At 53.1% G+C, this 57,671-nt stretch carries 33 protein-coding genes, 1 tRNA gene and 1 CRISPR repeat array (2 of these 35 running past the window's edge); of the genes, 16 read left to right on the top strand and 18 right to left on the bottom strand.

Annotation, left to right across the window (positions count from 1 at the left end):
- The 3 genes from MMC1_RS18125 to MMC1_RS20705 form a co-directional block, all read right to left on the bottom strand.
- Nucleotides 1-336, bottom strand: partial view of a SpoIIE family protein phosphatase gene (locus tag MMC1_RS18125; protein WP_011715075.1) — the beginning only. Its footprint begins 846 nt before the window's first position; 336 of the gene's 1,182 nt are visible here — the first part of the coding sequence; the start codon lies at nucleotides 334-336; its stop codon lies off the left edge, out of view.
- Between the two features lie 285 nt (nucleotides 337-621).
- On the bottom strand, nucleotides 622-1,002 hold the full coding sequence (locus MMC1_RS18120) for an STAS domain-containing protein (RefSeq protein ID WP_011715074.1): 381 nt from the start codon (nucleotides 1,000-1,002) through the stop codon (nucleotides 622-624).
- A 474-nt stretch (nucleotides 1,003-1,476) separates the two neighbouring features.
- Nucleotides 1,477-5,382: a PAS domain-containing protein gene (locus MMC1_RS20705; RefSeq protein ID WP_049757749.1), complete on the bottom strand. Its 3,906-nt coding sequence runs from the start codon at nucleotides 5,380-5,382 to the stop codon at nucleotides 1,477-1,479.
- 1,009 nt (nucleotides 5,383-6,391) lie between these two features.
- On the opposite strand from MMC1_RS20705, the gene gspG reads away from it, so the two are divergent.
- Both gspG and MMC1_RS18105 read left to right on the top strand, forming a co-directional pair.
- Entirely contained in the window at nucleotides 6,392-6,820 is a 429-nt protein-coding gene (gene gspG, locus MMC1_RS18110; RefSeq protein WP_011715072.1) for a type II secretion system major pseudopilin GspG, read from the top strand.
- A gap of 169 nt (nucleotides 6,821-6,989) precedes the next feature.
- On the top strand, nucleotides 6,990-8,954 hold the full coding sequence (locus tag MMC1_RS18105) for a diguanylate cyclase domain-containing protein (RefSeq protein ID WP_011715071.1): 1,965 nt from the start codon (nucleotides 6,990-6,992) through the stop codon (nucleotides 8,952-8,954).
- On the opposite strand, the gene MMC1_RS18100 is transcribed toward MMC1_RS18105, so the two are convergent.
- Nucleotides 8,939-10,057 carry an HD-GYP domain-containing protein gene (locus MMC1_RS18100; protein ID WP_011715070.1) on the bottom strand — a complete coding sequence of 373 codons (1,119 nt, stop codon included), beginning with the start codon at nucleotides 10,055-10,057 and terminating at the stop codon, nucleotides 8,939-8,941. The two genes, MMC1_RS18105 and MMC1_RS18100, sit on opposite strands and share 16 nt — an antisense overlap.
- 597 nt (nucleotides 10,058-10,654) lie before the next feature.
- Between MMC1_RS18100 and MMC1_RS18095 the strand changes: the two genes are divergently transcribed.
- The 3 genes from MMC1_RS18095 (at nucleotide 10,655) to MMC1_RS18085 (ending at nucleotide 15,493) form a co-directional block, all read left to right on the top strand.
- Nucleotides 10,655-11,587: a diguanylate cyclase gene (locus MMC1_RS18095; protein ID WP_011715069.1), complete on the top strand. Its 933-nt coding sequence runs from the start codon at nucleotides 10,655-10,657 to the stop codon at nucleotides 11,585-11,587.
- Nucleotides 11,588-12,041: 454 nt separating this feature from the next.
- Entirely contained in the window at nucleotides 12,042-12,719 is a 678-nt protein-coding gene (locus MMC1_RS18090; RefSeq protein WP_143711463.1) for a chemotaxis protein CheX, read from the top strand.
- Nucleotides 12,720-12,730: 11 nt separating this feature from the next.
- The gene (locus MMC1_RS18085) at nucleotides 12,731-15,493 is read left to right on the top strand and encodes a response regulator (RefSeq protein WP_011715067.1); all 2,763 of its coding nucleotides are present in this window, start codon (nucleotides 12,731-12,733) and stop codon (nucleotides 15,491-15,493) included.
- A 320-nt stretch (nucleotides 15,494-15,813) separates the two neighbouring features.
- A CRISPR array of direct repeats spans nucleotides 15,814-25,007; the repeat unit is 33 nt; unit sequence GTTTCAATCCACGCCCCCGTGGGAGGGGGCGAC.
- 180 nt (nucleotides 25,008-25,187) lie between these two features.
- Here MMC1_RS18085 and cas2 read toward each other — a convergent pair.
- The 8 genes from cas2 to MMC1_RS18045 all read right to left on the bottom strand — a co-directional run bounded on the left by cas2 (nucleotide 25,188) and on the right by MMC1_RS18045 (nucleotide 34,622).
- Nucleotides 25,188-25,475, bottom strand: a complete 288-nt coding sequence (cas2, locus tag MMC1_RS18080; protein WP_011715066.1) for a CRISPR-associated endonuclease Cas2 — start codon at nucleotides 25,473-25,475, stop codon at nucleotides 25,188-25,190.
- 12 nt (nucleotides 25,476-25,487) lie between these two features.
- A complete protein-coding gene (cas1c, locus tag MMC1_RS18075) occupies nucleotides 25,488-26,513 on the bottom strand; it encodes a type I-C CRISPR-associated endonuclease Cas1c (protein WP_011715065.1) in 1,026 nt (341 codons plus the stop codon).
- Complete coding sequence (gene cas4, locus MMC1_RS18070) at nucleotides 26,510-27,166, bottom strand: CRISPR-associated protein Cas4 (protein WP_011715064.1); 657 nt, start codon at nucleotides 27,164-27,166, stop codon at nucleotides 26,510-26,512. The genes cas1c and cas4 overlap by 4 nt, the downstream gene beginning before the upstream one ends.
- An 8-nt stretch (nucleotides 27,167-27,174) precedes the next feature.
- A complete protein-coding gene (gene cas7c, locus MMC1_RS18065) occupies nucleotides 27,175-27,993 on the bottom strand; it encodes a type I-C CRISPR-associated protein Cas7/Csd2 (protein ID WP_011715063.1) in 819 nt (272 codons plus the stop codon).
- Nucleotides 27,994-28,019: 26 nt separating this feature from the next.
- A complete protein-coding gene (gene cas8c / locus MMC1_RS18060; protein WP_011715062.1) occupies nucleotides 28,020-29,963 on the bottom strand; it encodes a type I-C CRISPR-associated protein Cas8c/Csd1 in 1,944 nt (647 codons plus the stop codon).
- On the bottom strand, nucleotides 29,960-30,682 hold the full coding sequence (gene cas5c, locus MMC1_RS18055; protein ID WP_011715061.1) for a type I-C CRISPR-associated protein Cas5c: 723 nt from the start codon (nucleotides 30,680-30,682) through the stop codon (nucleotides 29,960-29,962). Before cas5c ends, cas8c begins: the two co-directional genes overlap by 4 nt.
- A complete protein-coding gene (locus MMC1_RS18050) occupies nucleotides 30,675-33,164 on the bottom strand; it encodes a CRISPR-associated helicase/endonuclease Cas3 (RefSeq protein ID WP_011715060.1) in 2,490 nt (829 codons plus the stop codon). Before MMC1_RS18050 ends, cas5c begins: the two co-directional genes overlap by 8 nt.
- Before the next feature lie 594 nt (nucleotides 33,165-33,758).
- A complete protein-coding gene (locus MMC1_RS18045) occupies nucleotides 33,759-34,622 on the bottom strand; it encodes a delta-class carbonic anhydrase (RefSeq protein ID WP_011715059.1) in 864 nt (287 codons plus the stop codon).
- Nucleotides 34,623-34,835: 213 nt separating this feature from the next.
- Between MMC1_RS18045 and MMC1_RS18035 the strand changes: the two genes are divergently transcribed.
- The 4 genes from MMC1_RS18035 to MMC1_RS18020 all read left to right on the top strand — a co-directional run bounded on the left by MMC1_RS18035 (nucleotide 34,836) and on the right by MMC1_RS18020 (nucleotide 40,980).
- On the top strand, nucleotides 34,836-35,612 hold the full coding sequence (locus MMC1_RS18035; protein WP_041641431.1) for a class I SAM-dependent methyltransferase: 777 nt from the start codon (nucleotides 34,836-34,838) through the stop codon (nucleotides 35,610-35,612).
- 302 nt (nucleotides 35,613-35,914) lie between these two features.
- Complete coding sequence (locus MMC1_RS18030; RefSeq protein WP_011715057.1) at nucleotides 35,915-38,065, top strand: HAD-IIB family hydrolase; 2,151 nt, start codon at nucleotides 35,915-35,917, stop codon at nucleotides 38,063-38,065.
- On the top strand, nucleotides 38,062-38,895 hold the full coding sequence (locus tag MMC1_RS18025; RefSeq protein ID WP_011715056.1) for an HAD-IIB family hydrolase: 834 nt from the start codon (nucleotides 38,062-38,064) through the stop codon (nucleotides 38,893-38,895). Before MMC1_RS18030 ends, MMC1_RS18025 begins: the two co-directional genes overlap by 4 nt.
- Before the next feature lie 129 nt (nucleotides 38,896-39,024).
- Nucleotides 39,025-40,980, top strand: coding sequence for an amylosucrase (locus MMC1_RS18020; protein ID WP_011715055.1), 1,956 nt, complete (start codon nucleotides 39,025-39,027; stop codon nucleotides 40,978-40,980).
- On the opposite strand, the gene MMC1_RS22580 is transcribed toward MMC1_RS18020, so the two are convergent.
- Nucleotides 40,876-41,127 carry a hypothetical protein gene (locus tag MMC1_RS22580; protein WP_407081021.1) on the bottom strand — a complete coding sequence of 84 codons (252 nt, stop codon included), beginning with the start codon at nucleotides 41,125-41,127 and terminating at the stop codon, nucleotides 40,876-40,878. The two genes, MMC1_RS18020 and MMC1_RS22580, sit on opposite strands and share 105 nt — an antisense overlap.
- On the opposite strand from MMC1_RS22580, the gene MMC1_RS22430 reads away from it, so the two are divergent.
- Both MMC1_RS22430 and MMC1_RS18010 read left to right on the top strand, forming a co-directional pair.
- The gene (locus MMC1_RS22430; RefSeq protein ID WP_041641428.1) at nucleotides 41,008-41,385 is read left to right on the top strand and encodes a hypothetical protein; all 378 of its coding nucleotides are present in this window, start codon (nucleotides 41,008-41,010) and stop codon (nucleotides 41,383-41,385) included. The two genes, MMC1_RS22580 and MMC1_RS22430, sit on opposite strands and share 120 nt — an antisense overlap.
- Before the next feature lie 460 nt (nucleotides 41,386-41,845).
- On the top strand, nucleotides 41,846-42,895 hold the full coding sequence (locus MMC1_RS18010) for a Fic family protein (RefSeq protein ID WP_041643236.1): 1,050 nt from the start codon (nucleotides 41,846-41,848) through the stop codon (nucleotides 42,893-42,895).
- Between the two features lie 377 nt (nucleotides 42,896-43,272).
- Here the strand turns inward: MMC1_RS18010 and MMC1_RS18005 are convergent.
- Together MMC1_RS18005 and MMC1_RS18000 are read right to left on the bottom strand one after the other, a co-directional pair.
- A tRNA-Ser gene (locus MMC1_RS18005) sits at nucleotides 43,273-43,362 on the bottom strand.
- Between the two features lie 97 nt (nucleotides 43,363-43,459).
- On the bottom strand, nucleotides 43,460-45,286 hold the full coding sequence (locus MMC1_RS18000; protein ID WP_011715053.1) for an SLC13 family permease: 1,827 nt from the start codon (nucleotides 45,284-45,286) through the stop codon (nucleotides 43,460-43,462).
- Nucleotides 45,287-45,768: 482 nt separating this feature from the next.
- Here MMC1_RS18000 and gpmI point away from each other — a divergent pair, with 482 nt between their 5' ends.
- From gpmI to MMC1_RS20695, 4 genes are all read left to right on the top strand, one after another.
- Nucleotides 45,769-47,325 (top strand): 2,3-bisphosphoglycerate-independent phosphoglycerate mutase, encoded by a 1,557-nt coding sequence (gene gpmI, locus MMC1_RS17995; protein WP_011715052.1) that lies wholly within the window; start codon nucleotides 45,769-45,771, stop codon nucleotides 47,323-47,325.
- Nucleotides 47,282-48,511, top strand: a complete 1,230-nt coding sequence (locus tag MMC1_RS20700; RefSeq protein WP_049757744.1) for a murein hydrolase activator EnvC family protein — start codon at nucleotides 47,282-47,284, stop codon at nucleotides 48,509-48,511. Before gpmI ends, MMC1_RS20700 begins: the two co-directional genes overlap by 44 nt.
- 255 nt (nucleotides 48,512-48,766) lie before the next feature.
- Nucleotides 48,767-50,152, top strand: coding sequence for a S41 family peptidase (locus MMC1_RS17985; protein WP_011715050.1), 1,386 nt, complete (start codon nucleotides 48,767-48,769; stop codon nucleotides 50,150-50,152).
- A gap of 31 nt (nucleotides 50,153-50,183) precedes the next feature.
- A complete protein-coding gene (locus tag MMC1_RS20695; RefSeq protein ID WP_049757743.1) occupies nucleotides 50,184-51,725 on the top strand; it encodes a divergent polysaccharide deacetylase family protein in 1,542 nt (513 codons plus the stop codon).
- Nucleotides 51,726-51,875: 150 nt separating this feature from the next.
- Here the strand turns inward: MMC1_RS20695 and MMC1_RS17975 are convergent, their stop codons facing one another.
- On the bottom strand, nucleotides 51,876-53,204 hold the full coding sequence (locus MMC1_RS17975; RefSeq protein ID WP_011715048.1) for a GGDEF domain-containing protein: 1,329 nt from the start codon (nucleotides 53,202-53,204) through the stop codon (nucleotides 51,876-51,878).
- A gap of 506 nt (nucleotides 53,205-53,710) precedes the next feature.
- Between MMC1_RS17975 and MMC1_RS20690 the strand changes: the two genes are divergently transcribed.
- Entirely contained in the window at nucleotides 53,711-55,936 is a 2,226-nt protein-coding gene (locus MMC1_RS20690) for a peptidoglycan DD-metalloendopeptidase family protein (protein ID WP_011715047.1), read from the top strand.
- Nucleotides 55,937-56,156: 220 nt separating this feature from the next.
- Here the strand turns inward: MMC1_RS20690 and prmC are convergent, their stop codons facing one another.
- A complete protein-coding gene (prmC, locus tag MMC1_RS17965) occupies nucleotides 56,157-57,026 on the bottom strand; it encodes a peptide chain release factor N(5)-glutamine methyltransferase (RefSeq protein WP_011715046.1) in 870 nt (289 codons plus the stop codon).
- A gap of 251 nt (nucleotides 57,027-57,277) precedes the next feature.
- On the bottom strand, nucleotides 57,278-57,671 hold the 3' portion of the coding sequence (locus tag MMC1_RS17960) for a cytochrome c-type biogenesis protein (RefSeq protein ID WP_011715045.1). It continues 122 nt past the right edge of the window; only the last 394 of its 516 coding nucleotides appear in the window; the start codon falls outside the window, past its right edge; its stop codon occupies nucleotides 57,278-57,280.

The raw sequence follows: 57,671 nt of genomic DNA, 5'->3' as shown, positions 1-57,671 counted from the left end.
CGGCTTTGGAACATACTCCTCCGCCCCCACTTGAAAGGCACGGTCCACAGATTCAGAATTCTCCAAGCTGGTGATCATCATGACCGGACAACGTGAACCTGTTTCCGTATGCGTGATGAGAAAACAAGCCTCAAAACCATCCATGCCCGGCAACTGGGCATCCATCAATACCAAATCAATGGTGTTGTTGTTGTATAGATCAACCGCCTCTTCGCCATTTTCAGCACAAATGACTTTATAACCCTGCTGTTGCAGTTTACGCTGCATGATAATGCGTTGGTCAGGGTCATCCTCCACCAACAATAAAGTGGCAGGAATTAGTGAGATTTCGGACATGAGATACCTGTTTTTGTGCGCTCGATAACGGAACCGACCAAACAACGGAACATGAACTAGCCATGACAACTCAGCAGTGTAAATCATTCAAGTAAAATTATCAAAGTAAAGGTTGGTTATAAATTTTAACGATATATTGGAAAGAGTATAAATATTAAGAAATATATAATACATATATTATATTATGTCTCACCCTAAAAAGCACGTCAGGACGTCATTGGCGTGGTGGAATGGAAAGGATCATGCACAGATTTTTGACGAGGAGTACCAAGGCGGGCAGGGTGCTTAATACAATCCAGCGCTTTGTAGCAGGGGCATGGCCAATGTTTCGGGATCATGAACAATGGGTTGTTCGTGCATAACTAAGGTAAAAAGCTGATCAAACCGGGATATCGCCAGTACCTTCTGTACATGACCCGGTATGATGTGCAGCTCAACACGCGCGGTGTCGCTGCAAAACCGTTGACGGAGTAAAAGCAGCATACCCAACCCTGCACTGTCGATATAACTGGTCTCAGTAAGATCGACTAAATAAAGTGGTACCTGCGCGAGCGGTTCAATGGCACGCAAAAATTCATTGTGGCAGGAAACCTCAAATCGTTGAGGGGGTTTTATGAAAGTGCCGTTGTTTTGTTGAACAATCTGGATGGGTCTCCGATTCTGCATCACACCAACTCCCTACTCAAACTGCAACCGGTCAATATGCTATCTTCCTCCCATTTACCAGTGTAATTAAATCAATGCCGTAACTCAAGTGATATCCCTATGACGGCAAGAGGGATGCTGTCGTTATGTCCAATATATGAGTAAGAAAAGTGTTAGAATGACGCGCGCTAGGTTCTTGGGTGTAGGCCAGCAACATCTAAAGAAACGCTCGGTTTTACCCGCTTGGATGAAAAAATAAATTGAGGGTGAAACAGCAAAGGGGGCGTAAGCTCCCCCTTTTCTGAAGGTAAGGATCACCTAACCGCTTAGAAATTGAGTCGCAGCTGCGCATGCACACTCCATAGCACCTACTGCTGGCTCTCGCCAATGTGCAAAAAACCAGCGCAGGGATAGCGCTTGCTGTGGGTAGTGTGTGCACGATTATTCCGTCCGTAATCGGTCATGGGATTGCTGTCTGCCCTAGGATAACCACACCTAAACAGGGCTGTTTTCATCGGTCTCTAGCTGTGCGGCGAAATGATTAACCACCCTTAGCAGATCCTTTTTACGAATGGGTTTGGTCAGGTGTTCGTTACAGCCGGCAGCGAGGCTTTTTTCAACGTCTGCACTCAGCGCATGGGCCGTCAAAGCCAAAATGGGCGTGGGAGACAAACCCTGCTGTTGCTCGTGGGCGCGGATCTCTGCTGTGGCACGATAGCCATCCATAATCGGCATTTGAATATCCATAAAAATGAGATGATAGCGTTTTTCTATGGCCATTTTGACCGCTTGAGCACCATCCACGGCTTCATCGAGCTTATGCTGGCTTTGTTTTAAATAGGTGCGAACGAGGATGCGGTTATCTTCTGAATCGTCGACCAATAGAATGGTCAATGCAGGCAAAGCCGCCGTGATGGGTTCTTTGGTCACGACGTCGCTGGGTAAAAGGTGATCGGCTATGGGGGCTGGGATAGCACAGTAAAAACGGCTGCCTTGACCCAACGTACTCTGGGTTTCGATGGTACCCCCCATAAGCTCCATCAAATTTTTGCAAATGGCCAACCCTAAGCCACTTCCGCCAAAGCGCCGCGCTACACCGCTATCGGCCTGGGTAAACTTATCAAAGATTCTCAATAGAGAATCCGAGCCAATACCCACACCACTATCAACCACCGCATACCAAAACTGCTGGTTTGCATAACCCGCCTGGACTTCAACCGATCCTTTTTCGGTAAACTTAATGGCGTTACCCAGGAGATTGACCAAAATTTGACGCAAACGAGCGCGATCCCCCATCAGAGCGTGGGGAATGTGACCAGTCATGCTGCTGGTAAGGGTTAACCCTTTTAGTTTGGCCTGCATTTGGAAAATCGCGATGGTATCCTCAATCAATAATATTGGATTAAAGACCGCATGTTCCAACTCCAATTGCCCCGCTTCAATCTTCGATAGATCCAAAATATCATTGATCAGATCCAGCAGGGTGGTGCCCGCCTTTTGAATAAGTTGAATATGTTTTTGCGCTTGAGGATTGGGCAAACTTTCCAGCAAAATATCACTCATCCCGACCACCACGTTCATAGGGGTACGAATCTCATGGCTCATGGTGGCTAAAAATTCACTCTTGGCTCGGTTGGCCCGTTCGGCTTGTTCCATGGCTTGACGGCTCGCCTCCTGAGCCTGTTTCAGTACCGTAATATCGTTGGCAACCAGCAGTCGGACATAGTGCCCATCGGTCCAGGGAATCAAACGTATACGGATGGTGTACCATTCACCACTCTCTTTATTGTGGTACTCCCAATGGTGTCCGTGATGGGGGATCGAAGCGCCGCCCTGGATACAACTCTGACAGCCGCCCTCTTTACACCCTAAGTGAAAGGTTTTCCAACACGGTTGGCCAACCGTCTCACCAAACCGCAAACGGGCCGCATGGTTGGTAAAAAGGACCATGTTGCTCTCAATGTTGGTCACAAAGAGATAGGATTCTAAGGAGCCCAAAACCGTCTCAAAGCGACGGTTTGATTCCTCCAAGGCTTTCTGGGCACGGGTCTGTTCGGTTACATCCAAAATCGCACCGACAATACCAGCGTGTTGACCCTGCTCCCCTGGAACCACAGCCTTGTAAAAGACCACATGATGCGGATTGTCGCTTTGGGGCTGTATGGTAGCCTGATATTGCTGCACCCTATCGGGATGGTCGAGCAAATTATGGTCAGCTATATCATAGATTTTTGCCATCTCTAGTGGTGAGGTCTCATAAACGGTACGCCCAATGAGCGTTTCTAGGGGTTGGTTAAGCAATTTGCTAAAGGCTTCATTGGCGATCTGGTAACGCAGCTGGCGATCCTTGTAAAATACCGGTATGGGAATGGTATTTAACAGGGTTTGTTGAAAAGTAAGCTGATGTTGCAGCTGATGTTGAATAATTTTATGCGGCGTTAAATCCTGCAATGTGATCAATATCTGTGGGTGCTCTTGATCATGGCTCTGGCGATGTTGGCCACGCAAGTGGAGATACCGTTTAATGCCATCAAAACCCAATAGGTGCAGCTCACGCTCGATAACGTGGTGACGTGTATCGCGTAACTCACCCAGACGTTGGAGTAACCCCTTTCGCGCATGGCGGGATAGACCATGTAATAAGGTGCGCAGGGATAGACTGCGTTGTCCAGGTTGCAAACCCAACATGGGGTAGACCTGTGCTGACCACTGCATGAAACCAGAGGCAGGTTTCCAGACAATGCCGCCTAACTGGGCCACCTTTTGAACCTGGTCCAGGATATCTTGGCTCTCTTGCAGCGCATGGCGCATAGATAGCTGCTCAGAAATATCCACACCCATACCGCTCAAATAAAGCTTACCCTCAATCTCGATACGGTTAATCTGAAAAGCGAAGGGGATCTGTTGCCTACCCATGGTTTGCAGGTAGCTTTCTTGTGTGGCTAATCCTTCAGTAAGCACTTTTTCCATGGCTTCGATAAAGGCATTGCGGCTGGTGGGTGCCACAAAATCCAAGATCGAGCGTCCCGCAAAGCTCTGCTCGTCTAAGCCGGTCATTTTCGCTAAATTGCTGTTCCAGCGGACGAGGCAACCATCCGCATCCAAAAGGATAAATAGCCCGCTAAGGGCGTCAATAATGGCGTTGGAAGTATCGCTCTCTTGTTTTAGCTGCTCCTGCATGGACATATATTCTGTAATGTCCCGAGAGGATTCAATAATCGCCCACAATGCCCCGTTTTGATCGAAGAGGGGTGACGCTTGTAAGGAGACAAAGCGCGCCAAGCCATCCCGGTTTATATGGCGGTGTACCGTTCTGAAAGGCTGTTGCGTCCGTACAACCTGTTCCAACGGGCACGGATGGTCATGGCCTTCACAAGGGGTATTGCGTTGGTGGGTCATCAAATGGCAATAGCAGTTTGCCTGTTTGGTGGCTAACTCAGGGTTATAGCTGCGAGCCGCTTCGTTCATGAGCACAATGCGATAGTCGGTGCGGATCACCATAAGGGGTTCACTGACGCCATCAATAATCTGCTGCAATTGGGAGCGATCCCGCTCCAGACGATCATTGGCTTGACGAAGGGCATCGGTACGGTCCTGAACGCGGGTCTCCAACTGTTGCTCATGGGCCTTGATGGTCTCTACGTAACGGTTATGACGCCGCCAGACCAAACCTAATATCAAGCTCATCAGCAGCCAGATGCCCGCATGGCTTGCCACCAATTTTTGCGTCACGTCGACCTGAGCGGCGTCCAACGGTTTGGCCGAAACGGTGATGCTAATACCCCCGCGAATATCCCCCAGTTGATAGCCTTGAGTGGCATGGCATTTTAGACAGGATTGTTCCACATAGAGCGGTGCCATATACCGGTAGAGTGCCGAATCACCATGGCCGAGCCGTTCAAGCCGTTCGGAGGGGTTGGTCTCAAACCGTTTGAGTGCCTCCGCTTCCCAGTTGTCTGGGCGGTTGGCGGGACGGAGTGGTTTAAGGCTGGTGATGTGAAACAGCATGCCTGAGTGCCGCGCCAGTTCGGCAATTTGACGGGTCATATAGGCCGGATTGATCAGGGTGAGTGCCACCCCATCCGTGCTGGTTAGATCGCGTTGGGGGAGGTTTTTTAAAAAGGGGTTGGGCTGGGTTTCTGCGGTCACACGGGCATAAACACCACCATGTTGGGCGTTCCACTGGCGGGTGAATTGGATCAACTGAAAGGTGTGGCGATTACGCTCAAGCAGTTGTTGTTGTTGATGGGCGGTTTGTACGGATAGGTTCCACAGCAACGAGCTTAAAACCAGTAGGCTCCAGAGCGACATAAGCAACGCCGAGCAGAGCCACCCCTTCTGGCACATATCTAAGGAAAAGGGTCGTGCTTCAGGCTTTAAATCGGATTGCGCAAAAGCCATATAATTTTCCTACGTGAGTGGTATGTCCAAACCCTGCACAACCAACCAAAGTGTGCTGTTTTGAGTTAAATCGTCATCAAATGGCTCCAGATTACAGCGCGCTTATCTCGCAAGCCCAATCTACGTGTCGGCCAGTATGCCATAGACGCACAAAGATGTAACCTCACATAACCATGGGCCCAAAATATAAGGCGACCCTTAAAAAATCAGACCCATGGATCATCTCCATTAGGGGCAGGCGTATGATGCGAAAGGTCTTTGGGAGGCGGTTGGCCGAACTAGAGCGTGCACGCGCATAAAAAAAGGGAACAATCGCGAAGATTGTTCCCTACAGTCCGGTTTGGGTTACGTCCGCATCGCACGTTTTGTAAGCCCTTGATTGGCATTATCGCCGGATTAAATGTATTAGTCAAACAAAAAAATACCACGCCATAGGCAATAAAAAGTACTAGTTATGATTTTTATGGGTATTATGTTGAGCTAAAATTCTAACCATATGGGAAATAGAGATTAAAATTATTAGTGATAACAGAAAGATGGGACTATTAAGGGTTCTAAAGAAAAAAACAGGGTTGTCATCGTATGGATCTTTAAATTTTAATAAAGATTAATGGTGGTCTAAAATGACCGTATGGGGTTAAGATAGTCAGTGTATGTTAATACCATGGCATAGAAAATCCGTCAAGTATCTGAAACGTGTGGGTAATATTGGTCTTAGACGGCCTTTTCTAGTGCATCCACCGTTGTGGTTCGAACAGGCTGCACGGGTGCGGTGCGGTAAAGCTCACAGGGTTTGCACCCTTGGGATTGTCGCCCTAAGCGGGTAGGCTGCAAGATTGCTCCATGGTAAGTACCATAAACTCTGTATGGTCGATTATAATCAAACCTATGGTTGTAAGAACATGCGGCCTAAGTGGATCAACCCGACAGCTACGCTGTGTGGTAACCTGTGCGACGCTGCCTCGCAACCCATGGCGACCGACACTCACCATAGATACCGGATCTGCATATGAAACCGCCACTTCCTCACACCAAACGCTGGCGTATCATTATGGTCGAACTGCTGGTGGTTCTATCGCTGGGTGGTTTTATCTGGTTTTTCTTCGGCGGGCAATTGATAGAGCAGCTACGTGGGGGTCAGACTGAGGTTGCCCAAAACCGCATGAAAATTCTGGAAGAAGCTTTACTCCAGTATGGCCGAGATGTGGGTGACTACCCCAGCCAAAATGAAGGTCTGGATGCCTTAATCGAATCCCCACGGGGCGCGCCACAATGGCAGGGTCCCTATACATCACCCCCTGCACTCTTAGATCCATGGAACCGCTCCTTTTATTACGTCTATCCGGGTCACCACGGTGTGTTTGATCTCTACTCCTTGGGACGAGACAATAAAAAAGGTGGCGTATTGGTCAACCGTGATGTGCAAAATTGGCCGTAATGGCGCCCCCCTATTTTTTACAAGCGTGTCAACCACGCTTGGCCCGTTTGATCGGACCTGCCATGCTGTTGGTAGGGTGTGCATGTTCACACTTGGGCAACGTCGGTTAAACCTGCTACACTCACGGTTGTGTAGTTTCCGACAATAAGCGTGCTTGAAGGAGAAGCCCGTGTTCTTGTTCAAGGGTTCTTTCCTACGTCTGTTCAAGCAGAACAGTGCTGTTAGAAATTTGTTGCTGTTCTGTGTGGTCAGTTTTACCGCCATCCCATTATTAGAACGATTTTGGGTCTTCCCCCAATTTGTTCAGAGTGTGGTTGAGGATATTGAGCATGAGGCGCAATACTTAGGCAACCTCTTGGCCCAGCCGTTGGTCAAATCCCCCTTGGGTATCCACAAAAATCAGCTGCCGCACTCCTTTTTGGAGCAGCTTACATACTTTAAAAAAGAGTCGCGTTTAGAAAAGGTGAAAGTGTTCAATGCCCAAGGTGTTGTGGTCTATTCGAGCGATCCTCAAGATTTAGATCAGGTTAACAAAAACGACTACTTTGCCACTCAGGTTGCCAAGGGAAAAATCTTTACCAAGTTGGTGCGTCGTAGCTTTCCCAGTATGGAAGGGCGGCAGCTTAGTAAAGATGTGGTAGAGACCTATGTGCCAATCATGAAATCAGAACGATTTTTTGGGGCGTTTGAACTCTATTATGATGTTTCCTGGCGATTAAAGCAGTTGGAACAGGTGGTACGCAGCAGCTCCCTTATCATGCTCGCGGTGATGGCAAGCTTAGCTTTATTGTTGATCGTTCTGCTGTTGCGGGCCACCGGTCAGCTAAGTCGAGACCAGCAACAACTCGCCCTGCTTACGGCCCGTGAAAATTTGTTTACCACAATTGTGACAGCGATACATGATGCCGTGGTGGTGGTTAACCATCGGGGGGAGATTGTTTTTTGGAACCCATCGGCGAGCCGAATTTTTGGCTATAGCGAGAGCGAGGTGTTGGGTCAGCAGGTGCATCAACTATTGGCACCACCGCGCTTTCGTGAGCAGGCTGAGCAGGGCTTTGCCCAGTACCAAAAAAGCGGTAAAGGCCGGATGGTGGTAGGCCGCACGGTGGAGTTGTTGGGTATGGGTAAGGGGGGGCATGAGGTCCCTATAGAGATCTCCGCCAACCATTTTTCCCAGAATGCACAAAATTGGGTGGTGGCCGTTATTCGTGATATCTCTTTGCGCAAGCAGATTGAGCACACGTTGCAGCTAAGTTCAAGCATCATGGAAAATTCCAATGAGGGCATCTTGGTTATAGATGCCAAGGGTAAAATTGAAATGGCCAACCCGGCCATGTACCAGCTTACCGGGTATGCCATCGAGGAATTATTGGGGCAGTCTACCACCCTTTTTAATTCTGGTCGAAATGATGCTATGTTTTTCAAACAGATGTGGCAAGCCTTGCGCAAGGGGGGGAACTGGAGCGGGCAAATATGGAGTCGCCATAAAAGTGGGGAGATCCTTCCGCAGTGGTTAAGTATCAGCGGTATTGAGAACCAACAAGGAGAACGCATCAGCTATGTTGCCATCTTGACAAATATGGGTCAGCAAATGGCGGCGCAAGATGAGATGCAACAACTAAGTTTTTATGATGTCTTGTGCGCGTTGCCTAACCAGGTATTGTTTAAGGAGCAGTTGCTACAAGGCTTGCGTGAAGCCAGTCGACGGGCGGGTGAGTTGGCGGTGTTAATGTTGGATCTGGATCGCTTTAAACAAGTCAATGACAGCTATGGTGTGGAGATTGGGGATCGACTCTTACAAGAGGTCGCCAAACGGCTACGCACATTATTGCGCAGTGAGGATACCGTCGCGAGGATGGGGGGCGATGAATTTGCGATTGTGCTGCGGCAGTTGTCCGAAGCGCCGGAGGATGTGGCGCTGGTGGCACAAAAAATTATTGACGCTTTGAGCATGCCCATTGCCATCAATCCCCAGTGGTGTCAAATAGGGGTTAGTATAGGCATCAGCATCTATCCCAAACATGGCGAGCAGGCTGAAGAGCTGCTCACCAAGGCGAACCAAGCCATGCAGATGGCGAAACAGAGCGGACGCAACCATTACCGCTTTGCCTCCGTCGATCAAGCCAAGCCATAGCCGGTTTTATTAGGTACGAAAAGATGGGCTGCCGGTAAAAAGGCCAAGGGATCAATACGGGTTGCGGCCGGGGATTCGGTACCGACAATGCGTAATTTTTCGTCGTCACGGTGACGGGCCAAATCCAACCGCTGCGGGGTCATGATGAGGTTGTTTTCGCCTTTGGCGACCAACTTAATGGTCGGGTGTAACAGGTCACGGGGATTGTTGCGCATCACCACCCCAAGATGGCCATCGGCCAGACGCACCAAGCTACCAACGGGATAGATGCCCACCACGCGGATAAAAAGCTCCACCATTTTAACATCCAAGGTGCCTCGTTCGCGTCCCTCTTGCACCAACTCCCGCAGCACCTGCTTACCCGTTTTGGCACGACGATAGCTACGTTTGGAGGTCATGGCATCAAAACAGTCACAGATGGCGGCTATGCGCCCATAGGGACTAATTTGGTCGCCCTTCAAGCCTGAGGGATAGCCACTGCCATCCAGCCGCTCATGGTGTTCCGCAACGAGGCGCATAATCTCTGGTGGCAAAGCCTCCATACGAGAGAGGCTGTCCAGCGTTAATCTGACATGATCCTTGATAAAACGAAGATCGTTTAAATCCAAGGGGGTGGTTTTATTGATCAGGGATTGAGGAAGGCGCACTTTGCCGACATCGTGCAGCAGTCCGCCCTTGCCTAAGAGGATCACCTGTTGATCGGGCAGCTCCAGTCCACGCCCCAACGCCATCATGTAGACAGAGACGTTAATGGTGTGGTCAAACCCTTCGCCATCAAAGGTACGCAGCAGTGAGAGGCTTAATAGGGCCTCGGGATCGGTGGCCAGCGAGACATTGAGTTTAGCGATTGAGAGGTCCAAGGGCTCTGTTGAGACGGGCTCACCGGCTTGTACATCAGCCAGCAGCAGAGCCATTTCGCGCTCCGTGGCGGCCATGAGCTCAAAGGCTTGCACGGTTTCATTGCACCAAGCTTCTTCAGATTGCTCACTGATTGGGGTTAATCGGGATCCCTCGGAGAGTTCAGCCAGTTGATCCAAGAGCTGTTTTTCCACATCGCCACTAATGGATTGGTAAGTGCGGTGGGGTGTGTGAGGATCAGACATAGAGCTTACCCGAGTCAAACAGACCATTGATGGTGAGTAGAGAGCGTAAATGAACCGATTCGGTCATCATAAGGGTTAGCCCGGATATTTCATGAATCCTCGACGCTCTCGCTTGATCTTTAAAATCCAAATTTCTACGCGATCATCGAAGGGATTTATGAAATATCCGGATTAGGTGGCCGCCCTAAAACAGTCGATCTGAGCATTGATGACCAACGGTTACAGAATGCTATAGATCAGGCGTAAAGTCTAGGTGATCTACATCTCCCAAAAACCTCTACGAGGGACGAGCCGAGAGAGATAAACCGACCATGAGCGGGTCCAAGGTTACCATAAAACAACCTACCTGGGGTTTGGGAAATCTGGACATAAACAAATAAATACGCCTAATATGAAAATATTGCGATTTGGCAACCGTTAGCGGACAGCGTGCTGCGGTGTACGAGGCGTGAACCTAACCCCATGTGGCCCCATGTGGCGTAGCACGGCCGGGACGGCACTAAGCCAACGACCCAGGCAGCATTTTATTGGAACGACGATAGGTCTGGGCCTATCATAACATCCTGCGCCCCATCCACATAAGCAGTGGAGAGTACCTTGAATCACGGTAAACGCCCTTCGGGCGAAGGAGAGCGGCCAACTATTATGATTGTGGATGATGAGAAGATCAACATTGATGTTCTCACTTCACTCTTAAAGGCCGACTATCGCATCATTGCTGCAAAAACTGGTGCCCAAGCGCAGAATCGGTTACAGAAGGGCTTATTGCCGGATCTGATTCTGCTGGATATTAGCATGCCCGAACTGGATGGCTATGAGGTGTGTCGTCAGTTAAAGGAAGATCCTCGCTCCCGCGATGTGCCGGTTATCTTTATCACCAGCAGACATGGGGATGACGATGAGGTACAGGGGTTTGAGGTCGGTGCGGTGGATTATATCCGCAAGCCTTTTCATCCACTGGTGGTGCGTTCCCGTATCAAGACCCATATTGATCTAAAACGCCATGGTGACATGCTTAAGCAACTGGCCATTATGGATGGTCTAACCGGTATTGCCAACCGTCGCCGTTTTGATCAATTTGTGGATTATGAGTGGTCCCGTTCGCTGCGTTATCAGCACAATTTTTCATTAATCATGCTCGACATCGACTATTTTAAACGGTTTAACGACTGCTATGGGCACGCTCAAGGGGATCAATGCCTCAAACAGGTAGCGTACGCTATCTCTCAAGCCATGCCCAGACCTATGGATCTGGCAGCCCGTTATGGGGGTGAAGAGTTTGCCTGTGTGTTGCCTGAAACCAGCCGCGAGGGGGCTGTGACCGTTGCCAATCGGGTGCTGCAAGGGGTGCAGGAGTTGCGGATCGCCCATGCTCACTCCAACGTGGCCAACCATGTCACGGTGAGTGTCGGTATCGCCTCTATGGTGCCCCGTAGCGAAGATATACCCACGACACTCTTGGCCCGCGCGGATCAAGCCCTCTATCACGCCAAAAATAGCGGGCGTAACCAATTGCACTATCTGGAATAGTAGATCTGCTTATGCAGACACCATAGATTCCTCAAAGGGGTCTTGAGATAGAGACCGATCCGCCAACCGCCCGGCCAATGGCAGGCACTTGGAGCGGCCTTGCTTGGATAGGATGGTTAAGCCTCCCCTCATTTATTTATCCCACCCTACTGGATCGTGCGATACCAGATCCATTTACCGTGAAAATGGCGATTCAAATTGCCGGGCATGGATGGCGACCAACCCTCTTATCAATTTGGCAACATTTGGGTTTCTGTAGCTGCCCATGACAATGTGATGGCTGAACATTGAGAACGTTTTTAAGGGTAGCTTAGGCATGATCGTAGCGCCAGCAGGGCAAGAAAAAAAGAGTCGTGACGGGCCGCTCATAAGAGGAGCATGGGTCTGGGTATCCTTGCTGGGGATGAAGAGAGCTGTTTCCTAATGATGGCAAGCAGACAGTGGGAGTTGCTAGGTGAATGAATCGTATATGTTTACCCTCAGTGAGTTAGAAGAAGATGCCCTTAAAGAGTTTTTTAATATGGGTTTGGGGAAGGCGGCCAACTCTTTAAGTGAGATGGTACACAATGAGGTATTACTTTCGCTGCCCTTGTTAAAGGTGGTGCCCTATGAGCAGGCTACCCGCATGTTGGTCGCTGACCAAGATGATAAATTGGTAGCGGTACGCCAAAATTTTTATGGGGATCTGTCAGGCACCGCCTTGTTGATCTTTCCAGGGGCAAACTCGTTGGAGCTGGTGCGCACCCTGCTTAGCGAGGAGATGCCCTTGGATGTGTTGACAGAGTTGGAACAAGAGACGCTTCAGGATGTGGGCAACGTCATTATCAATGCCTTTCTGGAAAGTTTTACCCAGATGATGACACTGGAGTTAGAGTTTGAAGCGGCAGAATTTTTAAAGGGGTCCAGTCGTTTTCTGTTAGATCTCTCTTCTCATTTAACCGCCCAACAACAGATTCTTATGGCGCACAGTGGGGGCAATGAGGAACCTGTATTTGTATTGATGATGGATTTTAAAACCGGAGATGATACCTTAACCCAGCATACCCTCAGTGGTTTTGTGGTGCTGCTTTTTACATCCCAAGCGATGCGTCGGTTACGAAGAGAGTTGGATAGGATTCTCTCTGCCTTATAAAGGGGGTGTATATGTATGATTTAGAGAATACCTTGATGCGCCAAGCGCTAGAGCTTAATGGTTTGGGCACCATTATACTGGACCCGCAACAAACCATTGTGTTTTGGAATGCGTGGATGGAGCGGGGTTCACAAATGTTTGCGGCCCATGTGCTGGGCAGCAAGTTATTGGATGTGTTTCCGGAACTTCAGGGTAGCCGTTTGGATCGTGCGGTGGTCAGTGCGCTGCGCACGGGTTTACCGACCATGCTCTCCCACCGTCTGAATCCCACTCCGTTTCCATTAGAAACCGCATCGAAAAATGAAGAGCTGGGTCAGCGCATGAGTCAGATGGTGCAGATCAAGGCGATTCGTAATGAGGCAGGTGAGCGTTATTGTGTCATTTTAATTCATGATATTACAAATACAGTAAGCCGGGAACAGATGCTACGCAATCAAGCACGTGAGCTGCATAGTGCCAAGGATGAGGCGCAGCAAGCCAATCGTGCCAAGAGTGATTTTTTAGCCAATATGAGTCATGAGATTCGTACTCCCATGAACGCCATTATTGGTATGTCTCATTTGGCGTTAAAAACGGACCTCAACGCTAAACAGCGCGATTATGTGGGTAAAATTCATGACTCGGCGCTACTGTTATTGGGTATTATTAATGATATTCTTGATTTTTCTAAAATAGAGGCGGGTAAACTGAGTATGGAGTCGGTCGCCTTTTACTTGGATGATGTGCTGAGCAATGTTGCCAATTTGGTCTCAATGAAGGTTGAAGAGAAGGGGTTGGAGATCAGTTTTCAGGTAGACCGTGGGGTTCCGCTTCATTTGGTGGGGGACCCTTTACGGCTCGGGCAGATATTAATCAACTTGGTCAACAATGCGGTAAAGTTTACCGAGCAAGGTAACATTGTGGTGGCCATCACTGCGGAGCTGGATTGCGAGAGTCATGTGGTTGTGCAGTTTCAGGTAAGGGATTCGGGAATTGGCATGACGAAGCAGCAGATAGACAGGCTGTTTCAGGCGTTTTCACAAGCAGATAGTTCGACCACCCGGCGCTATGGTGGTAGTGGTTTGGGTTTAAGTATTTGCAAGCGGTTGGTTGGCATGATGGATGGGGATATTTGGGTTGAAAGTCAGCCTGGGAGAGGGAGCCAGTTTACTTTTACCGCGCAATTAGTGTCTCAGCGGCAGGATCGGCGTCGGTTTCGTTTGCCCAGTATGCATTTGGTAGGTTTACGGGTTTTGGTGGTGGATGATAACCCTGTGGTGCGGCAGATTTTGGTGGAATCTTTAGCCATATTTTCCTTTTGTGTAGAGGCGTTGGCTACCGTTGAGGAAGTGATTGAGGCACTGGGTCAGGCCATTGCGAGGGGCGAGCCATATGGCTTGGTGGTCTTGGCGGGGCGGTTCGGGGGTAAGGGTGGGGTAGCGTTAGCGGGTGAGATAAACCGCTGTTATCCCCAGCTCACGTTGCCGAAGATGGTGTTGGTTGGTGCCAGTGAACGGGATGATGTGGTGGCGATGGCGGGTGCGCAGTTGGTCGAGCTGTTTGTGACCAAGCCGATTACACAGACGATATTATTTGAGGGTGTGTTAGAAGTGCTAGGTTATGTCGTACAAGCCCAGCAACATGCGGGGGGAAGGGATCGGACGCGGGAAAAGCGGGTGTTGTCTGGCTGTCAAATATTGCTGGTGGAAGATAATGAGATCAATCAGCAGGTGGCCTGTGAGTTGTTGCAAGGGGAGGGGGTTACGGTGGTGGTTGCCAATAGCGGCCAGCAGGCGGTGGATCGGGTGTTATCTGGGGAACGGTTTGACGCGGTGTTGATGGATATTCAGATGCCGGGTATGGATGGCTATGAGGCAACCCAAGTGATCCGTAAACAGCCGCAGTTTAGCGATCTACCGATTATTGCCATGACTGCCAACGCCATGGCGGGTGATCGGGAACGTTGCTTGGCTGCGGGAATGAACGATCACATTGGAAAACCGATACAACCAAAACTATTATTTGAAACTTTAGGTCGTTATGTGATTAAGGGGGATGGGGTTGTAGAGGCAGGGAACAAGGGGATTTTGCTGCCGCCGATTGAGTTGACACCATTGGATGGTAGCGTGACGACCCCGCTGCCACCGCCCGTATTGCCGGCAGCTGTGGGGCGTGCTGCCATGATTTCGCCGCGAGCGGGGGCAGTGCCGGAACGGCTTGATGGTGTGGATATGGAGAAGGGATTGGTGCATGTTGGGGGTAATGAGGCGCTCTATGTAAAAATTTTGAAGGAGATCGGTGAGCGCTATAAGGATGTGGTGGTGGAGATTCAGGGGTTATTTGCCGCGCGTCATTTTGCGCAGGCAATTCAGTTGGTGCACACCTATAAAGGTCTTACAGGTACCATTGGGGCCATGGCGCTTAGTCAAAGTGCAGCCCAGTTAGAAGAGGCCTTAAAAGCAGGCGCGTATGAGCGGTTACCGCAGTTATTGGGAGATTTTTCACAGCTGGCCGAGCGGCTCAACGTGGCTCTGCTACCGATGGTTGGGGTGGCCAATGTGCAGGCGTTGCCCAGTGGGGCTGAGCAAGCGGGGCTGGAGGAGGGTTTATTGGCGCTTGGTGCATTAATTAGGGATGGAGATGCAGAAGCTTTAGACCGGGTTAAGCAGCTTAGGGGCATGGCGGCGGGGCAAGTGTATCAACCCTTGATGGCGCAGTTGGAAAGTGAGCTGGATGAGTATGAGTTTGAGCGAGCCAAGGTGACGTACCATCATTTATTGGCGCAGTTAAAGTAGGTTATTGGGAGATTTTGGTGAGGGGGTTGGGGGTCGCGAGCATGAAACGCATTTGGCATGTTGGGAGGGGGGATATGCCGTTAGCGCGCTGGGGCTGCATTGAGTGATGAAGGTTTGGTATGGGTAGGTAAGGTTAGCAGGGTGCAGAGCTTAAAAAAACAGGCAGACTGAGTCGTGTGAGTGGCATATGTGAAAAGACAATTTAGCCTGGCTATTTTTATGAAGGTTCGTACATAAAGGCCGTACGCATTAAATTTCAGTTTCTGCCTCCGTGGGAGGGGGCGATATGCACCGCTCCCGATGTGCTTTATTGCACAAATGTTTCAATCCACGCCCCCGTGGGAGGGGGCGACAAGCAGTCATGGCATTAATCCTTAAGCAGACCTTGTTTCAATCCACGCCCCCGTGGGAGGGGGCGACAACTGGCCCTTTTACACCGCCAGTTCCACCAAAAGTTTCAATCCACGCCCCCGTGGGAGGGGGCGACAAAGGCCCTAACTGTGGTGCCTGTTGATACAATGGTTTCAATCCACGCCCCCGTGGGAGGGGGCGACAATCAGCAACAGGCTAACCGAAACTCTATGTGGGGTTTCAATCCACGCCCCCGTGGGAGGGGGCGACCGGCTCTTGGTCGGCCTTGTGTCTCTAGCCACCTGTTTCAATCCACGCCCCCGTGGGAGGGGGCGACAAGTCTTGCTATAACGGCATAACTAAATCTTCGGTAGTTTCAATCCACGCCCCCGTGGGAGGGGGCGACTTGGTCAACGGGTTGTCCAGTGGAATGGCAATGGGTTTCAATCCACGCCCCCGTGGGAGGGGGCGACGTCTGTAGGGCGCTTTGATTTGGCTGTGGATGTGGTTTCAATCCACGCCCCCGTGGGAGGGGGCGACCAGGTTTGGCGTTTAAAAGCGGGGTTGTGGTGCTGTTTCAATCCACGCCCCCGTGGGAGGGGGCGACAAAACGCTAAAAAAAGGCCAAAATCGGGATAGGGTTTCAATCCACGCCCCCGTGGGAGGGGGCGACGACAGAGACGGAAAGTTTAAAAAACGTAGCGAACGTTTCAATCCACGCCCCCGTGGGAGGGGGCGACCACTACATCTTTAGACACGGTTAAAGATGTTAATGTTTCAATCCACGCCCCCGTGGGAGGGGGCGACGGCTCCAATCCTCACGGTCTGAGTATTCATCACGTTTCAATCCACGCCCCCGTGGGAGGGGGCGACGCTACGTGATAAGCACTATGCTGCCAGGCATAAAGTTTCAATCCACGCCCCCGTGGGAGGGGGCGACAAAACAGACAAAACGCACTAGGAGACTGACCATGTTTCAATCCACGCCCCCGTGGGAGGGGGCGACTATTGCTTACAAGATGTTTGCTTTTACAACGGTTGTTTCAATCCACGCCCCCGTGGGAGGGGGCGACGGGTCGTTTTGATTTTGTAGTCACAACTACCTCGGCGTTTCAATCCACGCCCCCGTGGGAGGGGGCGACCCATTGCATAAGCAGCAACAGGCTTGCCGGGTGAGTTTCAATCCACGCCCCCGTGGGAGGGGGCGACGCGCTGTTGCCGTTTCGCTGGCAATGCTAGAACCTCGTTTCAATCCACGCCCCCGTGGGAGGGGGCGACGTATCGATAGCTAACAAAACCTCACCCAACGGTAGTTTCAATCCACGCCCCCGTGGGAGGGGGCGACTTGGTATTTTTCTGCGATTATCTCGCCCTTAATACGTTTCAATCCACGCCCCCGTGGGAGGGGGCGACCGTGCTGTTGGATCGGAAGATCCAATAACCGAAGTTTCAATCCACGCCCCCGTGGGAGGGGGCGACGCATCGATGATGCTGGCAGGATCATCGAAAGCATGGTTTCAATCCACGCCCCCGTGGGAGGGGGCGACTATATTGCTAGAAGATGGTTTTTTCTTGTTGGCAGTTTCAATCCACGCCCCCGTGGGAGGGGGCGACACACGATGAGCACGCGAGATATAGATAGGGGATGGGTTTCAATCCACGCCCCCGTGGGAGGGGGCGACTTATTGTCGAACCTGCACCGGTTGAGGATGCAGGGGTTTCAATCCACGCCCCCGTGGGAGGGGGCGACGGTGCGAGCGGCCCACGTGGATGGTTCAACCAACGTTTCAATCCACGCCCCCGTGGGAGGGGGCGACATCCGAGGTGCAACGTTTTGTGCGTGATTTGTTGTTTCAATCCACGCCCCCGTGGGAGGGGGCGACGGACCGTAGCCATTTACCACACCAACGCAGCCACTGTTTCAATCCACGCCCCCGTGGGAGGGGGCGACGCAACAGCAAATGCAACAATTGAAGATGCAAACCGTTTCAATCCACGCCCCCGTGGGAGGGGGCGACATTTTGCAAACGTTATGAGCAACATTGTCGAGGGTTTCAATCCACGCCCCCGTGGGAGGGGGCGACAACTGAAAAGCGCTTTCGAAGAATCCATTGAAGTAGTTTCAATCCACGCCCCCGTGGGAGGGGGCGACCCTGTTGCGCCAGGTGAGGCAGCAGCAGGTCCTTGTTTCAATCCACGCCCCCGTGGGAGGGGGCGACGGTAATGCTCATTTCATAGCTCCTGTGTCGGCCTTGTTTCAATCCACGCCCCCGTGGGAGGGGGCGACCACCTGCAACGTTAACAGATAGGTTAGAAGTCGCCGTTTCAATCCACGCCCCCGTGGGAGGGGGCGACCTTTTTCAACTTTAGATGGATCTAACCAGTATAGCTTGTTTCAATCCACGCCCCCGTGGGAGGGGGCGACGCCGTAATGTTTCGAAACAACGGATACCATTGTAGCGTTTCAATCCACGCCCCCGTGGGAGGGGGCGACGATATCTTAATGAGCCTCTACAAGCAAAACTTGGGTTTCAATCCACGCCCCCGTGGGAGGGGGCGACTTAAGCGGTGCATGCCTGAGCGATGCAAACCTCGTTTCAATCCACGCCCCCGTGGGAGGGGGCGACGAGTATGCTGCAATATATTTCGAGGAGTTGACAGTTTCAATCCACGCCCCCGTGGGAGGGGGCGACGCTCTCCTGTTCCAGCCTCAATCAGGCTGGAGCGGTTTCAATCCACGCCCCCGTGGGAGGGGGCGACAACCGCAGCCAAACATGTGAGTAAAATTGAGCTTGTTTCAATCCACGCCCCCGTGGGAGGGGGCGACAGCTCTCCTGTTCCAGCCTCAATCAGGCTGGAGCGGTTTCAATCCACGCCCCCGTGGGAGGGGGCGACTTGATACTGACCCTATGACGAGGGTCAAAAATTTGTTTCAATCCACGCCCCCGTGGGAGGGGGCGACGGTAATGCTCATTTCATAGCTCCTGTGTCGGCCTTGTTTCAATCCACGCCCCCGTGGGAGGGGGCGACTTGGTAGCTGGGAGATCTTTTCCCCCTATGTTGAGTTTCAATCCACGCCCCCGTGGGAGGGGGCGACGAGCGGGCAGCGCCATCCATGCTTGATAATGTTATGTTTCAATCCACGCCCCCGTGGGAGGGGGCGACTGCCACATCTTGCTAAGCATTTGTCCACTACCATCGTTTCAATCCACGCCCCCGTGGGAGGGGGCGACAATCAAACAAATGCTCGCTTGTAAAGCACTTGTTGTTTCAATCCACGCCCCCGTGGGAGGGGGCGACGTCGCGGTTAATAAGCATTTGAGCCATGTTTACCTGTTTCAATCCACGCCCCCGTGGGAGGGGGCGACCGGCTTCAGGTGCTTTTAATAATTTAATATCAGGTTTCAATCCACGCCCCCGTGGGAGGGGGCGACCGTGGGTGCGAGTATCAGTTGATTCGACCACCAGCGTTTCAATCCACGCCCCCGTGGGAGGGGGCGACTCTTTATCGACCTTGCTATAAAATTGTCAAGGAGAGTTTCAATCCACGCCCCCGTGGGAGGGGGCGACATCTGTTGAGGTGTAAACTTTCACATAGTCCGAGTTTCAATCCACGCCCCCGTGGGAGGGGGCGACCCTTCATTCCTGAATGCATCAATAACAGTTTGTTTTGTTTCAATCCACGCCCCCGTGGGAGGGGGCGACTTCATCTATTCAGCCTATACAGCAGTACACTAAAGTTTCAATCCACGCCCCCGTGGGAGGGGGCGACACGCGCGTTCAATCCAGGCCGACACATTAGCGGCAGTTTCAATCCACGCCCCCGTGGGAGGGGGCGACAGCTGCGTTGGTATGGTATATAGCTACGGTGCGGCAGTTTCAATCCACGCCCCCGTGGGAGGGGGCGACAGGCCGCAATGGGTAGACGATGCCAGCCTTGAGCGGTTTCAATCCACGCCCCCGTGGGAGGGGGCGACCGAGTATGCTGCAATATATTTCGAGGAGTTAACAGTTTCAATCCACGCCCCCGTGGGAGGGGGCGACAGCAGTGTAAGTATAGCTTGTATCAGCAACCTTGTTTCAATCCACGCCCCCGTGGGAGGGGGCGACACGGCAACAACCAGAGCCAAAGCTACCCCCAAAAGTTTCAATCCACGCCCCCGTGGGAGGGGGCGACTCGAGATTATCCAAAGGTAAACAAAAATCCACCAGTTTCAATCCACGCCCCCGTGGGAGGGGGCGACTGACATGCTCACCATGGGCGGCCCGTAGCTCATCGGTTTCAATCCACGCCCCCGTGGGAGGGGGCGACTGGGCAGGCCTACCGTAATGACTGAGCAGGTCCAGTTTCAATCCACGCCCCCGTGGGAGGGGGCGACGCAGCGCGAGACCCTGAGCAAGCCACTCTCGCAAAGTTTCAATCCACGCCCCCGTGGGAGGGGGCGACCAGGAGACTTACCATGTTAACCGACCGTCAAATCAGTTTCAATCCACGCCCCCGTGGGAGGGGGCGACAATGCGCTTGTTTATCATAGCTTGGACCTCTTAATGTTTCAATCCACGCCCCCGTGGGAGGGGGCGACTGGGCAGGCCTACCGTAATGACTGAGCAGACAAAGTTTCAATCCACGCCCCCGTGGGAGGGGGCGACTATTGCTATTTTTGGTGGAGCAGCTGGCGGCGGAGTTTCAATCCACGCCCCCGTGGGAGGGGGCGACACTTATGACATTGGAGCGCTGTTGTAATGATCAGTTTCAATCCACGCCCCCGTGGGAGGGGGCGACGGCTCAGTCAAGGGTAAGGCGGTGGCTACAAGAGCCGTTTCAATCCACGCCCCCGTGGGAGGGGGCGACTAACCGGGAAACAATACACCTCTCCTGTGCGCGGTTTCAATCCACGCCCCCGTGGGAGGGGGCGACGCTCTATTTTGATAACATCGTTTTGATTCAAAAGTTTCAATCCACGCCCCCGTGGGAGGGGGCGACCCAAAACCGATGGTGTAGGCATGGTGTGCGACTCGTTTCAATCCACGCCCCCGTGGGAGGGGGCGACATTTTGCCAAAGCTGGAAGATAGTACGGTTAACAAGTTTCAATCCACGCCCCCGTGGGAGGGGGCGACCCACCGATTCTGGGAAGAAACCTAAACCATCTAAAGTTTCAATCCACGCCCCCGTGGGAGGGGGCGACTGTTACGTTCCTGAGTTGCCACCTAAGACAAACTAGTTTCAATCCACGCCCCCGTGGGAGGGGGCGACATATTCTGACATTTTTCAACCTTTTCAAGAGTTTACGTTTCAATCCACGCCCCCGTGGGAGGGGGCGACTGGTTATACTCAGCGATGTTTCCTGGATGTTGCGTTTCAATCCACGCCCCCGTGGGAGGGGGCGACCGCCTTTAGCCTTTGCCAGTTGCAACTGCTGATCGAGTTTCAATCCACGCCCCCGTGGGAGGGGGCGACCGGCATTAGATGAGTATTTCTCTATAGATAATTGGTTTCAATCCACGCCCCCGTGGGAGGGGGCGACTGGCGGGTTAAAGTTACTCCTATGAAGGATGCACAAGTTTCAATCCACGCCCCCGTGGGAGGGGGCGACGCTTTAAGATGATCTTGTCAGGATTCGCGTCCTTGTTTCAATCCACGCCCCCGTGGGAGGGGGCGACTGTCGGCTGGCCTTGTTGAGTACATGGACACTAAGGTTTCAATCCACGCCCCCGTGGGAGGGGGCGACTTACCGCTCAATATCCGAAATGGGCGAGCAAAGGAGTTTCAATCCACGCCCCCGTGGGAGGGGGCGACTGCTAGCGGTGGTACAGCACAAGCGTGGAGAGTGGTTTCAATCCACGCCCCCGTGGGAGGGGGCGACTCATACAACATTTGAATAATACATGGTTGCTAATGTTTCAATCCACGCCCCCGTGGGAGGGGGCGACTTTATCACCAGCTAACCATTTTGCGTGCATGGCTAGTTTCAATCCACGCCCCCGTGGGAGGGGGCGACGTTGTTATATCTGCGTGAGTCTGTAGACAAAATGTTTCAATCCACGCCCCCGTGGGAGGGGGCGACCAAACCGCTCTATTGGGACTGACTAAATTATCTCGTTTCAATCCACGCCCCCGTGGGAGGGGGCGACGATACAAGCGGAGCAACGGCAGAGAGCAGCAGCGTTTCAATCCACGCCCCCGTGGGAGGGGGCGACATGATGTCCCAAAAGACAAAGTTCTAGATGTTTTTGTTTCAATCCACGCCCCCGTGGGAGGGGGCGACTTACGATGATCTTTACTGAGTGGTGCTAGTAGAGTTTCAATCCACGCCCCCGTGGGAGGGGGCGACCAATTAACATCTAACCCTTCGGACATGGAGATATGTTTCAATCCACGCCCCCGTGGGAGGGGGCGACCATTAAATTATGGGTGTGGTATAATGATGGTTAGTTTCAATCCACGCCCCCGTGGGAGGGGGCGACAGCCGCCAACCCTGCTTTTGTTGTCGGCACGCCGGTTTCAATCCACGCCCCCGTGGGAGGGGGCGACGCACTTCAAAAAATGGCAAGCAATTCCAGGTTCCGGTTTCAATCCACGCCCCCGTGGGAGGGGGCGACAGCGCGAGACCCTGAGCAAGCCACTCTCGCAAAGTTTCAATCCACGCCCCCGTGGGAGGGGGCGACTCCATCGTCTACCATATTTTGGTACTGCTCTTTGGTGTTTCAATCCACGCCCCCGTGGGAGGGGGCGACTTTTCTAAATATTGTGAACGGTTACAGAACTATGTGTTTCAATCCACGCCCCCGTGGGAGGGGGCGACTGATCTTCCACCACACAAAGCAATGGCACATATCGTTTCAATCCACGCCCCCGTGGGAGGGGGCGACATCTAATTATTATCATGGTTCCATTTACCTAGTGCGTTTCAATCCACGCCCCCGTGGGAGGGGGCGACCACGCCTATAGCAACTTCTTTCGATGCTGCTTTGCGTTTCAATCCACGCCCCCGTGGGAGGGGGCGACGGCCGCAATGGGTAGACGATGCCAGCCTTGAGCGGGTTTCAATCCACGCCCCCGTGGGAGGGGGCGACCCGCTGCAGGTCTGGCTATCGTGGAGATCAAGTGTTTCAATCCACGCCCCCGTGGGAGGGGGCGACTTAAGTCATGTCTTTTCATGGCATCTTGTGCGGCAGTTTCAATCCACGCCCCCGTGGGAGGGGGCGACGATCCATGTTGTTTACAAACCATCTATGCTGCCTGTGTTTCAATCCACGCCCCCGTGGGAGGGGGCGACGCAAGCGGTTAACAGTATGGGAGATATGGGACAAAGTTTCAATCCACGCCCCCGTGGGAGGGGGCGACACCTCATCCGTTGGTAGGTTTGCTGCCCATTCCCAGTTTCAATCCACGCCCCCGTGGGAGGGGGCGACCATTAAATTATGGGTGTGGTATAATGATGGTAAGTTTCAATCCACGCCCCCGTGGGAGGGGGCGACGATCGTGTTGCAGTACGGTCGCTAAGCATCCCTAGTTTCAATCCACGCCCCCGTGGGAGGGGGCGACGCAAGGGTGTTAATAGCTCCAACAATGTCACCCGTTTCAATCCACGCCCCCGTGGGAGGGGGCGACAACCCTGGCGTTACTTTCCACCGTATGGTTGAGCTGTTTCAATCCACGCCCCCGTGGGAGGGGGCGACCGAAAAATATGAGGCCCTAGTTGCGCTTGATAATGTTTCAATCCACGCCCCCGTGGGAGGGGGCGACGATGGGTGGGAGCTGGTGGTACGCACTTACGCTGGGTTTCAATCCACGCCCCCGTGGGAGGGGGCGACGGTCGTGGCGGTAACAAAAACAGCCGAAAACTTTGGTTTCAATCCACGCCCCCGTGGGAGGGGGCGACAGCACAGGATAGACCATTGGATAGGTGTAACCATGGTTTCAATCCACGCCCCCGTGGGAGGGGGCGACTGACTTAACAACTGAAAATCAAAGCAAAATTGAGTTTCAATCCACGCCCCCGTGGGAGGGGGCGACGGTTACTCCATCATCTGTTTCAACTAACTCTTTGTTTCAATCCACGCCCCCGTGGGAGGGGGCGACCGAGTATGCTGCAATATATTTCGAGGAGTTGACAGTTTCAATCCACGCCCCCGTGGGAGGGGGCGACCTGCTCAGCCTTGATCCCTTTGTCAAATGAAAGAGTTTCAATCCACGCCCCCGTGGGAGGGGGCGACGTTTTTTGCCTGAGATCATAACCCGCGTTGCAACAGTTTCAATCCACGCCCCCGTGGGAGGGGGCGACGGCAGATCCATGGGGAGCCTACCGAGAGCAGGCGGTTTCAATCCACGCCCCCGTGGGAGGGGGCGACACGCAAACCTAAGCGGCGCCGACCTGCGTAATGCAGTTTCAATCCACGCCCCCGTGGGAGGGGGCGACACGAGAATCAATCCGATATAAAACAAGACGTTAAAGTTTCAATCCACGCCCCCGTGGGAGGGGGCGACAAAGCCGGATTCTATAGCTAGGTGGCTTCGAGGCGTTTCAATCCACGCCCCCGTGGGAGGGGGCGACATGTTCACCTGGATTGCATCTTCAAGCCAATCGCGGTTTCAATCCACGCCCCCGTGGGAGGGGGCGACGGTCAAATATTGTGGGGCAGCCTCAGCCACAGAACGGTTTCAATCCACGCCCCCGTGGGAGGGGGCGACGTGACAGGTGGGTCAACCCTGCCAGTCGCATCTATGTTTCAATCCACGCCCCCGTGGGAGGGGGCGACAATTAACCCTATCAGGTGCAGTTGCTGCCATAAGGTTTCAATCCACGCCCCCGTGGGAGGGGGCGACTACAGGAGATATTTAACATGGCCTTAACAGCTGCAGTTTCAATCCACGCCCCCGTGGGAGGGGGCGACGCGGCAACCTGGGATGTGGACTTGCAAATTGATGGTTTCAATCCACGCCCCCGTGGGAGGGGGCGACCACAATATTTGACCGAGCTATCAAAGGCTTTAGGTTTCAATCCACGCCCCCGTGGGAGGGGGCGACTTTTCACCCCAGTCGAAATCACGCATAAGGTCGATGTTTCAATCCACGCCCCCGTGGGAGGGGGCGACAATAGTAATGAATATGTGCCTCCATACCCTCCTGTTTCAATCCACGCCCCCGTGGGAGGGGGCGACCGCGCGATTATAACATAGTGATCTCTATGATAAAAACAGACGGTTTGCGCGGACCGTTCAGTTTTTGGGGAAAAATGGGCATCTATTCGCATAATGAGAATAAAAAACCAAAGAAAAACATGGGAATATAAAAACGCGAATGCGCCAGTAAAAGCGTGTGAACCTGGGGTGCGCGTTGTATTAGAGAATCAATGGGGCCTCGGGATCATAGCCCGCCTTAGCACCCACATGCTCCACACGGTTACGCCAGTTAGCACCAAGAAAATAGAATCTCAGGCTATCTTGATCCGCGTCCATCTCATCCAATAGACGTTGCCGGAGCATGCTCCATTGGGCAGGTGTGATCAAACACTCAAACACCGAATATTGCACCCGCTGTCCATGATCCTGACACGCCTTGGCAATGCGTCGTAGCCGCTTGGCACCACCCGATCCACTGGCAACATCATAACTAATCAATACCAACATGCTAAAACCCTTTTAACGCCACAAAAAAGCAGGATAACCATCCAAATCCCCACGGATATATCGCGCCAACAGCAGAGCCTGTAAATGCCACACCATGCCTATGGCGCAGTGCTCCTGTAAAAAGGGGTGCGTTATTTGCTCATCCTTACGCTTTTGATACGCCACGATGACCTTTTTTCGCCCCGCCTCGGTAAGATAGGTCGCCTGCGAAGCCTGCACCTCAAAATCCTTCGCACCGAGCTGACCACGATTAATCAACGTCAAAGCCAGCCGGTCGGCCAGATAGGGGCGAAACTCCTCCATCATATCCAGCGCCAAGCCTGGCCGACCAGGGCGATCTTGATGCAAAAATCCCACATAAGGATCCAACCCAACCCCCTCCAACGCCGAGCGTACATCATGCATCAACATGGCATAGAGGAAAGAGAGCAGGGCATTAACCCGATCCAACGGCGGACGACGACTGCGGCCAAAGAACTTAAACTCCGGCGAATCCTGATAAATAAGATGCTGAAACGATCCCCAATAAAGCGCACCCGCCCGCCCTTCTAACCCACGCAGACTCTCTACCGAATCGGTTTTATCCAGTAACGCCACCAAAACCCCCAATTCGTGGACCGTCGTTTCCAAGGCCGTGTTTGTCTGCCCGCGTTCACGCAGGGCGCGCGCCATGACCGTGCGGCCATTGCGTAGTTTGGCGTGCAGGATAAAACGGGTCATTTGGGCCGCCTGCTGGGGATCATCGGCCCAACGATACTGCTGCCTGCGTAACAGCACATTGCCGCTGGTGGGTCCACGCATGGCGGCCAAAAATCGACCCCTTTCATCAAAATGGCTGAGGCTAACACCATGCTCGGCGCAGTGGGCCATCAAATAAGGAGAGTAAGAGACCTGCCCAAAGCAAGCCACACCCTCTAGCGTATGGATGGGAACCATAGCCATGGAGCGCTGCTCCTGACGAACATCAATACACTCCCCCTTTTTGGCCAGATAGCTGCCCTGGGTGTTGATAAAAAGGGTGTTTAAATGGGTTCTCATGGGGATGGCTCATGATAGAAATAGTTGCCCAAGCTGGTTTTGGCGTTGGGTTGGCACTGAAAATTAAGGGAACAGTTTTGACATTTTTTACCTGGGTTGGCCGCAGGAAGGCGCTGATTTTCAAGAATATGATGAACATCCCGGATGGTTTGCAGGGTAAGCTCCCGCAGAGGGGTATCAAAAATAACCGGGTAGCGTTTACGGGTAGCACCGTAGTAGAGGGCACCTTCGGGCACGGCGCAGAGAAAGCTCTCTTCCAGACAGAGGGCCTGGGCACACAGTTGCACCCGATCCCAGGGCTCTTTTTTGGGTTTGCCCCGTTTGTACTCCACGGGAAAGGGGCGACCTTTGGGGTATTGGGGGTCGGCCATAAAGCAGACCAGATCAGCCCGGCCCACCATGCCCAGGGTCAGAGAGCGGATGGGCAGGGCATAGACCCGGCGCAGGCCGTCGCGATTTTCGCTTTCGGGGCGATCAACCCGTGCATGCAGCAGGTTGCCTTCAGCGGTAAAGAGATTCTCTTCCCACACCATTTCCGTATGGATTAAGGCGCACTGTCGCGGGCAAAACAGATAGTGCTGTAAGGCCGACAGCGGAATGAGTGCCGCCTCGTCATACGAGGCGGCACCATGCTTGGCGGAGATCAACGGCATACCGTAACTCAGTAACCATCCAACTCTTCAGGGGTGAGACCGGGGAGATTGGTTAAGGTATAGCTGCCATCGTGTTGCACGCTTAACGAACGGTGTACCTTAGCCGATGAATATTGCCCCGCCGCGCAGTTGTGTTGCCACCAAAGCACCTTACGCACCTCCATACTGCCTGCGGGTCGGGCGGTGGATTCGTCATTTTCAAACAGGCGGGGCAGGGTCTGTTTGATCAATTGGGCGTCCTCATCAGAAAAATGGGTGCGCTGGGCCAATTGAGGGTTCATGCTGCCGTAAAAGAGATAGATACCATGGTCTACCCGATGTTTCATACCCATGGTATCGGAGCCCTTTTTCTCGCTATCCCCTTCGGTGTTTACACTCTTGGTAATCTGGATGCTGCTGATATCCACCGGTGCAATACTAAAGGCAGATTGAAAAGTGACTGGGCCGCGAATCGCCACCGAGACGCCATCCCCCGCTCCCTTTGTACCTTTCCAGGCAAAGAGCTGTCCAAAGGCGCGCACATCCAGCCACTGGGCACACGCTTTTTGCGCAAGTTCTTCCGAAGTGAGTTTGGAGCCCAGGGTCTTATCTGACCGATCCTTTAAGCTGGTGGCACCATCGTTGTTGCGGTCGTTGGATTGCACAAAGATGGCGTGACCACCCTCCAACAACCGATCCCGTAGTTTACGTTTAAGAGCGACATCGCTCACCTCACCCAGATTATCAAAGGTGAGACGGGGACGATTGCCGTTCAAGGGGTCCCCATTGGGGTTGGCATTTTTAACGGCAAAGATAACGGCAAAATCAATCTTATGAGAAAGTGACATAGAGACGGCTCCTGTAAAAGGATGGATTATTCAGTTTCGGTGGCTTGGGTGCCGGTTTTATCGCCCTTTTTGGCCCACAAAACCGCACGTTGACAGTGGTAGCCCAGCAGATATTCGCCCTTTAAAGGGGCGTCGTTTTGGTAGTCGGCAATGGCAAACAGGTTCATCACGTTATCGAGCTCGCGCATCATGTTGATATAGAGCCCAGGTTTGTTAACCTGTAAGCGGTTTTTATAGGGCAACAAGGCATCGTAGATGGTTAGCCATGTGGCATTGGGGCGCTGGCTAAACCGCTGCATAAGGCGGGCGGCATTGGTGGCCCGGTGCTCATTGGCTGCGTGCAGTGCTTGTTCTTCCAGATAATCAGCAAGTGCCAGCAGACGCCCATAGAGGTAGTCTCTGCTGGTGTAATCGGGTTCCAGAGCCATGGCATACTCCTTTTTAATGTGTGCACGTAAGTTTGAACCCCGGACCAGGGCACAGGCGATACCCAGGCACTTTTCCCACTCCCACTGAAATCCCGTTTTGCTCCGGTCAAAGGCGACACGGTTGCTGGTTCGGTGCACAACAGCGTGAATGAGATCCTCGGGAAAGGGCTGTTCATCTATAATGCAGGGTAAGATGCGTTGCAGGGTGGTGCTCTTTAGTTTGTCATCCAGACGCCGCCCATAAGCGGCTTCGGCGATATCGCGGGGGGCGGGTGCCCCTGTAAATTGAGAATCTTTGCCAAAATTTTGTGGCCAAGCCATCTGGCTGTGCCACTTCTCCAGGCGTTGCAAAAACTCCGTTTGCTGGAGTTCACGGTAATAGATGATGCTCATACGCCCAGGGGTGGCGGAGTCAATACCCATGACCACAATATCTGTGAGGTCCCCTAACTGGCTATAATATCCGGAGATCTTTTTGCCCAACCGTAAACCAAAGCTTTGATCAACCGAGTGGCCCATCGAAGAGGTGGGTAAAAGTTCATCTTCTTCCTCCGTCTCGGCAGGCACGTTATCTCCTAAAAGTTCCTGGGTACTGATCAAAATGCCGGGTGTTGTGCGCCCATCCACCGCCCAGGCCACAATGCGCAAGTCACCTTGGCGATAGCCCTGCTTTTCAATGAGCCAGCGCAGTGTATTGTGAACCTGCTGGGTGGTTTCCAACCCCACCCCGCACACCTCATCCGCAGATAAAAAACGACCACGATAGGTATAGCCACTGCTATCATTAGCGGAAATCAGTTTGGCTTTATCGGCGGCATGGCGCAGCTTGGCGGGATGAGATTGCGCCAACAACACATCGGTTTGACCCGTTACCATGCAGGTACCACGAGGGGCGCTCTCCTCCAGTAGAGCAAGGTAGTGGTCGATCCAAGCTTGAATAAGTTGAGGATCGTTCCACGGTTCAATCTCACACACACCTGGAGCCGGTTCGACCCGCCAACGTACAAAGGCATCTAGGGGCATGCCGGTAACAGCCTTGTAGATGGCCGGTGTCTCCTCTTTGGGGCCTTGCCATTTTGGGGGAATGCTGCCCTCGACACAGGGCAGAATGCCCGCATTGACCAGATCACCAACCAGCCGCCCCTGTGCCACATAGGCGTAGATAGCCTTAACCGTTGGGTGGCTCTGGGGAGAGTCCGCCCAGGTGGCTAGGGCCTCTTTATAGAGGCGGTGGGACTCCATCATTTTGGTTTGCTCTTTTTCAGAGAGCGCTCCAGCAAAGCTTAGATAATCCCCTGCAACATATTGAAGCTTATCCGCGAGCGGGTGGTTCATAAGCCCGCTGGTGCGCCCCGCTGATTTTTCTGAACAGGGGATAAGGGTGGTTGAATCTGTTTTGGAGGATGGAACATGAGCCCGCAAGAAGGTGCCGGAATGGTCCAACACAACTTCCAAATGGGCCTGCTGGGTGGTGTGATAGATGGGGCCGAGTTGATCTTTGCAGCATTCATAGGTGGTGTGGAGCATCTGCATCCAACTCATAGCTGGGCCTCCAAAAGAGCCTCTTCCTGCTCGACATCTAAGAGGTTGGTATCGTCAAAGGTTTTGGCTTGCATCCCTCGAATAAACTCATGCACGGGGCAATCTTCGGGGCGGGGAAAGTGGATATAGCCATTTTTCATGGTTGGGCTCCACAGGCGGCGGTGCAGACTGTTTTTACCGATCTCGTCGGCATAGTCAAAACCATGGAACATGTGACCAAAGGCCAATTCCCCCGCGTTATCATAAAATCCCTCACCATGACCAAAATCACAGGGTTCTACATAACCTTGGCACTCACGGGTACCCAAAAAGATATCCTGGCGTCCCCCCCGTTCCAGCATGCGGCGGGCGATATTAAAATGTTTGCCCTCGATACGATCTCTGGCTAGCTCTGGGCGGTGCATATTCCACTCAAAATGGGCCCGCACCTGATAGGCCACATCAGCCAGATAGGTGTAGATGGAGAGATCATTACCCCCACTGAATTTAAGGGGTTTGACGCCCTTGGTTTGGGTTTGAATACGATTGAGAACCCTGACCTCATCAATGACCCAGATAAGCGTGGGTTTCCAATAGATGGATTTACAGATCCCCTTTAGGGCTTCGTAGGTGGGAATGTGGTAGGAGAGTTTCTCCCCGCCGCCACGGGTCAAAGGGTCGGTAAACAGGGCATAGCGGGCGGTGAGTAAAAACTCTAAGTCGTTTCTCTGTCTAGACATCTAAAATCTCCTTTTCGCCATGGGGCTCATAAAAAAGACCAAAATCATCACTGTAATAGGCGTCATTGATGAGATACCAAATACCAGAATCCTCCTGGGTCTGTGCAATAGAGCGCTCCTTTAACAGGAGATCCCACGTGTAGGGGTAGAGGTTAACCGTGTAGGGTTGAGCCTGCCGCAACCATTTTTTAAGCTCTCTATAATCCCCTTCCCAGCCACATAACTGCTGGATAATCGAACGCCCCTCCGCATGGGGTACCAACAGCGAGCGGGTCGGGGCGTCAATGGCTTGAAAAATCTGCCCAGCCTGCTTAAAAGCCTGACGCAGTACGGTTTTTTTATCATCTTGGTGGGTCGCTTCACCTTTAATGTTAGCCTTTTCGTGATCGGATAAGATAGATAATAAGGTATCATCTCTGCCCACCTGTCGCCTGTCAATAATGTATGATAAATATTCATACATGCTGTTGTTATAGTGACCATATTTATAGGTATAATAGCGCTCCATCGCTTTTAGGGTAAGCAGATCGTGTTCAAGGTCGGCTGGGTCGTTTTGCATCTCCTTATCCATGCGTTGAAAATCTTTTTTGGCCGTTTCAATCTCTTTTAAACGAGAGAGGTTTTCTTGAGCTTGAGTGGGCATGACAACATGCAGGGTCCCCATGGGCCGTTTGCCATGGCGGTTGCAGCGCCCGGCGGCTTGGGCGATGGAATCCAGCCCGGCGGCAAAGCGGATCACGCCGTCAAAATCCACATCCACCCCGGCCTCGATGAGCTGGGTGCTGATACAGAGTGTGGGTTGTTGTGTATCGAGGCGTTGGCGGATCTCTTTAAAAATGGTTTTGCGGTGGTGCTGGCACATGTCGGTACTGAGATGGTAGAGGCCGTCGACACCGCTCTTTTGACAGAGTTGGAACAGCGCTCGACTCTGCTTTTTAGTATTGACCACCACCAGGCAACTACCGGCACGCTGCTGTTCGGTTTGGGCCAGTTGGGCGATCGCTGTCAGGGATAGCTCTCCAGCGTGGAGATGGCTCTTAACTTGGACCCGTTTAAGATCTTTAAAAAGCTGCTGGGCATTGGGCATCAACTCATGGTTGGCCTCTCTTTGAATGGCCCCTTTTGTCTCATTGACACAGTGTAGATGCGGCTGGGTCGCGGAGCAGAGTAAAACGGTTGCCCCGCACTGTTGCTGCAAAAAGTTAATGGCATTGTTAAATAGGTGGGTGCATTTAAGGGGCAGGGCCTGGATCTCATCAAATATGAGCACACTGTTGGCCAGATGGTGCATGCGTCTGGCCCCACGGGTGCCCCCACCAAACAGCGTTTCGAGAAATTGCACCATGGTGGTGAGTACCACCGGACGATCCCAATTTTCGCTGGCGAGTTTGTTCTGCCATGTCAAGCGCTCTTCACTAAGGTTGCTATGGTGTTCAAGCACCACAGAGCCTTCGGGCAGGGGGTGGGGTTCCAAGATGCGCCGTATGGTTTGGGCATTTTGATCAATAATGGTGGTGAAGGGGATAATATAGAAAATATGATCCATTTTATGCTGTTGGGCATGGTGCAGGGCAAAGCGCAGACTGGCGAGGGTTTTACCACCCCCCGTTGGAACCGTCAGGGTGTAGGTGCCACGGGGGCGATTGGCGGCGCTCTGGCAGTGGTCAGCAATGGTATGGCGGATGGCATTTACCGCTGAAGTGCGGTCATAGCTACATAGCTCGGCCTCTAACCGTTGGATGAGCGCTGGCCACTGGGCTGAACCAAGGCTTAAACGGTTATCACGGCGTTTGGGCTCCTCAAATTCGGCGCTATCGAGACGGTCGGCATCCAGCAGGCTGCTAAATAGAAAACGGGTCAGGAGCCCAAATCTGAAGTGAACAACCGTTGGAGAGCCAGCGCGACAGAGGCTCTTATAGCGGGCCGTAAAGGATTCCAGAAGCTGTGGATCGGCCAAGAGCTGCTGGATGCGTTGGTGCAGGGGGGCATCCACATGGGGTAAGAGTTGGGGCAGGTGGGTCTGCTGCTTATCTTTTTCCATGCGCTGACGGTGGGCATTCCGGGTGGGATGGTTGGGATCTGCGGTTAGGCAGTCCATCAAACCGCCATGGTGGGAGGCAATGCAGAGCTCCATGATCTGAAACAGCATGCGCTGGGCGGTGGGGCTTTTCGGTTGCTCTAGCAGGTGATCCCATAACAACTGTGCCCCCGCTGTGGAGTGATCCACCTTGCCTTTGGCGCTGGGTGCGCTGGGGGCATCTCCGTCAGGGTCCATCTTCCCTAGGTTGCTGCGTATATAGTCCTGAAACGCTGCGCTGTATTTGCCCAGGTCATGCAATAGCCCCATGAGCTCACCGGTCAGGGGCAGGCCCACTTTGCCCGCAAAGCTGCGGGCCAAGGCGGCAACCCCATAAAGGTGGGCATCCACTGTCTGAATGGTGTGATCCCCTTGGCGGGCATGGGCAATAAAGGGTTGGTACATGATGGCCTCACGAATAAAAAAGGTGATATGTATCTTAGATTAAAAGATAGATATTGAGTTAATCCCGATTAAAGAAAAATATTAGCATTATTATAGACCTAAAAAAGAGTAAAAATTTAGACAATTAAATAATGAGGCCGCTTCTGAGCGATACTCCGTTTGACGTTAGTGTAAGCTCAGCGGAGATTTGGAATGAGCAATTCGCCTGAGGCGTTTGGCTGTTCTGATTTTTTTGAAAACGAGTAATCATAGTTGTAGTAATCTCTCCTGTTGTTTTGGTTTAAATGGCTTCTTCAGTCTGGGAAAAAACTTAGCACAAAGGCAAATTTTGATCTTCTAATATAAGGAAGTTTATTAGAGAACGAAAATGGCCATGCAAGACCATTTTCACATCATCTAAAATAAGGTTTCAATCCACGCTGCTGGAACCGCAAGCGACGACCACAACCTACCATGGAGCAAATGGTATGTCAAGTTATTTCTAATATAAGGAACGATGATAGTGAGAAAGGCCCTCTACGAAGCCATTTCTACACCCAATGGGCAAAGCGTAGCAGACCAGGAGAGGGGGCCTCTCCTGGTCTGGGGCTTACATTAAGGGATGGTGGAGAGTAAGGCGGGGTTGGTAACCAGGGTACGCACGCCGTGGGCATGCTCCTCGGCAAAGGCATTCTCGCCGCACCATCTGCTCAGACTGGTGATATCAATCTTGGCGCACTCTGGGCGAACGCTCCAGGTAACCTGCATGGGCGAACAGCTCTGCTCCGTGTATTTAGGCCCCGTGGTCGAACCCAAAAACTGTACCGGGGTGCCGGTGTTGTCGGGAATCGACTTGGCTTGATGGTAGCCATTACGAACCGTACCATCATAATCCATGCTGTCAAAATCCAGCGCATTGGCATCATTGACCACGGCAAATACCTGGGATTCCACCCGTAGGTTGGGGTTGCTGCACCCTTCAGAAAGGCATGACCCCAAACCCTTGCCCGGCTTGACATCGCACGACGTATAAACCCAATGCACCTCAAGGGTATCGCCCGGCTTAACCCCGCCACAATGGTTCTCCTTGGGCATGGTCAACTCTTCAGGACTAAGGGATTGGCTGATGGCACACTGATAACCGCCCCCATGACCATGCTCACCCGCACCAGCAAAGATAGAAAAGGCCTTGGCCTTATGCTCGGCATGGGTGTGAAAATGGATATTGCACAGGTTCATCTGCTCCTTACTGGGGGCAAAAGAGAAGAGACGTGCGTTGCTGCCCTCGACCGCATCAATATCCCGTGGGGCCTGGGGACCAAAACCCACACACGCCGCACCGTGCACCGGCGTAGCAGCATGATGCGCCGCATCCATGGGCTCTTCATGGGCAGACTTCGCAAAGAGTGGGCTAGAAAAAGATAGCGACAAAGCCGAGATGGAAACCATCAAAGTCCAAATTCTAAAAGAAGTTTTCATTTTTTTCCTGAATCCAAAAGGAGGGGAAGGGAAAACTATTTTGTACCAAAAGAGTCGGCCCGGTCAATATGCGGGTTGTGCTGCATGCAGGCTCTACCCTAAGCCAAGGTGCGCACACCCTTACGGCTAAGATTGTACTTTGATAAAAGCGTCATGGCCCGGCATACTGCACCCATGCCACGGTGGTGGCGCCCACCCAGCGGAACCGAACCTATGTATGACGAAACAAACACCCAAAATTACTATGCGGACCAAGAGACAGCGGCTCAATTTGAGCAGAAACGTTTCTACGGAGCCTTTGGTCGCTATCTCAAGGCGCATGATGCCGACTTTTACGCCAATAACCCCAAGGTAGCCTATGCCACCTGCCACACCGCCCTAGAGTTGGGGGCCGGTTCGGGCCGCATTACCGAAGCTATGGTGAGCCGCCAGCCCCACCTACAGATCACCGCCACCGACCGCTCCGAGCCAATGTTAGCGCAGCTTAAACAGCGTCCAGGCTTGGCCCAGGCTGGGCAGCGTTTGATCATCCGTTGCACACCCGCCGAGGCGTTGGCCCATGAGCCCACCAGCTACGATCTGGTCTATTTTGCCCGCTTGCTGATGCATATAAAGGATTGGCAGAGCTTTCTTCAAATTGCCGCCGGTTTAAGCCGCAACTATCTCCTCTTCGATTTTCCCCCCTCCGCCAGCCTGGGTAGTTGGGGCCGCTCGGTGCTGGATCGTTCCCGTCATGGTGCCCAGCACCACGATAAATACCACACCTACAATATAGCCCAGGTGCGACAGGTTTTACACGAGGTCGGTTTTGAACTGGTCTGGTTATATCGCCCCTTTGTGCTGCCTATCCCAGTGCATCTTAAAATAGGGTGGCCGAACGGCTCGCTTGCCATAGAGCGCGCCTTTAAATGGTTTGGCCTACAACGTCTGCTGGGGGCCCCAGCCCATATGGTGGCCCGCCGTATCACCCCACCGTCGCCAACCCCATAATACCCCGCCACGCACCGCGTGCTAACCACGTCATCCCAAGAGCCATGTTCCGCGTGTCAACCGTTGGGCAACCGCTCTGCCCCATGCGAGCGGCTCGGGCGGGTGCTGGTGGCGCTTGCCGTTTGGTGCCGCAAGCAAGGGGGATCGAGCCGCTATTTTGCGTCAAGTAAAATCCAGATTCGCCCACCAGCGGTACCGCAGCGGGGCGGTTCCTGTTAAACTGTGTGGGTCTGTGCTGTACCGAACGATCAGATGGGAAGTTTGCCCCAGCAGCAACAACCTTGACCGGGAGGCCCCGCTTTATGAATACCTATGCTAACCCGCTTTACCTCATTTTAATCAGTCCTCATGGCCTTATCCGAGGTGAAAATCTTGAGTTAGGACGTGACGCCGATACCGGCGGGCAAACCAAATATGTGGTGGAATTGGCCCGCGCTTTGGCCCAGCGGCCAGAAGTCGGGCGGGTAGATCTGCTCACCCGCCGGGTGGTGGATGCCCAACTGAGCAGCGATTATGCCGAGCCCGTGGAGAGGCTTTCAGATAAAGCCCGCATTGTGCGCATCGAGTGCGGCGGCTTGGCTTATCTGCCCAAGGAGCAGTTGTGGGATAGCTTGGATAACTATGCCGATAATGCGCTGGCCTATATCCATGAACAGCCCCATATGCCCCATCTTATCCATACACACTATGCCGATGCCGGTTATGTGGGGGCGCATCTGTGCAGCATGTTAGAGATTCCACTGATCCACACGGGGCACTCTTTGGGGCGCAGCAAGCGCAAGCGACTGTTGGCCGGTGGGCTGGCCCGTCAGGAGATCGAGGCCATCTATAACATCAGCCGCCGTATTGATGCCGAAGAGCGTACCCTGGCGGCGGCCTCTAGCGTGGTGGTGAGTACCCATCAGGAGATTCAAGGCCAGTATGTTTTATATGACTATTACCAGCCCGATCAAATGCAGGTGATACCGCCGGGCACCGATCTTAATAAATTTTATGCGCCCCAGGGTGACGAAGCCCAAAGTGACATCGCCAAACAGTTGGCCCGCTTTTTAACCCATCCTGACAAACCCATTATCCTCGCCCTCTCCCGACCGGACCCACGCAAAAACATCACCACCCTGGTGGAGGCGTATGGCCAGTCACCCCAACTGCAAGAGATGGCAAATCTGGTGATTATCGCAGGCAATCGCGACGATATTCGGGATATGGACGCCGGTGCGCAAGAGGTGCTCACCAGCCTGCTCATGACCATGGATCTCTACGATCTCTACGGTAAAATGGCCATGCCCAAGCACCATCAGGCTGACGATGTTCCCCAGCTCTACCGCTTGGCGGCGCTTTCTAAGGGTGTATTTGTTAACCCTGCCTTGATCGAGCCTTTTGGGCTAACGCTAATCGAAGCGGCGGCTTGCGGATTGCCCCTTGTGGCCACCGAGGATGGCGGGCCGATTGATATTGTTTCCAATTGCAAAAATGGCCTGCTCATAGACCCGTTGGATGGGGAGGCCATTGCGCAGGCATTGATGGATATACTCAGCGATCAAGGGCAGTGGCAGCGTTTTGCTCAAGCGGGGCAGCAGGGGGTGCGTGCCCATTATTCATGGCAGGCCCATGTGGAAAAATATCTGGCCATGATCCAGCCCTTGGTTGAGGGTAGTAGGCCGCTCCAGCGTATGTGCTTGAGCCGCAGACCGGCCCACTATCGAGAGGCGGCCATTATTACGGATCTGGATCAAAACCTGTTGGGAGATGATACCTCGCTGAGTGCATTTGTGGCCTTAATGCGGCAGTATCGTAAGCAGGTGAGTTTTGGCATCGCCACCGGGCGCAATCTGGAGAGCGCCTTGAGTGTCATGCGCAAACACAAAATACCCCAGCCCGATGTAATTATGGCCAATTTAGGAACCGAGGTCTATTACGCCCCTGATCTGCTGCTGGATAGTGCCTGGAAAAAACATATCAATCACCTGTGGTTCCGTCATGAAATTGTGGAAATACTCAGCCAGGTACCCGGTTTGAGTATGCAGCCTAAGGGTAGCCAGTCACCCTTTAAAATCAGCTACTATATGGATCCCAATGTGGCCCCCGATCTTCAGGAGATCAACCGTATTTTGCACCAACAGGAGCAGACGGTGAATGTCATTTTTTCACGGGGGCAGTTTTTGGACATTCTGCCGCACCGTGCTTCAAAGGGGTATGCGCTGCGTTGGGTTTCGGCGCAGTTGGACATCCCCTTGGAGAATATGTTGGTGGCCGGTGGTTCAGGGGCCGATGAAGATATGATGCGGGGTAATACCCAAGCGGTGGTGGTGGGCAACCGTCATGATGAGGAGCTCTCGACCCTGGCTGAGGTTGATAAAATCTATTTTGCGCAGCAGAGTTATGCGGCGGGTATTATCGAGGCCATTGACCACTATGACTTTTTTGGTACGGGCAAAGGGGCGGCATCATGAGACGACTGCTGCTTTGCACCGATATGGACCGTACCTTAATACCCAATGGCAAAGAGCCTGAGCAGCCGGGGGTGCGGGCGTTGTTTGGCCGTTTTGTGGCACAACCGGGCATTGCGTTAGCCTATGTGACAGGGCGGCATCAGGCGTTGGTGGAAGAGGCGATACAGCGCTATCAACTACCCCAACCCGATTTTGTGGTGGCGGATGTGGGCGCGACCCTCTACCACGTGCAGCAGGGGGTTTGGCGACCCAACCAAGCTTGGCAAGCCCAGCTGGATGCGGTATGGCAGGGTATGCATGCAGGGCAGATACACCAGCTGCTGGAGGATTGGCCGGGCCTACGGTTGCAGGAGCCAGAGAAGCAGGCACGGCATAAACTAAGCTACTATTGTGGGTTAGAGGAAGATGCCCCACGGCTGATAGAGGCCATAGAGCAGCACCTTGGCGCCCACCACATCCAAGCCAATCTGATCTGGAGTGAAGATGTGTTGCAGCAGGTGGGCCTGTTGGATATTTTGCCTGCCAGTGCCAGCAAGCGCCATGGGGTGATGTTTTTGCTGCAACAGCTGGGTTATGGGTTGCATGAAACCCTGTTTGCCGGTGATAGCGGCAATGATCTGGATGTGCTGCTTAGCCCCATACCCGCTGTATTGGTTGCCAATGCCGACCTGTCGGTGGTGGCTGCGGTGGAGGGGGTTGGGGCGGAGCAGCTCTACCGGGCCAAGGGTAGCCATTTGCAGATGAATGGTAACTATGCTGCGGGCATACTTGAAGGTGTTGTGCATTTTTACCCTGAGTTTAAAGCGCTTATTCAAGCATTGCGCGAATAGGTCGTGCCAGGGGGTGACGAAAGCAGGTGTGCCATCTCGTCTCTTTACCCCCAGTGTTGCGGTTTTAATTAAGGGCTGAGTATCCCTGCGCTGACAGGGTACGAGGTCGCTGTTTAAAGGATAGAGTTGATGTATGAACAGGTATCCCATTCGTTATTGAATGAAATTATGCTTGAGTTGGACCCGGAGATCCTCAAGCAAAATCAAATGCGCTATTTTTATACCCGCTTAGGTGCAAATTTTTATGCCATTCACTCCATTGCCAAGGTGCTGTATGGCAACCGGAATGATTTTAATGAGCAGATGAAGCGGTTGGTGGAGACCATGGCGCGGCAGTATATTGCGCGTCCGGCCCAGTATAGGGAGTCTGATCTGGAGCGTGAAAAGGACCACACTTGGTTTTTGCATCAGCAGTGGGTGGGTATGGCGCTCTACAGTGATGGTTTTGCCAACGATCTACAGGGTTTAAATACCAAGCTTAGCTATTTGCAAGAGCTGGGTATTAACATGATCCATATTATGCCCCTGCTGGATTGCCCGCCGAATAAGAGTGATGGGGGTTATGCCATACGGGATTTTCGTAAGATTGATAGCCGTGCTGGCACATTGGAGGATATAACCACGCTTGCGGATTCCATGCATACGCGGGGGATGTTATTGACGTTAGATGTGGTGCTCAACCACACCTCGGACGAACACGAGTGGGCTAGGCGGGCCCGTGAGGGGGATTCTGACTATCAGAACTATTTTTATGTATTTAAAGATAGGAGCATGCCGGATCTGTTTGAAGAGTCCATGGTGGAGATTTTTCCCCAGACCGCGCCGGGTAATTTTACCTGGAGCGAAGAGATGGGCCGGTGGGTGATGACCTCTTTTAACAGTTATCAGTGGGATTTAAACTACAGCAACCCATCGGTACTGATTGAAATTTTGGATATTATTCTCTACTGGGCCAATCTAGGGGCGGATATTATGCGCTTGGATGCGGTGGCCTTTTTATGGAAAAAAATAGGCAGCACCTGTCAAAACCAACGGGAGGCGCACCTGATACTGCAACTGCTCAAGGATTGCTGTCAGGTGACGGCACCGGGGGTATTGTTTATTGCTGAGGCGATTGTCTCCCCCTTGGAGATTACCAAGTATTTTGGTGAGGATGCCATCAACGCCAAGGAGTGTGAGATTGCCTATAATGCCACTCTCATGGCGCTATTGTGGGATGCCATCGCGACGAAAAAGGCGGAGCTTTTGTATCGGGGTATTAAGAGTTTGCCGGATAAGTTGGAGCGGGCCACATGGTTGAACTATATCCGCTGTCATGACGACATTGGTTTGGGTTTTGATGACACGGATATTCGTCAGGCAGGTTATGAGCCGTTTGCTCACCGTCGTTTTTTGGTGGATTATTTTACGGGGGGTTACACGGACTCTCCAGCGCGGGGCAGGCCGTTTGGGCAGAATGATAAGACGGGGGATGCCCGTATTTCAGGCACATTAGCCTCGTTAGCGGGTTTGGAGAGTGCCCTTTACGAAGGCAATGAGGAGGCGGTGCATACCTCTATCCAAATGATTCTGTTGTTGCACAGTGTGATTCTTTCCTTTGGGGGGATTCCGCTGCTCTATTATGGTGATGAGTTGGGCACCTTGAACGACTATAGCTATGAGCAGCAAGAGAGTAAGCGGGAAGATAGCCGGTGGATTCATCGGCCAACCATTGATTGGGATAAGGCGGAGCTGCGCAATCAGCCGGGTAGTGTGGAGTATCGTCTTTTTAATGCGTTAAAAAAGATGATTGCGGTGCGCAAGGAGATCCCGGCGTTTGCGGATTTTAACAACCGTGAGATGTTAGATTTGGGCAATCCGCATCTGTTGGCCTATGCACGGTTTGATTTTATGCATGCTTCGGCCAAGGTATTGGTGATCTGTAATTTTGATTTAAAGCCGCAGTATGTGGAGTTGGAGCAGCTTAGGCAGTTGGGCTTTTTAAAGAGCCATAATTTGCGGGACGCCTCGACGGGGGAGAGTCCGCAACGGTTTAACGATCAATTGGCAATTCCGGCCTATGGGTTTTATTGGCTGATGGAGTGATCTTCCACTGGAACCTGAATGCTCTGCATGGGCATTTTGCCGGTGTTCTGGATAGCCATCAAATCGGCCTTGATGCGCTTTAGAACGGCGGTCTCGAAGTATTTGTTCGCCGCAGAACGCGCACTCCAGACAGGCAACGTCCGTCACCATCATGAACTGCTCGCCCAGTCGGTAAAGGTATTCCACCTATTTGGCGGCCATGTTGCGGTGACCGCAGAAGGGACATTTTCCAGTCATATCCATCACTCCTTGGGGTTGCGTTTTACTGCCGCAAAAAATCCATCATTCCCCAGCCAAAATGAAAGAACCCCGCAAAGTTGCCTAAGCGGGGTTCAGTCCGCAGAACCGTGGCTCTACGGTATCGCCAGGAGGTGCCTGACGGGACTATTCTTTGCCCCATCGTAGCGTGGGAGCCTGACGCTTGGCAAACAGATTTCGTGCCTTTCTCATAGGGTCACCGGCAATCTGATATGTCTACACCGGCGGCAACGCTCATAATGTCCGGTTCCCTCTCAATACCCACAATGGCATGCTGGATGGCAAGAGATTTTTGGATCGGGTTGGACGCTGCTAGCGCATCATGCGGTTGAAATTGAAGATTTTCTGGACTTGCTGGGACGTGATGAAAAAGGGAAATGGCGGCGTATTGGTTGTCATCATACGAACTATTCGAAAATAGTTATCTCGTTGTCTTCAAATACCCTAAATGTTTGGACGTTTTACGGAGGCCTCCCTTTAATATGGTGACGGCTTATTAAGGGATAGGCCATCAATCCTTTATAACACCCACACTAAATGGGTCAAAATGGGTGCATTCGCGGATTTTCCCGTGCTAATTAGGTCAAAATGGGTATATTTTTGGGTCATGATCAAAACAGACTCGCTACAGATTACCACGGACATTCTTTCCCTGATCGCCGAAATCGACGAATTCAAGGGGGCCTGGCGTGCGCTCGGCACGCTGGCACCGGAACGCCTGTCTGCCCTGCGGCGCGTGGCCACTATCGAGAGCATCGGCTCTTCAACCCGCATCGAGGGCAGCAAACTCTCCGACCGCGAGGTAGAGCGCCTGCTGTCAAATCTCCAGATCAAATCATTCGAAACCCGTGATGAACAGGAAGTCGCCGGTTATGCCGAAACCATGGAGCTGGTGTTTCAATCCTGGGCCGATATCACGATCACCGAAAACCATATCAAGCAGCTTCATCGTGACCTGCTGAAATACAGCAGCAAAGACAATCATCATCGCGGACAGTATAAAACGACCAGCAACAGCGTTGCAGCCTTTGATGAGGACGGCAGGCAGATCGGCATCGTTTTCGAAACGGCCACGCCTTTTGATACACCGCGCCTGATAGAAGAACTCGTTGCCTTCGTCAATGAAGCCGTAGAAACCAAACGGCTGCACCCCCTCCTAATTGTGGGTTTTTTTGTCGTGATCTTCCTTGAAATCCACCCCTTCCAGGATGGAAACGGACGATTGAGCCGCATCCTTACAACGCTGCTTTTGTTGCGAGTTGGCTACGCCTATGTGCCGTATAGCTCTCTGGAGAGTGTGATTGAGCAAAGCAAGGAAGGCTATTACCTCGCCCTGCGCCAAACTCAAGGTACCATACGGACAGAAGCACCCAACTGGCAGCCATGGATCACGTTTTTCCTGCGGGCCTTGCAGCAACAGATGAAGCGGCTGGCCAAGAAAGTGGAGCGGGAAAAAATTGTTCTTTCCGCTTTACCGGAAATATCCGTGCAAATTCTCGAATATGCGCGTGAACATGGTCGCGTCACCATCGGCGACATAGCGACGCTAACAGGCGTGAATCGTAATACGCTCAAGAAGCATTTAAGCCAACTTGTTGAAAAGGGTCATCTTGTCCTGCATGGCAGCGGACGTGGTGCCTGGTATGCATTAGCCTGAGAAAGTGATGGGGCTACACTTTAACGGACACAAAAAATGAGGGAAAATGAGACCTCATTCAGAAAGGTGTCCAATGAGCAGAAGAAGTCCTAAAAATTTTGCCCCAGAGTTCAAAGAGCAGGTGCTCAAAATGGCAGAGCCTTCTCAGTACGAAACAGAGTGGTCCAAGTCCGCGTAAAACACTGTCCGTTTTAGTGTTGCCACATCAGATATGTCTACACCGGCGGCAACGCTCATAATGTCCGGTTCCCTCTCAATACCCACAATGGCATGCTGGATGGCAAGAGATTTTTGGATCGGGTTGGACGCTGCTAGCGCATCATGCGGTTGAAATTGAAGATTTTCTGGACTTGCTGGGACGTGATGAAAAAGGGAAATGGCGGAGGAGGAGGGATTCGAACCCTCGGTGGAGTCACCCCCACAACGGTTTTCGAGACCGTCCCATTCAACCGCTCTGGCACTCCTCCGATCAGCGGGAATCGCGGAGTATGACAGAAGCGCACTTTCTATGCAACCCCCCTGTGAACAGCCAAACCCCTTAAAGCCATCACCCCTTGCCCTACCTTAAAAAGCCCACATTAAGGGAATCAACAAAGTCGATAAGAGCCAATAGCCAACATTCAACGGCAAACCCACCTTAAAGAAATCCGCAAAACGATACCCCCCCACACTAAAGACCAGCAAATTGGTCTTATACCCAATGGGCGAGGCAAAAGCCGCATTGGCCCCAAAAATCACCATCATCAAAAAGGGCATAAAACTCACCCCCAAACCCTCTGCAATGGCAACCCCAATGGGCGCAAACAAAATCGCCGTGGCATTGTTGCTAATCACATTGGTAAACACCGTGACCATAAAACCAAAAGCCGCCAACACCACCCACGGCGAATAACCCTCTACCATCCATAAAAAACCATGGGCCACCAACTGATCCGCCCCCGTGCCCTGCATCGCCGTGCCCATGGCCAACGATGCCGTAATCAACAACACCACCTTAGACGATAACGCACTATAGGCCTGCCGTAGCGTTAAACAGCGAAACGCCAACATCAGCGTCGCCCCCACCGTCGCCAACACCGGCATGGCGTGACTATCCAACGCCGCAAACAGAATAATCCCTAACAAGATCCCCGCCGCCGCACGGGCCTTTTGCGGCTGCCTAACCGCATTGTGTGCCCCCCAATAGAGCAAAAAATCACGGCTGGTGGAAAAACTCTCAATACGTTCCGGAATCCCCTCCACCAACAACAGATCCCCCGGGCGTAAAGGGGTGTCAATCACCCGCCCCTTGATCTCCCGCGCAGGGCGGTTGATCGCCACCACCGCCACCCCAAATTGACGGCGCATGCGCACCTGCGTCAACGTCAACCCCACCATGCGCGAATCAGGCGTAATCACCAACTCAGCCAACATGCGCCGCTTTTTGTCCTGCTCCGAAAGGGGCATGCCCGGCATGTACGGGGTAATGGTAATGCCACCCCGAAACTCCGCAGCCTTAAGCTCCGTAACCGTGCCCTGTACCAACAAAATATCCCCCGCCTTGATGACAATCTCTTTAAACGGGGCGGTATAGTCCACCAAAGCACCACGTATCAGCTTATACACCGTGACATTGGCAAAAATATCCTGTTGCAGCTTGCTTAAAAGCTGTCCAATCAGCGGGCACCCCTCATCCACCCGCATCTCCGCCGTAAACAGACGCAGGGTCACAGGATCACCCGATTGAGGCGTAGGCCCCTCATCCGAAATCAACTTAGGTGCCCAGAAAATAAGGTATGCAAGACCGGCCATCAACAAGACAATCCCCACAGGGGTAAGGGAAAACATGCTCATTTTGTGGTCTAAAATACGCTCGGCATAATCAGCCACCAATAGGTTGGTAGAGCTGCCGATCAACGTACAGGCCCCCCCCAAAATGGAGATGTAGGAGAGGGGTAATAAAACTTTGCGGGAGTGGATCTTATACTGACTGGCTAAACCGGCCAAAATGGGAATAAAAATCACCACCACCGGCGTGTTGTTCATGAAAGCACTGGCTAACGCGGTAATGATCAAAACCAATGAAAACGCTTTGGTCCAGGAACCATCCGCCCTGCGATCAATCCAGGTGGAGACCGAGGTTAGGGCTCCCGTGCGGGTAATGCCCTCCCCAACCACCAGCAGGGTGGCCACAGAGATCAGCGCGGGGTTGCTTAAACCCTGAAAAAAATCGACCCCATCCAAAACCACCTTGCCGGTGGCATCCCTGAGTGGTACCAGCTGAAAGATCGTGGCCAAGAGCGCCAGAATACCCAGGGATACCAAATCCATCGGCAGACGACCCTGGGCATAGAGCACCACCGCAACAACAATGATCCCTAAAACAATCCATGCTTGCACAGCGGTTTCCATGTCAGCCCCATAACGGTGTTGATGACCCCATGGATGGTAGAGCTAAAATGCCCTTAGGCAAAGTATATTCGGTTACAAGCGGGCTCAGCCTGAGATGAGGAGCTGCCCAGTGGCCCACGATAGAGCACCATCCAACAAAGCTCGATCCCCCTTGACAGCCTCGCGATAAGGGCAGCGTAGCCTAATCATGGAGGGGATTTCTACGAGACCCGCCCAAGGGGTGAGGGACCTGCAAAAGAGGTCCAAACCGGCCAAACAAGGGGAGGGGTGGCATGAAATAGGGGAAAAATCCAGGCTTGGAAAAGGGATTGTGGCCCGACTAAAGCCGTAAAAACAGCGAAAAGCAGCCTCTTTGCGAGAAAGCTTTACAGGGTGCTCTTGGTTCCGTCATAGGCTGGTGGTATGATGACAAACCGATATAGCGCGCCTTGTCTTGGCTGCGCGTCTCTCCTTGCTATCTTTATACGGAGCACGTTTCGACCATGCAAACGCACCGTCCCAAACCTATGACGCTGGTCATCCTGGATGGCTGGGGTCTGCGCGATACCCAAGAAAATAATGCCATTGCCAATGCCTCCACCCCCCATATGGATGACTGGTTGGCCAACCGCCCCCATGCTCAAGTGCGTACCTCGGGCAGGGATGTGGGCCTGCCCGACGGGCAGATGGGCAACTCGGAGGTGGGACATCTTAATTTGGGTGCTGGGCGGGTGGTCTACCAGGAGTTTACCCGGGTAAGCTGTGCCATTGAGGATGGCTCCTTTATGCACAATCAGGTATTGCTGGATGCCATCCGCGCCGCTAATGAGGCAGGGGGGGCGGTGCATCTGTATGGTTTGCTTTCACCCGGTGGTGTCCACTCCCACCAAGATCAAATCTTGGCGGCGGTGCAGTGTGCCAAACAAAATGGGGCCAGTGAGATCTATATCCATGCGCTGTTGGATGGTCGAGATACCCCGCCTCAATCCGCCATGGAATATATGACCCGTTTTGAAGAGGGGTTGCAAAAGTTGGGTGCCGGGCGCGTGGCGACCGTGTGCGGGCGCTACTTTACCATGGACCGGGATAAGCGCTGGGAGCGGGTGGAGCGAGGTTATCGGCTGATGGCACTGGGTGAAGGCACCCCCTTTGACAGCGCTTGTGAGGCCATTCAGGCCGCTTACGATGCCCAGCAGACCGACGAGTTTGTGGAGCCTGCGGTAATGGTGGAGCAAGGCCAGCCCATCGGCATGATCAACGATGGTGATACGCTTATCTGTATGAACTTTCGCGCCGACCGGGTGCGGGAGATCAGTCATGTGTTTACCGATACCACCTTTGAACCCTTTGTGCGGGATGGCTTGCCCAAGTTGTCGGCCTATGTCTGCCTGACCCAATATGATGTGTCGCTGCAAAACGTACAGATTGCCTATCCCCCGGTGGCGTTGACCAATATTTTGGGGCAGGTGATGGCCCAACACGGGTTGACCCAACTGCGGGCGGCGGAGACGGAGAAGTATGCCCATGTCACCTACTTTTTCAACGGCGGGCAAGAGCAGCCGGGGGAGGGTGAGGATCGTCTGTTGGTGGCATCGCCCAAGGTGGCGACCTATGATATGCAACCGGCGATGTCGGCGGCAGAACTGACGGATCGGGTGATTGAAAAGATCCAATCAACCCCCTATGACTTGGTGGTGGTCAACTATGCCAACCCCGACATGGTGGGCCATACGGGGGTCTATGAGGCCGCTGTGCAGGCTATTGAAACGGTGGACACCCAGTTGGGTCGTCTAACCGATGCCATTGTGCAGATGGGTGGTGAGGTGCTTATTACCGCCGATCATGGTAATGCGGATCAAATGGTGGATGAGCAGGGCACGGCCCATACCGCCCATACCCTTAATCCGGCACCGCTGATCTATTTGGGGCGGGATGCTCAACTGCACGATGGCCGGTTGAGTGATGTGGCACCAACTTTGTTGGCGCTCATGGGGTTGCCTCAGCCGCTGGAGATGGATGGTGTCTCCCTGGTACAGTTTACCCAGCCGGCGGTTGCTTGACCCGGTGGGGCGGTTATCTGGACATAGGGCTTGGCTGGTAGGTTGGGTGCTACTGGGGGTGGTGCTGTGGAGTGGTGCGGTTTGGGCGCAGGATGCGTCGGCTGGGCTGAGCGCCAAACAGGCCAAGCTGGATGGGATTATCCAACAGCTTAAACAGGAGCAGCTGGCGCTGGACAAAGCCAAGGGGCAGGAGCGCTCTTTGCTGAGTGAGTTGGAGAGTATGGAGCGGCGTCTGACCGATGGTGAACAGCGTCTGGCGGAGATCCAGCAGGAGGTTCAGCGCATTCGTTTGACCCTGCCGGCCTTAGCGGCACGCATCGACTCACGCACCATGGCCATGGCCCGCCAGCAGCAGCTGTTGGCGGGCCATTTGCGTCTGTTTTATGGCATGGAGGGCAAGGAGGCACTGCGCATTTTATCGCCCCAGCGGCATGCCAAAGCGACCATGCAGAACATGGTCTACTTTCGCTATCTTATTGAGGCGCGTAACGCCCGCTTTATGCAGTATAAAAAGAGTGTTGAGGCGTTGCAGGAGGCCAGCGCGGCGCAACAAACCGCATTGGCGTCGTTGCATCAGTTGGCCAACAAAGAGCTGGCGTTGCGTGGGGATTTGCAGCAGCACCGCACCCAACGCAGTGAACTGTTAGATCAGGTCAGGCAAGAGCGTAATCTACATGCGCGTAAGGTGGTTGAGCTCAAAGAGGCCCATGAGCGGTTGAGTCAGTTTATGGGTAAGCTCTCCCGGGCCATTGACAGCGCCCCCCCCGAGCAGCCCCCCCGCAGCAGGCGTGTTGAGAGCCGCACCCCGACCTTTAAAAAAATTGTCCAGGTTAAAGGGCGCTTGCCTGACCCGGTGGCGGGTAGCGCCGAAGAGTTTGAGCCTGGGCTTTTTTATGATGTACCCAAGGGCAGCATGGTGCGGGCGATCCATCGCGCGCAGGTGGTATATGCCGATTGGTTTCGGGGGTATGGCCAACTGCTGATTCTTAATCATGGGGAGAATGTCTATTCTCTGTATGGGCATAATGACCGTTTGTTGGTCGCTCAAGGTGACTGGGTTGAGGCGGGCGACGCCATGGCCGAGGTGGGCAACAGCGGTGCCCTGGATGGTCGGGTGGGGCTCTATTTTGAGATACGCCAAAATGGTCGCACCGAAAATGCCCATCGTTGGTTGGCCGCAAAATAGGGCTTTATGCCCCCATTTTTGTGGGGTGCCGGTTTTTTACGCGCAGGCTACGGGCCAAGCTAGCACACCCCTTGCATGGCGTAGAGACCACGCTTTTGGGTAATATTTGATTTTCACGCAGGCTGCTGCGGGAAGAGGCTGGAAAAATAGATCGGTTTCAGGCATTTTTAACGGATTTGATTCACTAATGGGTGGCAGACTGCAAGGGTCTCTGCCTCAACGCTTGCGCGGCATGGCGCATGATGGGTGCTTAAAATGAGCAGCGAAAAAAAATCCGCACGGGGCTGGCTATGGTTGGTCGTGGTGTTCATACTTTTCATTGTCGGTGTCCAAGCAGCCAATAATGGGATGGCTCTTGGTAGAATAACCTATGAAAAATTAAAAGTTTTTACTGAAGTGTTAGATCTGGTTCGCACACAATATGTGGAAGAGGCAGACGAAGAAAAACTGCTCTACGGGGCGATTGGCGGCATGCTGGAAACCCTAGATCCCCACTCCTCCTTTTTGAACCCGGATAGTTTCAAAGAGATGAAGGTGGATACCAAGGGTGAATTTGGGGGTCTTGGTATTGAGATCACCCGTGGTGAGCAAGCGATCAAGGTGGTGGCTCCGATTGCGGATACCCCCGCCGACCGGGCGGGCATGAAAGCTGGGGACCTGATCATCAAGATTGAGGATGAGAGCACCCAGGATATGAACCTGATGGATGCGGTCAAGCGCATGCGCGGCAAGCCCGATACTGACATAAAACTGACGGTCGTGCGTGAGGGTGAGCCTAAGCCGCTGGTGTTTACCCTGACCCGTGCCATCATTAAGATCAGCAGTGTCAAGTGGCGGGCCGAGCAGAATAACCTAGCCTATGTGCGCATTACCTCTTTCAACGAACAGGCGCGGCCCTTGTTGGATAAGGCGCTGGATGAGATTGAAGCCGAGCTAAAAGGTAATGTGCGTGGTCTGGTATTGGATCTGCGCAACAATCCCGGTGGCCTGTTGGATCAAGCGGTGCAGGTGAGTGATGCCTTTTTGAACAAGGGGCGTATTGTTTACACCAAGGGTCGCATTCCTGGTAAAGATCTCTCTTTTGACGCCCGCAATGGCGACTTGATGGAGGGGGCGCCCATTGTGGTGCTGGTCAATGGTGGTTCGGCCTCGGCTTCAGAAATTGTGGCCGGTGCGTTGCAGGACCACAAGCGGGCGGTCATTATGGGGACCCAATCCTTTGGTAAGGGTTCGGTACAGACCATTTTGCCCCTCTCTGATGGTTCTGGTGTGCGTTTGACCACTGCGCTCTACTACACCCCCAGTGGGCGCACCATCCAGGCCAAGGGTATTGTGCCGGATATCGTGGTGGAAGATCTGACCCTCATCAAGCGTAAGGATCGTTTGGAGCGGACCAAAGAGAAGGATCTAAAAGGTCACTTTAACAACGATGGCAAACGTTCCATGGATGATAAAGAAGAGACCACCTCAACAACAGAGGATAGCGCGAAAAAGGGTGACACCAAATCCACAGAGGATGAGGATGATCAGGCCGAGCGTGATAGCGTGACAGGTCGCAGCAAGGACGATTACCAATTGAAGCGGGCTTTGGATTTGCTGCGCGGTCTGCAAGTTTTTCAGACCACCGCTGCGCAGAACTAAACAGCGCTTTTAACGACACGGATGTGCTTTCTTGAACCCTCTCCAACATGTCACCTCTGACACTGGACAACACGGTGGGGTCCGCTGGGATTTCCTGGCGGGCACCCTCTTGGTGGTTGGTCTGGTGGGATTTCTTGCCTACCTTTGGGTAGCTGGTCCTTGGGCTCAACTGGAGCCTGAGTATAACCTACATGCTTGGGCAGAAGGTTCGTTGCCCAGGGCAGAGTTGCGGCATGCCGTTGCCAGTGCAGCGGTTGGCCGCACGGATGGGCTTGAGCATGGCATTGTTACAGCGGCTTTGCAGCTTAACGCGCGGGCGGATAGCAAGAGCCCAGTGCGTGGTGGGGAGGCTGAGCCCATTGAAAGGGTGCCAAGCAACCCCGACACGGGCCAGGCCGAAGAGCGGCTGGGTAAGGCGGTTAAGGGAGAGCCTACAATAACCCCGACTGAGGTGCCAGAGAGAGCACAGCCGAGCCAAGCCAACACTCAAGGGGTCGCCGCCGATAGCCAAGTTGAAGAAGAGGCCGATACGGTTCTAAAGGCGACACCCAGCGAGGCGAGCAGCGAGCCTGCCACCAAGGCTGCAACGGATCTGGAGCAGGCAAAACCCACCCCCGCAGAGCTGGAAGAGCAACCCAGCGTAGAGATAGAAGCGGATGGCGAAAAGGGTGGTCTAGGGCCGTCTGCCACACCAGCGACACAGCCGTTGGTGCCCAGCGAAACGGCCAAAGCCCATGGGGATGACAAATCTCACCCCAAATCCGAGAGCAAGTCGGACATTCTCTACGAAGAGCATCTCTCCGAAGATTTGGATAAGCCCGAACCCCCCGCTGTGGTAGAAAAAAAGCCCGTACCTGCCAAACATAGCCACATGGTCAAGATTGCCGTCATCATTGATGATCTTGGCTATAATGGTGGGGTAGGGCGGGGCATTGTCTCCTTACCGGCAGATATTACCCTAGCGGTCTTGCCGGGCGGGCCTTACTCCCGTCAGCTGGTGAATATGGCCCACAAAAAGGGGCAGGAGATTATACTGCACCAACCCATGCAGCCCCAGGGCTATCCCCGTGTTAACCCAGGCCCTGGCGCCCTGCTAGAGGGTATGGATGCGGATGAAATTGCGGAGGTTTTAAACCACAATTTAGAGCGCTTTCCTGAAGTTGTGGGTATTAATAACCATATGGGTTCTGCCTTGACCGAAAATCGCGTCATCATGAATGATGTGATGAAGGTGTTGGTTAAACGGGAGCTCTACTTTATTGACAGCCGTACCTCGCCCCGTTCGGTGGCGTATCGTGCGGCGCTCTCCCATGGTGTGCCGCGTGCCAAGCGCTCGGTTTTTCTGGATAACAAACGCACCGTTGCCGCCATTTTAAAGCGCTTGCAAGAGGCCGAAGAGATCGCCAAACGGAGCGGTTCGGCCATCGCCATTGGGCACCCTTATGGGGTGACGTTGCAAGCACTCAAGCAGTGGTTGCCGGGCTTACAAGCTCGGGGTATTGTGGTGGTGCGGGCCTCCAATCTGCTGGTACCCGAATCCTCACGAAAATGGTTTAAACCGGCCAGTCCCTAGCCCGGATATGTCATGAATCCCAGACGCTCATGCTTGATCTTTGGATTTTAAAGAACCTTTTAGTGTTTGAAGATACCAATAAGATTTGCGGTCAGACCGATGCCCCCTACGGGGAGAAACAGCGTGGGACAGGCTCTTAGCCATGGTGGGCTATGGGCGATTTCCGGTGGGCGTGTAGCTGACCACCCGCACCCCATCTTGCAGCGTGCGGGCTTGGTTGATGGCAAGCTCGACCTGTTCCAGCAACCCTTTTTCATCCAGCGGATTATCGTAGCAGACCACGCCAAAGGCTGCGCGTATGCGTAGTGAAGGGGCTTTTAAATCCTCCCGTAAACCAAGAAACATGTGGGAGAGCGCGGTGGCCCGGTTGACCCCATATTCGGGTTCGTCGAGCAACACATAAAAGCGCTCTACATCACTGCGTGCCAACCACTCCCCATCATTCAGCAGACGAGACATGCGGGCAGCCAAGGCTACCACCAGCCGATGTGCTTTGTGATCGCTCAGTTTATGGAGGACGGCTGACAGATGGTCGACCTGACAGCCAATGACAGAAAAACCGTGGCCGAGCTGATGGCTGCGCTCCATCATGCGTTGTAGATGAGCGCTTAGCGCATAGCGGTTGGGCAGGCCAGTAAAGGGATCTTGCAGGTTGACATCGCGGGTGGCTTGCAGCGCTTCATCCATCCTTTTTAGGCGGTTGTGGGCCTGTTGCAAGCGGTCGCTGCTCTGTTCTAATTGATGGTGAACCCGTTTGGCGTAACGGCGAAAGAGATCGGCCTCTTGTATGAGAACCTGTTTAAGTTCGAGCAGATCTACCGTTTCAGGGCTCTGTTGCAGGCGGGCCAGCATGGTTTCTGATTCGCCCCCCGCTTGACCAAGATCTTTGAGACCTTGGCTAAGGCTTTCGGCCAAACGTTGCAGGGTTTGCAAAAGATCGGCCTTTTGCCGGTTCCAGCGGCGTTCCCGTTTCAGTTCTTGGTTTGGCAGCTCCGTTAACAGATTGTAGAGCTGTTTCCAGGTGGGCTCTTGTTGGGGTGGAAAGTGTTGCAGGTGTTCGGTAAGCCATGGGTCAGCTTCACCGAGTAAGTGCAGGGCGTTGAGCAGATGGGTGCGAAAAGCGGCTGGTGGTTTATCCAGCTCGGCAAGGGTCTGGCGGTCCCAATCGGGTGGCTGGGTGATCCAAGGGGTGATGGTTTGCAGATCACCATTCAGTTTCTCTAGATCGGGGACCCTTTGTTTGGAGAGCTCCTTTTGCAAGCGGGTAAGTTGGGCCTGTCGTTCATGGCTCTTTTCAAGAGAAGGTTTGACCAAATGGGTCAAGACGGTATCGACCAGCTGTTTAATCTGGGCAAGTTCACCGTCACAGGGACCCTTAACAATAAGATCCCGTATAATTTTTTGCGCACCCGCTACATCAGCCGGGTTTCGTTTGAGCTTAGCAAGCGTCTCTTCGAGTAAGGTGACGGTGTCTTGCATGGGTATAGTCTGCCTTGCTTGGATAAGCCATAACGGAAAAAATAGCCTATTCTCTTTATCGGCAAGCTGAGGTAAAGGGCGTAGTAAAAGATGGCCGTTTAGGGTTTTTTGGCATGGTGTGCCTATACGCCCGGTCAAGTTTGGGTTCGGTTGGCGCAATAGATTTTGTTAAGTATTGATTTAGTGAGATTTTTTCAAAGTGTAAGGACGTTTGTTAATACACTATGAATTTGTTTTTATAGGTCGAATTAAACTTGTATTACATGATTATATTGTTATATAAGCTTTTTGACCGTAGTAGTCACATAACAAGCCGAGATTCTTGACAAAACATGTTCATACACGCTATTTTGCACTGGTTTTACCTGACGCATTCAGCAGCTTGCGCAGCAGCATAAAATTTTTCCAGCATGTCTGCGGAAAAAGGACTGCGAATTGCATATTAAGGTCACTGGGTCTCTCCCCGTTGCCTTAATGGCTATACAATACAGTCAGCGGATAACTCTATGAATCCTGGAAGTAAAAAATACCTTAACCGCGTGGGATCCCACACCCGCACCAGTGGGTTTGTGTCACGCCAGCAACGCCCGGAGCGTCGATGGCTGCGCTTTTTCCTGGTGGGTGCTTTGACGGTGGGGGGGTTGGTGGCCCACCGCGTGTTGGATGCCCATACGGGACACTCACTGAACCATCCCGGTCAGCGATTTCAGGATGCTATGGTGCTTAACCGTGCCGGTTTGCTGCCTTTGACGCCGCCTCGTTTGGACAATGAACCAACCCGTACGGCCATCTTCTCGCCGGAAGCTTTGATCGAGCCAGATCTGTTGGCGGGCTTAATAACCCCCCAAGAGTTGGAGGTTAACCGTGCCTCGGCGCCCAGTGTCGATCTACCCCTGGGCTTAGGTACCCACGCCGAGACCGATGAACCTGTCATGGCGGTGGCGACCACCACTCTGCAAGAAGATCAAGTTCGACCCGGCGACAGCATAACAAATATGCTGCAACGCTATGAAATTCCTTATGGGGCCGCACTGGCGATGTATCGCGAGGCCAAACCGCTCTATGACCTCGCACGGTACATGCGCGCTGGCAATCCGGTGCTCATTCGTCGGGACAGCCACAATAGCTTTCGTGGTTTTTATTATGCCATTAGCAAAAACCGTACGCTGGTTATTACCACGACGGATTTAAAATCGTTTAAGGCACAACTGCTGGATCAAGATATGCGGTTGGCCGCTTCAATTGCTTTGCCTCGGGTTGAGGTACAGCAAACCGCAGCGACCCCCAGCACCATGTCCCCAGGTTTGGCGGCACTGTATGGTACCAACGGGGAACAGGCCGAAGAGGGTCAGACCGGTGAGAAGGTCGCAAAAATTGCTCCGGCACCTAAAAGCGTAGCACATCTGGATAACGCTTCCAGCGAAGAGGAGCAGGCGCTTGATCAACAGGCGGTCGTGGATCCACAGCAGACCCAAACAGCACAGGCTGAAGGTCAGCAAGCCGAAACGGACGAGCAAGATGTGACCCTGGCGGATGCCGCTGCGGAAGAGGAACAACCCAGTGCAGCAGAAGCGGTCAAGGCGAAGAACGATGAGATGCGTTCACGTTTTCCGGCAGCTAAGCAGATAGTGAGCGAAAAGGTCCGCCCGGGGGATATGTTTAGTGCCATTTTGGCCCGTCATGAGGTCTCTAATCTTGTGGCTTTTGAGGTCGCCAAGGCCGCCCAGCAGCAGGCAGATTTTGATATTGCCCGGCGGTTGCGTCCGGGTTGTGAACTGAATATGGCTTTTGATGCTAAGCATGAGTTGATTGGTCTTAGCTATGCGGTGGCCAAAGATAAGACGCTGTTTATTGCCCAAAAAGCGGACAATTCATTACGCGCAGAGATGGTGCAAAAAGCCTACGAGGTGCAGGTACGTAGCGTAGCGGGTACCATTAACGGTTCTTTGTTGGTGGCCGCCCGTAATGTGGGGCTGTCACAAAACTTGGCGATGCGTCTGGCCGGACTGTTTGAATGGGATGTGGACTTTGCCCGGGACATTCGAGCGGGAGACCAATTTACCGTGGTCTTTGAAGAGCTCTATGTCGATGGGCGCAAGGTGGGGAATGGTAACATTCTGGCGGCCAAATTTGTCAACCAGGGCAATGCTTACGAGGCAATTCGTTATCAGGATCCCCGTGGTCAGGTGGGCTATTATAAGCCCGATGGTTCCAGCGTGGAGAAAATGTTTATCCGCGCACCAGTAGATTTTACGCGCATCTCTTCGCGTTTCTCCTTGGCGCGTAAACATCCTGTTTTTGGTTTTACCCGCGCCCACAAGGGTGTCGATTATGCGGCCCCCAGTGGCACCCCTATTCGGGCGTCGGGCAGTGGTCAGATTATCTACCGGGCGCACAAGGGCAGCTTTGGCAACCTGATATTGGTAAAGCATAATGGCACCTACTCTACGGCTTATGCCCATATGAGTGCCTTTAAGCGGGGTTTGAGTGTGGGTTCTCAGGTAAAACAGGGTGAAGTGATTGGTTATGTAGGGGCCACGGGTGCCGCTACGGGTCCCCATTTGCACTATGAGGTGCGGGTACGTGGTCGTCAGGTAAACCCCTTGCAGATTAAATTGCCTATGGGTAAGAGTGTGCCATCGCAATATCTGGCTGACTTTAATAAGCGCAGCCAAAAGTTGACGGCGATGTTGCGTAGCAGCTCCAATGTGGTGGCGGCCTTATCCGAATAGGGTTAGAGCGCAGAGGGATCAAAAAGGGCGGGTCGGCTTGAGGGCGACCCGCCCTTTTTTTGATACCGTACCTACTAGAAAGAATGGGGAAGTGATGCGGCTCTAGGGGCCGCGGCCTCTGGTGGGGTCGAGGGGCGAAGCCCTCGTGGGGGTCTGGGGCGAAGCCCCGGTAAGCCGCACCAGCACCAGTTCATAGCGTTTAACAGATGTTAAACCGGGGCTAGCGGTGGCCCAACACCACCCGATCATGTTGGGCGTAGTCCTTGTGGACCACCACCTGTTGCAGGCCATGTTGTTGCATGAGGGCTGCCACACGAGGGCCTTGGTCATGGCCAATCTCAACCCCGAGTAGGCCCCCAGGGTTTAACCGTGCCACCGCGGCAGGTATAATCTGCTGATAGGCCTGCATGCCATCAACACCCCCATCAAGGGCCAATCGCGGCTCCCACTGATTAACCTCAGCTTCTAAGGTAGGGATAACATCACTATTGATATAGGGGGGATTGGAGAGAATCAGGTCAAAGCGGCTCTCATGGGGTAGATCATCACAAAAATGACTGTAAAGCCACTGCGCTCGGTTGTTGAGGTTGAGCTGTTCACCATTGTGTTGGGCACAGGCAAGCGCCGCTTTACTGATGTCAATACCAATGCCTTGGGCTTCGTTAAAGTGGTCTAAGAGGGCAAGCAAAATGGCACCACTGCCGGTACCAATATCCAGAATGGTGTGGGGGGCGCGCTGTTGTTGATTAAAAAAATCCTGGGCAGCTTGCACCAGATGTTCGGTTTCGGGACGGGGGATTAATACCCCGGCTGTAACGGTGAGTTCCCAATGTAAAAAGGGTTTTTTGCCAACGATATAGGCAACCGGTTCCCGTGCCGCACGACGTTTGATAAAGGCCTTGTAGCGCTGTAATTCATCTGGACTTAGGGGGCGGTCGGGGTCTAAAAAGAGATCCAGGCGGCGCAGCGTAAGGGTGTGGGCCAGCAGCAGTTCTCCATCCAAACGGGGTGAGCCAACCCCCTGTTTGCTTAACCAATCGGTGGTCCATTGTAAAATGCGGCGGACCGTCCAAGTTTCAGTCTGAGACATGCCAAAATCCATGGGGCAGAGTTGCCGTATTAGGCAGCAGAAGGGGTGTTGGGCCGCCCCTGGTGGAAAGCACGTTAAAGGGATCTTTTGCCATGCAAGAGAGCAGCAGGTCGGCCCAAGGTCGCTTGCTTGTTGCTGGAGCCCGCCCAAATGCATGCTCGGTAGCGAGGTGTGTCAACCCACAAAGCGATCCGTTGGGGTGGCGCTGCCCCCGCGTAGCACGCTACCTGTGCAGCAGCCTAAACCCGCCTTTACATATCAATACGATCCAGTTCTTGCTGAATACGGTTGTGCATGGTGTCAGCGGCTTTGGCCTGCGCGGGCGTCTGGTTGTTGCTTGCAGCCGAGGTAGACTTGGGGCGGTACCAGCTGCGTATGGCAAACCACAAGCCCAAACCGCCTAACAACAGTGCGGCAAAGGGGCCTGCCCATAGGGCGAGATTACGGCTGTTCATCACCGGTTCCATATAGATATAGTCGCCGTAGCGGTCTAGAAAATAGCGACGGATTTCATCCTCTGGCATGCCCTCATGCACCTTATCCCGCACCACCTGTAACATATCTTTAGCCAGATCGGCATTGGAGTCATAGACCGATTGACTTTGACACACCGCGCAGCGCAGCTCCGAGGCGATCTTACGCACC

This window comes from Magnetococcus marinus MC-1 (assembly GCF_000014865.1).
Classification (GTDB): Bacteria; Pseudomonadota; Magnetococcia; order Magnetococcales; family Magnetococcaceae; genus Magnetococcus; species Magnetococcus marinus.
This window is presented reverse-complemented; position numbering and strand designations above follow the sequence as displayed.

Bases quoted from the DNA above. Each gene is read 5' to 3' on its own strand.
- MMC1_RS18030 (WP_011715057.1), top strand. From the start codon at position 35,915: ATGAATACCTATGCTAACCCGCTTTACCTCATTTTAATCAGTCCTCAT.
- MMC1_RS18035 (WP_041641431.1), top strand. From the start codon at position 34,836: ATGTATGACGAAACAAACACCCAAAATTACTATGCGGACCAAGAGACA.
- MMC1_RS17985 (WP_011715050.1), top strand. From the start codon at position 48,767: ATGAGCAGCGAAAAAAAATCCGCACGGGGCTGGCTATGGTTGGTCGTG.
- MMC1_RS18120 (WP_011715074.1), bottom strand. From the start codon at position 1,002: ATGCAGAATCGGAGACCCATCCAGATTGTTCAACAAAACAACGGCACT.
- cas7c (WP_011715063.1), bottom strand. From the start codon at position 27,993: ATGTCACTTTCTCATAAGATTGATTTTGCCGTTATCTTTGCCGTTAAA.
- MMC1_RS18025 (WP_011715056.1), top strand. From the start codon at position 38,062: ATGAGACGACTGCTGCTTTGCACCGATATGGACCGTACCTTAATACCC.
- MMC1_RS20690 (WP_011715047.1), top strand. From the start codon at position 53,711: ATGAATCCTGGAAGTAAAAAATACCTTAACCGCGTGGGATCCCACACC.
- MMC1_RS18100 (WP_011715070.1), bottom strand. From the start codon at position 10,057: ATGTCTGATCCTCACACACCCCACCGCACTTACCAATCCATTAGTGGC.
- cas4 (WP_011715064.1), bottom strand. From the start codon at position 27,166: ATGCCGTTGATCTCCGCCAAGCATGGTGCCGCCTCGTATGACGAGGCG.
- cas1c (WP_011715065.1), bottom strand. From the start codon at position 26,513: ATGAGAACCCATTTAAACACCCTTTTTATCAACACCCAGGGCAGCTAT.
- MMC1_RS18010 (WP_041643236.1), top strand. From the start codon at position 41,846: ATGATCAAAACAGACTCGCTACAGATTACCACGGACATTCTTTCCCTG.
- cas2 (WP_011715066.1), bottom strand. From the start codon at position 25,475: ATGTTGGTATTGATTAGTTATGATGTTGCCAGTGGATCGGGTGGTGCC.
- MMC1_RS18045 (WP_011715059.1), bottom strand. From the start codon at position 34,622: ATGAAAACTTCTTTTAGAATTTGGACTTTGATGGTTTCCATCTCGGCT.
- prmC (WP_011715046.1), bottom strand. From the start codon at position 57,026: ATGTCTCAGACTGAAACTTGGACGGTCCGCCGCATTTTACAATGGACC.
- MMC1_RS20705 (WP_049757749.1), bottom strand. From the start codon at position 5,382: ATGGCTTTTGCGCAATCCGATTTAAAGCCTGAAGCACGACCCTTTTCC.
- MMC1_RS22430 (WP_041641428.1), top strand. From the start codon at position 41,008: ATGGGCATTTTGCCGGTGTTCTGGATAGCCATCAAATCGGCCTTGATG.
- gpmI (WP_011715052.1), top strand. From the start codon at position 45,769: ATGCAAACGCACCGTCCCAAACCTATGACGCTGGTCATCCTGGATGGC.
- cas8c (WP_011715062.1), bottom strand. From the start codon at position 29,963: ATGAGTTGGATGCAGATGCTCCACACCACCTATGAATGCTGCAAAGAT.
- gspG (WP_011715072.1), top strand. From the start codon at position 6,392: ATGAAACCGCCACTTCCTCACACCAAACGCTGGCGTATCATTATGGTC.
- MMC1_RS20700 (WP_049757744.1), top strand. From the start codon at position 47,282: ATGGTGTCTCCCTGGTACAGTTTACCCAGCCGGCGGTTGCTTGACCCG.
- MMC1_RS18000 (WP_011715053.1), bottom strand. From the start codon at position 45,286: ATGGAAACCGCTGTGCAAGCATGGATTGTTTTAGGGATCATTGTTGTT.
- MMC1_RS17975 (WP_011715048.1), bottom strand. From the start codon at position 53,204: ATGCAAGACACCGTCACCTTACTCGAAGAGACGCTTGCTAAGCTCAAA.
- MMC1_RS18050 (WP_011715060.1), bottom strand. From the start codon at position 33,164: ATGTACCAACCCTTTATTGCCCATGCCCGCCAAGGGGATCACACCATT.
- MMC1_RS18020 (WP_011715055.1), top strand. From the start codon at position 39,025: ATGTATGAACAGGTATCCCATTCGTTATTGAATGAAATTATGCTTGAG.
- MMC1_RS18085 (WP_011715067.1), top strand. From the start codon at position 12,731: ATGTATGATTTAGAGAATACCTTGATGCGCCAAGCGCTAGAGCTTAAT.
- cas5c (WP_011715061.1), bottom strand. From the start codon at position 30,682: ATGTCTAGACAGAGAAACGACTTAGAGTTTTTACTCACCGCCCGCTAT.